At 57.8% G+C, this 57,261-nt stretch carries 55 protein-coding genes and 1 pseudogene (2 of these 56 running past the window's edge); 16 read left to right on the plus strand and 40 right to left on the minus strand.

Annotated elements, in window-relative coordinates:
• Positions 1-167, plus strand: partial view of a sterol desaturase family protein gene (locus tag GVM20_RS00240; RefSeq protein WP_166545302.1) — the 3' portion only. 652 nt of this gene lie to the left of the window's left edge; 167 of the gene's 819 nt are visible here — the last part of the coding sequence; the start codon falls outside the window, past its left edge; the stop codon is at positions 165-167.
• 185 nt (positions 168-352) lie between these two features.
• On the opposite strand, the gene GVM20_RS00245 is transcribed toward GVM20_RS00240, so the two are convergent.
• Positions 353-1,114 (minus strand): DUF3626 domain-containing protein, encoded by a 762-nt coding sequence (locus tag GVM20_RS00245; RefSeq protein WP_199799376.1) that lies wholly within the window; start codon positions 1,112-1,114, stop codon positions 353-355.
• 373 nt (positions 1,115-1,487) lie between these two features.
• On the opposite strand from GVM20_RS00245, the gene GVM20_RS00250 reads away from it, so the two are divergent.
• Positions 1,488-1,883, plus strand: a complete 396-nt coding sequence (locus GVM20_RS00250) for a hypothetical protein (protein WP_166545304.1) — start codon at positions 1,488-1,490, stop codon at positions 1,881-1,883.
• Positions 1,884-1,946: 63 nt separating this feature from the next.
• Here the strand turns inward: GVM20_RS00250 and GVM20_RS00255 are convergent, their stop codons facing one another.
• Together GVM20_RS00255 and GVM20_RS00260 are read right to left on the minus strand one after the other, a co-directional pair.
• Positions 1,947-2,726, minus strand: coding sequence for an SDR family oxidoreductase (locus tag GVM20_RS00255; protein ID WP_166545305.1), 780 nt, complete (start codon positions 2,724-2,726; stop codon positions 1,947-1,949).
• Positions 2,723-3,052 (minus strand): nuclear transport factor 2 family protein, encoded by a 330-nt coding sequence (locus GVM20_RS00260; RefSeq protein WP_166545306.1) that lies wholly within the window; start codon positions 3,050-3,052, stop codon positions 2,723-2,725. Before GVM20_RS00260 ends, GVM20_RS00255 begins: the two co-directional genes overlap by 4 nt.
• Positions 3,053-3,156: 104 nt before the next feature.
• Between GVM20_RS00260 and GVM20_RS00265 the strand changes: the two genes are divergently transcribed.
• On the plus strand, positions 3,157-4,062 hold the full coding sequence (locus GVM20_RS00265) for a LysR family transcriptional regulator (protein ID WP_166545307.1): 906 nt from the start codon (positions 3,157-3,159) through the stop codon (positions 4,060-4,062).
• A 53-nt stretch (positions 4,063-4,115) separates the two neighbouring features.
• Here the strand turns inward: GVM20_RS00265 and GVM20_RS00270 are convergent, their stop codons facing one another.
• Together GVM20_RS00270 and GVM20_RS00275 are read right to left on the minus strand one after the other, a co-directional pair.
• Positions 4,116-4,547, minus strand: a complete 432-nt coding sequence (locus GVM20_RS00270) for an organic hydroperoxide resistance protein (protein ID WP_166545308.1) — start codon at positions 4,545-4,547, stop codon at positions 4,116-4,118.
• A 35-nt stretch (positions 4,548-4,582) separates the two neighbouring features.
• Complete coding sequence (locus GVM20_RS00275) at positions 4,583-5,599, minus strand: alpha/beta hydrolase (protein ID WP_166545309.1); 1,017 nt, start codon at positions 5,597-5,599, stop codon at positions 4,583-4,585.
• A gap of 111 nt (positions 5,600-5,710) precedes the next feature.
• Here GVM20_RS00275 and GVM20_RS00280 point away from each other — a divergent pair, with 111 nt between their 5' ends.
• Positions 5,711-6,175, plus strand: coding sequence for a MarR family winged helix-turn-helix transcriptional regulator (locus tag GVM20_RS00280; RefSeq protein WP_166545310.1), 465 nt, complete (start codon positions 5,711-5,713; stop codon positions 6,173-6,175).
• A 254-nt stretch (positions 6,176-6,429) separates the two neighbouring features.
• Here GVM20_RS00280 and GVM20_RS00285 read toward each other — a convergent pair whose 3' ends face one another.
• Positions 6,430-7,092, minus strand: a complete 663-nt coding sequence (locus GVM20_RS00285) for an alpha/beta hydrolase (RefSeq protein WP_199799377.1) — start codon at positions 7,090-7,092, stop codon at positions 6,430-6,432.
• 164 nt (positions 7,093-7,256) lie between these two features.
• On the opposite strand from GVM20_RS00285, the gene GVM20_RS00290 reads away from it, so the two are divergent.
• The 4 genes from GVM20_RS00290 (at position 7,257) to GVM20_RS00305 (ending at position 10,958) form a co-directional block, all read left to right on the plus strand.
• Entirely contained in the window at positions 7,257-8,936 is a 1,680-nt protein-coding gene (locus GVM20_RS00290) for an NAD(P)/FAD-dependent oxidoreductase (protein WP_166545311.1), read from the plus strand.
• A gap of 101 nt (positions 8,937-9,037) precedes the next feature.
• Positions 9,038-9,346 carry a metalloregulator ArsR/SmtB family transcription factor gene (locus GVM20_RS00295; protein ID WP_353653079.1) on the plus strand — a complete coding sequence of 103 codons (309 nt, stop codon included), beginning with the start codon at positions 9,038-9,040 and terminating at the stop codon, positions 9,344-9,346.
• Complete coding sequence (locus GVM20_RS00300; RefSeq protein ID WP_166545312.1) at positions 9,343-9,999, plus strand: SdpI family protein; 657 nt, start codon at positions 9,343-9,345, stop codon at positions 9,997-9,999. The genes GVM20_RS00295 and GVM20_RS00300 overlap by 4 nt, the downstream gene beginning before the upstream one ends.
• Positions 9,996-10,958 carry an alpha/beta hydrolase gene (locus tag GVM20_RS00305; protein WP_166545313.1) on the plus strand — a complete coding sequence of 321 codons (963 nt, stop codon included), beginning with the start codon at positions 9,996-9,998 and terminating at the stop codon, positions 10,956-10,958. The genes GVM20_RS00300 and GVM20_RS00305 overlap by 4 nt, the downstream gene beginning before the upstream one ends.
• 195 nt (positions 10,959-11,153) lie before the next feature.
• Here the strand turns inward: GVM20_RS00305 and GVM20_RS00310 are convergent, their stop codons facing one another.
• Both GVM20_RS00310 and GVM20_RS00315 read right to left on the minus strand, forming a co-directional pair.
• On the minus strand, positions 11,154-11,372 hold the full coding sequence (locus tag GVM20_RS00310; protein ID WP_166545314.1) for a helix-turn-helix domain-containing protein: 219 nt from the start codon (positions 11,370-11,372) through the stop codon (positions 11,154-11,156).
• Positions 11,373-11,375: 3 nt separating this feature from the next.
• Positions 11,376-11,912, minus strand: coding sequence for a DUF2975 domain-containing protein (locus tag GVM20_RS00315; RefSeq protein ID WP_166545315.1), 537 nt, complete (start codon positions 11,910-11,912; stop codon positions 11,376-11,378).
• 80 nt (positions 11,913-11,992) lie between these two features.
• Between GVM20_RS00315 and GVM20_RS00320 the strand changes: the two genes are divergently transcribed.
• Positions 11,993-13,303, plus strand: a complete 1,311-nt coding sequence (locus tag GVM20_RS00320; protein WP_166545316.1) for a hypothetical protein — start codon at positions 11,993-11,995, stop codon at positions 13,301-13,303.
• A 137-nt stretch (positions 13,304-13,440) separates the two neighbouring features.
• Positions 13,441-16,290 carry a M16 family metallopeptidase gene (locus GVM20_RS00325; RefSeq protein ID WP_166545317.1) on the plus strand — a complete coding sequence of 950 codons (2,850 nt, stop codon included), beginning with the start codon at positions 13,441-13,443 and terminating at the stop codon, positions 16,288-16,290.
• A gap of 208 nt (positions 16,291-16,498) precedes the next feature.
• Here the strand turns inward: GVM20_RS00325 and GVM20_RS00330 are convergent, their stop codons facing one another.
• On the minus strand, positions 16,499-17,014 hold the full coding sequence (locus tag GVM20_RS00330) for a MarR family winged helix-turn-helix transcriptional regulator (protein WP_166545318.1): 516 nt from the start codon (positions 17,012-17,014) through the stop codon (positions 16,499-16,501).
• 100 nt (positions 17,015-17,114) lie between these two features.
• Between GVM20_RS00330 and GVM20_RS00335 the strand changes: the two genes are divergently transcribed.
• The 3 genes from GVM20_RS00335 (at position 17,115) to GVM20_RS00345 (ending at position 18,740) form a co-directional block, all read left to right on the plus strand.
• On the plus strand, positions 17,115-17,513 hold the full coding sequence (locus GVM20_RS00335) for a nuclear transport factor 2 family protein (RefSeq protein WP_166545319.1): 399 nt from the start codon (positions 17,115-17,117) through the stop codon (positions 17,511-17,513).
• A 21-nt stretch (positions 17,514-17,534) separates the two neighbouring features.
• Entirely contained in the window at positions 17,535-18,098 is a 564-nt protein-coding gene (locus tag GVM20_RS00340) for a GNAT family N-acetyltransferase (protein WP_166545320.1), read from the plus strand.
• Positions 18,099-18,284: 186 nt separating this feature from the next.
• Positions 18,285-18,740 carry a hypothetical protein gene (locus tag GVM20_RS00345; RefSeq protein WP_166545321.1) on the plus strand — a complete coding sequence of 152 codons (456 nt, stop codon included), beginning with the start codon at positions 18,285-18,287 and terminating at the stop codon, positions 18,738-18,740.
• A gap of 123 nt (positions 18,741-18,863) precedes the next feature.
• Here GVM20_RS00345 and GVM20_RS00350 read toward each other — a convergent pair whose 3' ends face one another.
• On the minus strand, positions 18,864-20,159 hold the full coding sequence (locus GVM20_RS00350; RefSeq protein ID WP_166545322.1) for a hypothetical protein: 1,296 nt from the start codon (positions 20,157-20,159) through the stop codon (positions 18,864-18,866).
• 804 nt (positions 20,160-20,963) lie between these two features.
• Between GVM20_RS00350 and GVM20_RS00355 the strand changes: the two genes are divergently transcribed.
• Both GVM20_RS00355 and GVM20_RS00360 read left to right on the plus strand, forming a co-directional pair.
• Complete coding sequence (locus tag GVM20_RS00355) at positions 20,964-21,875, plus strand: tyrosine-type recombinase/integrase (RefSeq protein ID WP_166545323.1); 912 nt, start codon at positions 20,964-20,966, stop codon at positions 21,873-21,875.
• A 184-nt stretch (positions 21,876-22,059) separates the two neighbouring features.
• Positions 22,060-23,598 carry an ADP-ribosylglycohydrolase family protein gene (locus tag GVM20_RS00360; RefSeq protein WP_234031771.1) on the plus strand — a complete coding sequence of 513 codons (1,539 nt, stop codon included), beginning with the start codon at positions 22,060-22,062 and terminating at the stop codon, positions 23,596-23,598.
• A 66-nt stretch (positions 23,599-23,664) separates the two neighbouring features.
• On the opposite strand, the gene rfbB is transcribed toward GVM20_RS00360, so the two are convergent.
• The 29 genes and pseudogenes from rfbB to GVM20_RS00505 all read right to left on the minus strand — a co-directional run bounded on the left by rfbB (position 23,665) and on the right by GVM20_RS00505 (position 54,008).
• The gene (rfbB, locus tag GVM20_RS00365) at positions 23,665-24,723 is read right to left on the minus strand and encodes a dTDP-glucose 4,6-dehydratase (RefSeq protein WP_166545324.1); all 1,059 of its coding nucleotides are present in this window, start codon (positions 24,721-24,723) and stop codon (positions 23,665-23,667) included.
• Position 24,724: 1 nt separating this feature from the next.
• A pseudogene (locus GVM20_RS00370) lies at positions 24,725-24,892 on the minus strand (sugar phosphate nucleotidyltransferase); the annotation flags it as partial.
• A gap of 74 nt (positions 24,893-24,966) precedes the next feature.
• Positions 24,967-26,277: a UDP-glucose dehydrogenase family protein gene (locus GVM20_RS00375; RefSeq protein ID WP_166545325.1), complete on the minus strand. Its 1,311-nt coding sequence runs from the start codon at positions 26,275-26,277 to the stop codon at positions 24,967-24,969.
• A 26-nt stretch (positions 26,278-26,303) separates the two neighbouring features.
• Positions 26,304-27,296 carry a UDP-glucuronic acid decarboxylase family protein gene (locus GVM20_RS00380; RefSeq protein ID WP_166545326.1) on the minus strand — a complete coding sequence of 331 codons (993 nt, stop codon included), beginning with the start codon at positions 27,294-27,296 and terminating at the stop codon, positions 26,304-26,306.
• Between the two features lie 54 nt (positions 27,297-27,350).
• Positions 27,351-28,199 (minus strand): glycosyltransferase family 2 protein, encoded by an 849-nt coding sequence (locus GVM20_RS00385; RefSeq protein ID WP_234031772.1) that lies wholly within the window; start codon positions 28,197-28,199, stop codon positions 27,351-27,353.
• A complete protein-coding gene (locus tag GVM20_RS00390; RefSeq protein ID WP_166545328.1) occupies positions 28,199-28,756 on the minus strand; it encodes an LbetaH domain-containing protein in 558 nt (185 codons plus the stop codon). The genes GVM20_RS00385 and GVM20_RS00390 overlap by 1 nt, the downstream gene beginning before the upstream one ends.
• 18 nt (positions 28,757-28,774) lie before the next feature.
• On the minus strand, positions 28,775-29,890 hold the full coding sequence (locus GVM20_RS00395; protein ID WP_166545329.1) for a glycosyltransferase: 1,116 nt from the start codon (positions 29,888-29,890) through the stop codon (positions 28,775-28,777).
• A gap of 30 nt (positions 29,891-29,920) precedes the next feature.
• Complete coding sequence (locus tag GVM20_RS00400; RefSeq protein WP_166545330.1) at positions 29,921-31,408, minus strand: hypothetical protein; 1,488 nt, start codon at positions 31,406-31,408, stop codon at positions 29,921-29,923.
• A 157-nt stretch (positions 31,409-31,565) separates the two neighbouring features.
• Positions 31,566-32,711 carry a glycosyltransferase family 4 protein gene (locus GVM20_RS00405; protein WP_353653083.1) on the minus strand — a complete coding sequence of 382 codons (1,146 nt, stop codon included), beginning with the start codon at positions 32,709-32,711 and terminating at the stop codon, positions 31,566-31,568.
• Between the two features lie 14 nt (positions 32,712-32,725).
• A complete protein-coding gene (locus GVM20_RS00410) occupies positions 32,726-33,994 on the minus strand; it encodes a glycosyltransferase (protein ID WP_166545332.1) in 1,269 nt (422 codons plus the stop codon).
• Positions 33,995-33,996: 2 nt separating this feature from the next.
• Positions 33,997-34,908, minus strand: a complete 912-nt coding sequence (locus tag GVM20_RS00415) for an aldo/keto reductase (RefSeq protein WP_166545333.1) — start codon at positions 34,906-34,908, stop codon at positions 33,997-33,999.
• Positions 34,905-36,464, minus strand: a complete 1,560-nt coding sequence (locus tag GVM20_RS00420) for a GMC oxidoreductase (protein ID WP_166545334.1) — start codon at positions 36,462-36,464, stop codon at positions 34,905-34,907. Before GVM20_RS00420 ends, GVM20_RS00415 begins: the two co-directional genes overlap by 4 nt.
• A 389-nt stretch (positions 36,465-36,853) precedes the next feature.
• A complete protein-coding gene (locus GVM20_RS00425) occupies positions 36,854-37,600 on the minus strand; it encodes an FkbM family methyltransferase (protein WP_286165982.1) in 747 nt (248 codons plus the stop codon).
• Positions 37,597-38,757, minus strand: coding sequence for a glycosyltransferase (locus tag GVM20_RS00430; protein WP_166545336.1), 1,161 nt, complete (start codon positions 38,755-38,757; stop codon positions 37,597-37,599). Before GVM20_RS00430 ends, GVM20_RS00425 begins: the two co-directional genes overlap by 4 nt.
• An 89-nt stretch (positions 38,758-38,846) precedes the next feature.
• On the minus strand, positions 38,847-39,077 hold the full coding sequence (locus GVM20_RS00435) for a hypothetical protein (protein ID WP_166545337.1): 231 nt from the start codon (positions 39,075-39,077) through the stop codon (positions 38,847-38,849).
• 31 nt (positions 39,078-39,108) lie between these two features.
• Complete coding sequence (locus GVM20_RS00440; RefSeq protein ID WP_166545338.1) at positions 39,109-40,239, minus strand: acyltransferase family protein; 1,131 nt, start codon at positions 40,237-40,239, stop codon at positions 39,109-39,111.
• Between the two features lie 2 nt (positions 40,240-40,241).
• Positions 40,242-41,342 carry a glycosyltransferase family 4 protein gene (locus GVM20_RS00445; RefSeq protein WP_199799378.1) on the minus strand — a complete coding sequence of 367 codons (1,101 nt, stop codon included), beginning with the start codon at positions 41,340-41,342 and terminating at the stop codon, positions 40,242-40,244.
• Positions 41,275-42,270 carry a glycosyltransferase family 2 protein gene (locus tag GVM20_RS00450; RefSeq protein ID WP_166545339.1) on the minus strand — a complete coding sequence of 332 codons (996 nt, stop codon included), beginning with the start codon at positions 42,268-42,270 and terminating at the stop codon, positions 41,275-41,277. The genes GVM20_RS00445 and GVM20_RS00450 overlap by 68 nt, the downstream gene beginning before the upstream one ends.
• Complete coding sequence (locus tag GVM20_RS00455; RefSeq protein ID WP_166545340.1) at positions 42,267-43,190, minus strand: glycosyl transferase; 924 nt, start codon at positions 43,188-43,190, stop codon at positions 42,267-42,269. The genes GVM20_RS00450 and GVM20_RS00455 overlap by 4 nt, the downstream gene beginning before the upstream one ends.
• Positions 43,191-43,243: 53 nt before the next feature.
• Positions 43,244-44,197, minus strand: coding sequence for a glycosyltransferase (locus tag GVM20_RS00460; protein WP_166545341.1), 954 nt, complete (start codon positions 44,195-44,197; stop codon positions 43,244-43,246).
• Between the two features lie 4 nt (positions 44,198-44,201).
• Positions 44,202-45,470: a glycosyltransferase family 4 protein gene (locus GVM20_RS00465; RefSeq protein ID WP_166545342.1), complete on the minus strand. Its 1,269-nt coding sequence runs from the start codon at positions 45,468-45,470 to the stop codon at positions 44,202-44,204.
• Positions 45,467-46,123: a class I SAM-dependent methyltransferase gene (locus GVM20_RS00470; protein ID WP_166545343.1), complete on the minus strand. Its 657-nt coding sequence runs from the start codon at positions 46,121-46,123 to the stop codon at positions 45,467-45,469. Before GVM20_RS00470 ends, GVM20_RS00465 begins: the two co-directional genes overlap by 4 nt.
• Positions 46,120-47,352, minus strand: coding sequence for an ABC transporter ATP-binding protein (locus tag GVM20_RS00475; RefSeq protein ID WP_199799379.1), 1,233 nt, complete (start codon positions 47,350-47,352; stop codon positions 46,120-46,122). Before GVM20_RS00475 ends, GVM20_RS00470 begins: the two co-directional genes overlap by 4 nt.
• Before the next feature lie 14 nt (positions 47,353-47,366).
• On the minus strand, positions 47,367-48,209 hold the full coding sequence (locus GVM20_RS00480; RefSeq protein WP_199799380.1) for an ABC transporter permease: 843 nt from the start codon (positions 48,207-48,209) through the stop codon (positions 47,367-47,369).
• 36 nt (positions 48,210-48,245) lie between these two features.
• Positions 48,246-49,349: a glycosyltransferase family 4 protein gene (locus GVM20_RS00485; protein ID WP_234031773.1), complete on the minus strand. Its 1,104-nt coding sequence runs from the start codon at positions 49,347-49,349 to the stop codon at positions 48,246-48,248.
• A 56-nt stretch (positions 49,350-49,405) separates the two neighbouring features.
• Positions 49,406-49,870 carry a class II glutamine amidotransferase domain-containing protein gene (locus GVM20_RS00490; protein WP_199799381.1) on the minus strand — a complete coding sequence of 155 codons (465 nt, stop codon included), beginning with the start codon at positions 49,868-49,870 and terminating at the stop codon, positions 49,406-49,408.
• Positions 49,871-49,965: 95 nt separating this feature from the next.
• Positions 49,966-51,093 (minus strand): non-hydrolyzing UDP-N-acetylglucosamine 2-epimerase, encoded by a 1,128-nt coding sequence (gene wecB / locus GVM20_RS00495; protein ID WP_166545346.1) that lies wholly within the window; start codon positions 51,091-51,093, stop codon positions 49,966-49,968.
• A gap of 340 nt (positions 51,094-51,433) precedes the next feature.
• Entirely contained in the window at positions 51,434-53,347 is a 1,914-nt protein-coding gene (asnB, locus tag GVM20_RS00500) for an asparagine synthase (glutamine-hydrolyzing) (protein ID WP_199799382.1), read from the minus strand.
• Between the two features lie 283 nt (positions 53,348-53,630).
• On the minus strand, positions 53,631-54,008 hold the full coding sequence (locus tag GVM20_RS00505) for a MarR family EPS-associated transcriptional regulator (RefSeq protein WP_166545347.1): 378 nt from the start codon (positions 54,006-54,008) through the stop codon (positions 53,631-53,633).
• A gap of 801 nt (positions 54,009-54,809) precedes the next feature.
• Between GVM20_RS00505 and GVM20_RS00510 the strand changes: the two genes are divergently transcribed.
• Entirely contained in the window at positions 54,810-56,483 is a 1,674-nt protein-coding gene (locus GVM20_RS00510; protein WP_166545348.1) for an ABC transporter ATP-binding protein, read from the plus strand.
• A 48-nt stretch (positions 56,484-56,531) separates the two neighbouring features.
• Here the strand turns inward: GVM20_RS00510 and GVM20_RS00515 are convergent, their stop codons facing one another.
• Positions 56,532-57,261, minus strand: the 3' portion of a protein-coding gene (locus GVM20_RS00515; protein WP_166545349.1) for a nucleotidyltransferase domain-containing protein. 461 nt of this gene lie beyond the right edge of the window; only the last 730 of its 1,191 coding nucleotides appear in the window; its start codon lies off the right edge, out of view — the gene reads right to left on this strand; it ends in the stop codon at positions 56,532-56,534.

Consider the following 57,261-nt stretch of genomic DNA (forward strand, 5'->3'; position numbering starts at 1 on the left):
ATGACCTGCACCATAATGGCGGCTTCAACACCAATTACGGCCTCTATTTCACTTGGTGGGACAAGTGGATGGGCACCGAACACGCGAAATACCACGAGAAATTTCTCGAGGTGACGGGGCGCACGCAGCAAAGTGAAGCGCAGGCCGTCGGCAAAGTGACAGCCTGACCGCGCCGATCCTTACGCAACTGGGTGATGGACGCAGGTTGGTGGAACAACCGCTGAGGGGTCGCTTGTTGAACGGCAGGAAATCGCCGCGGTTGCGAAAAATCTGCCATTCAGGTTTCGACCCCGTTGCCGCCATTTCAGACATTCAAATCGATTGACTGGTTGCGGGCAGAGCAGCGGGGCATTCAATGGTCCCGGCCAAAGCGGGCAATGCAATGCCACACCCATTTGGCGGTCTGATAATCCAGAGGATTGTCACGCGCCTTGCCAAGGTCCGCTGGCGTACTGATGTTGAGTTCCGAAATAGCGTCGATCGCGGACTTGGGCCGGAATCCATCGTGAGCAAACAACCGATCAAGCTGTAACCTGAAACCGTCATGCCATTCGACATCACAGGTTAGCCGCATTGCCCACTCCTCGATTGCGGTGTTGCGATAGCTCAGATCAAGCACCAGCGCTTCGACATCCTCTTTGATGCTCAGCGGTCCGTGCACGTGGGCTTCGATGTAATTGTCGAGGACAGGATCGAGCTCGAGAGCGTTTTCTTCGGCAAGATCACTCAGCGCGAAACGATCCACCACTCCAAATGTCTCTGGGATCAAATGGCTGTCAGGATAGCAGAATGTCGTGCGCGCCAGGACGTGCGGGCGCAATCGCAAGTGGCAAGACCCAAATCGTGGCGACCCTCCGATCACGTCGTGCCGAAAGTTGAGAGCCCCGTATTTAGGGCGCAACGCAGGATCGGCCTCATCATAAGCGCCGCCAAAGATATCGCTTTCCCACGCCCAACGGTCCCCGCCAAGGTTTGCCGTAAGGCCGCCGTTGCTGGTCGCAGTTTCAAATTGCGATCTGTAAAAGCCATCGTGGACAATGCGTTGAATGGTGAGTTCGTCTTGGACCCATGTGTCTGGATGGAAGTTCAAGGTCACTGGCAGGACATCGGACATGGGCGGGCCAGATGCACGAGAGCGGACATGCTCGATAGCTAGCTCAACAGGCGACGACATGAAGCCTGATTAATCCAATTCGTCGTGCCTGTTAATCGCCGAGCTCATCAAAAGCGGCCATTCAGGAATCAACCCAACTCTGGTCATGTGCGGGGCTGATCCGCGGTCCCGATAACTGCCAGCCAGATTCAACGTGCTCCCCGCCGAAAGCAGTCCTTCTGCAATCGACCCCATTCTTGCCGGTCGGCACCCTCGACTTGTCGGGAAAGTTGGATAGACCAGCGCGATGCCGGGCGCGCGATCGACGATATCCAAATGCTTCTTCACTGCGTGGGTGTTGGGTTGGGCGACAGCAGTCTATTTGCCTAGCCTCGTGATCGCCCTGCTGTCACTTTCGCCCCTCGCATCCAGCGGAAACCTGCTTCTGGATACCTTTGAGGTCGCGGACGAAGTGTCGCCGGCAGCGAAGCTGACTTATGGGTTCATCTTCGCTGCCTTCGTATTGTCGGCACGCGCTGGCGGCGCGGGACGTGGGCTGTTGGTCAATGTTCTCATCGGCATGACCAGTATTGCCTTGGTTGTGGCGTTGCTCCCTGAATACTGGTCGCGCGGTTTTGGTGTCGGCCTAAACGGAATGAGGTTCGACCCGCTCCCGACTGCGATCTGTCTATTCGGCGGTGTCGCCAGTGGTATCATTTTTTCGCTGACCGAGGCACGATGCCAGACAGGCAGTCAGGAACGTGCATCGCATCAGTCACGCGGTGGTTAATTGCCCTTCGGCTTCCGACCCGCAAGCGATTGTAGTGATCGTATCGTGCACTCGGAAATCAAATCAGGCCGTCGGTACCGTACCGCCGTCAATCACATATTCTGTGCCGGTAATTGTCCCGGCCCGTTCAGAGGCAAGGAAGGCGATCAGGCTGGCGATCTCGTCAGGTCTTGAGGGGCGGCCGATCGGCACACCGCCAAGCGACTGCATGATCATCTGCCTGCCCTGCTCCACACTGACGCCATGTTCCGCAGCGAGCCGGCGCGCCAGATCGATCGACGATTCGGTTTCGATCCATCCGGGCGAGACCCGCACCACGCGGACGCCTTGGGCCGCGACTTCCTTTGACAGGCTCTTGCTGTAGGTCGACAGCGCCGCCTTGGCTGCGGCGTAGGCGGTGGTCGCCGCGGGTAGCGGCAATTCGCGCTGGATCGAGGTGACGTGGATCACCACGCCCGATCCGCGCGCCGCCATACTGGGCACCAGTGCCCGGTCGAGCCGGACAGCGGGCATCAGGTTGAGATCAAGCTCGCTGCGCCACTGCGCCTCGTCCAGCGCTTGATAGCCGCCCGCCGGGGCCGACGAGCCACCCAACATATGAACGATGATATCGACCCCGCCGAGCCGCTTCTCGACCGCTTCCGCGACCACTGCGCAGCCTTCCGGCGTGGTCAAATCGGCAGCAACGAACTGCGCTGCGGGCATCGACTCAGGCTTGCTGCGCGCCGTGGTCAGCACGCGAGCGCCAAGTTCTTCGAGCAGCGCTATCGTGGCTGCACCGGCTCCACGGGTACCCGAGGTTACGAGGGCGCGTTTTCCCTCCAGGGTGATGAAGGGGATCATGGTACGATTTCCAGCGCCGCGATCCCGTCGCTCTCAAGCGCGAAGATGTAACGCAGGTCCACCGGGCTGCCGGGGAAGTTGCCGTTCAGCCGACTGGTGACAATGGTCCGCCCGTCGTGCTGGGCCAGCGCGAACGGTTCGACTGTGTAAGTGTATTGGGTCGACGCATTTGCCAGCCACTGCCGGATCGCCTCATGTCCGACATAGGTGTTGCCTTCGTCGATCACCGTTGCATCGGGGGTGAAGCAGGCGGCGAGCGATGCAGCATCGCTGTGCTTGTCAGCCGCGAAATAGCGGGCGATCGGATCGGGAAGGGTGAGGCTCATGTTCAGTCTCCGGTGGAGTTGGTGTGTGAGACACCCGGATAGACCTTTGACGCTGTCCGCATAAGCAGGATAAAAGAGGATATGATATTGCGGAATTAGGGACAATGCGGAGCTACAGTCTTGCCGATTTCGATGCCGTTCTTGCGATCGGGCGCAAAGGATCGTTCCGCGCAGCGGCGCTCGATCTCGGCGTGTCGACCACGGCACTCAGCAACACCATCGCCCGGCTTGAGAGCCAGCTTGGCGTCCGCCTGTTCAACCGCACCACTCGCAGTGTTGCGCTGACCGAGGCGGGGCGCCGGTTCATAGCGCAGCTATCACCCGCGCTGGGGGACATTCATCAGGCGCTCGACGCGGTCCGCGCGCAGCAGGATACGCCAGCTGGCACGCTGCGGATCAACACTTTCGCCACGGCGGGACGCGAGATTCTCGCGCCGCTTGTGCTCGAATGTCTGCGGCGTTTCCCGCAGGTCCGGATCGACCTCGTGACCGAGGGGAATCTCGTCGACATCGTGGCGGACGGGTTCGATTTCGGCATCCGCAGCCGTAATCTCGTTCCCAGCGATATGATTGCCATCCCGCTCGGCCCGGTGCGGCAGCATGTTGTGGTTGCTACGCCTGCCTATCTGGCGGGGCGCGAGTTGCCGCGTGTGCCTGCCGACCTGCTCGGTCTCACCTGCATTCGAACGCGGCTGCCCAACGGCGCACTCCTTCGCTGGCAATTCGAAGCCGAAGGGCAACCGTTGCAAGTGGATGTCGATGGCCCACTCACGCTCGACGAAGCGAGCCTCGCAAGGATCGCGGTGCTCGCCTCGATCGGGATCGGTCACTTCATGGAGTCCGATGTGCGCGAGGATATCGCTGCGGGTAAGCTGGTGCGGCTGCTGGAAGACTGGACCCCGCCGCTTTCGCCGCTGTGCCTCTATTATCCCAGCCGCCGTAATCCGCCCGCGGCTTTCAGGGTTTTCGTCGATCTTGCGCGCGAACTGGCGCGGGGGGGATCGGTATAAAGGGCGATGGCCCGATCAGCGTCGCGACTGACCGGGCCCTGATTTGCGGAGCATTATGCCTCCGTCGTCACCGCGAGGCGGACCTCGATGTTACCGCGCACCGCATGGGAATAGGGACAGACGGTATCGGCCTCGGCGACCAGTGCTTCGGCGTCCGCAGCGTCCAGCCCCGGCAGCGCAATGTCGAGCGTGACCGCCAGACCAAAGCCCTTATCCTGGCGTGGCCCGATGCCGACTGTAGCGCTGACACTGGCATCGGCAGGAACCTTGGCGTGCTTGCCCTGCGAGCCGACGAACTTCATCGCGCTGAGGAAGCAGGCGGCGTATCCAGCTGCAAACAGCTGTTCGGGATTGTTGCCTTGGCCATTGCCGCCCATTTCCTTTGGCGTGACCAATGCCACTTCGAAAGTGCCGTCATCGGTGCGGGCCCGGCCGTCGCGGCCGCCGGTGGCCGTGGCGCGGGTGGTGTAGAGGATCTTGGTCATATCGATGGTCCTTCCTTGATGAGAGGTCTGGCGTATCAGTTGCCGAAGGCAGCACGAAGACGGGCCGCACCTTGGGCGATGGCCGCGCGGGCCGGTTCACTCGCCGCCAGCGGGTTGAGCATCACGAAGTCATGGATCGTGCCGTTGAAGCGAGTGGTGGCAACCGGCACTCCGGCTTCGATCAGGCGGCGGCCGTAGGCTTCGCCCTCGTCGCGCAGCAGGTCGTTTTCCGCGACGATGATCGTCGCTGCGGGCAGGCCCGCAAGCTGCTGCTTCGAAGCGCGCAGCGGGAAGGCAAGCACGTCCTTGCGACTTTCGTCCGGGAAGTTCGCTTCGAGAAAGTAGTCCATCGCCTTGCGAGTCAGGAACGGTCCCTCACCGAATGCGCGATATGAGGCATTGTCCGAAACGTCGTCAGTCACCGGGTAGAACAACAGCTGGTGGCTGATCTTGGGGCCGACGCGGTCCTTGGCCATCATCGTGACGGCGATCGCCATGTTCCCGCCCGCGCTGTCACCCGCCACCGCGAGCCGAGTTCCGTCGATGCCGAGCGCTGCGCCGTTCGCCGCGACATACTCGAGCGCGGCATAGGCCTGCTCGTTATTGACCGGGTAGCGGACTTCAGGGGCGTTGTCGTATTCGACAAAGACCACCGCCGCACGGGCCTGTACCGCCAACTCGCGGATCAGGTGGTCATGGGTGTTGCGGTCGCCCATCACCCAGCCGCCACCATGATAGTAGAGCACCGCGGGAAGATCACCCTCAGCACCGGCGGGCCGAACGATGCGGATGCGCACCGCACCGGTCGGGCCGATGTTCCAGACAAGGTCCTGCGTGGTTGTCGGGGCAGAGGCCTCAACCTTGTCGGCTTGCACTCCTGCCAGCACGGCGCGGGCATCCTCATAGGCGAGTTCATAGATTGGCTTGCCGGCGGCGGCTGCTTCAGCAAAGCCCGCGGCGGCTGGTTCCAACGTTTGGGCATGAGCGGCGACAGGCGAGAGGGCCAGCAAAGCGCTGGAGGTGAGGGCGGTAAGCAGGATTGACTTGGTCATGGTTTGGCTCCTTTAAGATCGTTCACGCTTAGATCGTGTACGATTTAAATACGCTGCTCAGAAGCAGAGTCAACCCTTGCGATTAAATCGTGTGCGATTTATATAGAGGTCATGACCGAAACCGCTCCCAATGCCTCCGGAGGCAATCCGCTCGACCAGTTCCTGTGCTTTTCCGTCTACGCGGCGGGCCTGGCGTTCAACCGTGTCTACAAGCCACTGCTCGATCCGTATGGCATCACTTATCCCCAATACCTCGCATTGGTGGCGCTGAGCAGTAAGGAGGGGCAGACGGTCAGCGAGCTTGGCGAGAAGCTGCATCTGGAATCCAACACCCTGACACCGCTGGTCAAGCGGCTGGAAGCGGCCGGGCTGGTAACTCGTACACGTGACACGCAGGACGAACGGGTGGTGCGGTTGGGTCTGACAGTGGCCGGCAGCAACCTTGCGAAGACTGCTCTGGGCTGTGTCCCGGCCGAAGTTCTCGCGGCGACTGGGATGGACCAAGCTGCGCTGGAAGAGCTGAACGGCAATCTTGCTACGCTGGGTGCCACGCTCCGCGATTTTGCGGGACGATAGGGGCGACCAGGCGTCCGCCCGCCCTGACGCATCGCAAAGGCAGTGCTTAAGCTCCCAACATTGAGGTGATCGCATCTGCCAATGCGGAAGGCAGCAAAGGTCTCAACATCCGCTTTTAAGCGCTCGTCTGAGATGCTTGAACGTCCAAAGCATGAGACTTCCTTGGCCTATGGCTCACTTCTGGGCGCCGCATTGCAGCACCAACCGGGCGGGTCGCAGCCGGCAGTTTGGACAAGCTTCCTATTGAAAAACGGTCAAGACGAGCGATCAAAAGCATCGACCACAAAATCCCTTCCAAGGCGCAAGCCAACGGGATCAACGGTGTGAGGTATTCCATAGGAAACGTGCGTCGTGACCTCGACACCCAGCCGCTTTAGCTCGCTTTCCGCCATATGCAGCGCCGCGATCGGTACGACCGGGTCAGCCGTTCCGTGGACCAGCAACACCGGCGGCTTCGAGAATTCAGAGTGCGCAAGTCCTGTTGTTCCGGTGAGCATCCCTGAATAGCCCACCACGGCGGCGATAGTTCGTGGTCGGCGCAGCCCGATATGGAGCGCCATCATCGTGCCTTGGCTAAAGCCAACCAGCGCCAGGTCCGCCTCAGTCAGTTCATATTCTGCCAGCTTGCGGTCGATAAAGGCGTCGATGGCCGGAGCCGCCGATGCTGCACCTGCCGCCAGAGCTGATGGCGCAAATCCGGACAGCCCCCACCACTGATAGCCCGCCCCCATCATTCCGCACCGCTGAGGCGCATGGGGTGCGAGGAACAGTGTATCAGGAAGCGCGTCCTGCCACTGAGGTGCGAGCGCAATCATGTCGGTTCCGCTCGACCCGAAGCCGTGAAGCAGCAGAACGATCTTCTTGGGCCGCGCTCCGGATCGTGGCTTGAGGCTGGCGCCATTGACAATTTTCGACAATGATATGGTCTCTCTTGGTGACGACGGCTGGTTGTCTATGGCCAAAGCGCTTGGTTGAATACCTGTGTATCAGGCGCACTCGATAGATGGAGATGCCAGCCTGATTTAACGACCCTGCGCATCAGCGATTGGCATTCCGCGCTATCCCTCTCTAATGCTGCGCCATGCTGCGCATCACCGAATTGACCCTGCCGCTCCATCATCCGGACGAGGCCTTGCCTGCCGCCATCTGCAAGCGGCTCAGGATTACCCCGCGCGATCTGGTCCGCTTTGTCGTCGCGCGCCGCGGCCACGATGCGCGCGACAAGAACAACATCCAGCTGGTTTATTCGGTCGACGTGAATGTGAAGAACGAGGCAGCGGTGCTTCAGCGCTTTCGCAAGGATCGTAAGGTCCTGCCCACCCCCGACCCGCGCTACCATCTGGTGGCCAGAGCACCCGAAGGAGGTACGTCCAAGCGGCCTCTCGTGATCGGCGCCGGGCCATGCGGGCTGTTTGCTGGTCTTATCTTGGCCCAGATGGGGTTTCGCCCGATCATCCTCGACCGGGGCAAGGTGGTTCGCGAGCGGACTAAGGACACGTGGGGACTGTGGCGGCAGGGGGTGCTCAATCCGGAATCAAACGCCCAGTTCGGTGAGGGCGGAGCGGGCACCTTTTCCGATGGGAAGCTCTACAGCCGGATCAAGGATCCGAATAATCGCGACCGCAAGGTTCTGACCGAATTCGTGAAAGCCGGAGCACCTTCCGAGATCCTGACCGAGGCGCACCCCCATATCGGCACCTTCCGGCTGGTGACGATGGTCGAGAGCATGCGCAAAAGCATCGAGGCGCTCGGCGGTGAATATCGCTTTTCGAACCGGGTCGATGGCATCGACATCACGACCGATGCCCAAGGCGATCGCCGCGTTCGCGGCGTTTATCTGAGCACGGGTGAGTATCTGGAAGCGGACCATGTCGTGCTCGCTATTGGCCATAGTGCGCGCGACACGTTTGCGATGCTTCATGCGGCCGGGGTCTATGTCGAAGCCAAGCCGTTTTCGATCGGGGTCAGGATCGAACACCCGCAATCGTGGATCGACAAGTCGCGGTTCGGCATCGACGCTGGCAACAAGATCCTCGGCGCCGCCGAGTATCACATCTCGCACCACTGCAAGAATGATCGGACGGTCTACAGTTTCTGCATGTGTCCCGGCGGCACCGTTGTGGCTGCGACATCCGAGGAAGGCCGTGTCGCCACCAACGGCATGAGCCAGTATTCTCGCAACGAGCGTAATGCGAACTCTGGCCTGGTCGTCGCGATTGATCCGGAGCGCGACTTTCCCGGCGATCCCTTGGCAGGGATCGCGCTGCAACGTCATTGGGAGTCGTTGGCCTATGTTGCCGGCGGGTCGAGCTACAAAGCCCCGGCCCAGAGGCTGGGCGATTTTCTTGTAGGGCGCCCCTCCGAAGCGCTCGGCTCGGTAACGCCGTCCTACAAGCCCGGCGTTCATTTGACGGACTTGGCGCAATGCCTGCCGGACTTCGCGGTAACTGCGATGCGTGAGGCGCTGCCCGTTTTTGGTCGACAGATCCCCGGTTACGATCACCCCGACGTGCTGATGACCGGCGTCGAAACGCGCACGTCTTCACCAATCCGCTTCACCCGCGGTAAGGATTTTCAGAGCTTGAACACAGCGGGGCTTTTTCCTGCAGGTGAGGGAGCAGGCTATGCCGGGGGAATTCTGTCAGCAGCGGTGGATGGAATCAAGGTTGCCGAAGCAGTGGCGTTGAGCCTCGGCGGCGATGGCGAGACGGCAGAAAACCACCCATTAGCGGTCATCCGCGGACATCACGCGCGCCCCTGACACCAGCCGGGCAGCTAACTCCTTGCTTAAGCCGAAAGCCGATATTCTGCAATCGATCCCGGAAACGGCCATTGACTGAATCTATTTCGCTATTTAGCTAAATGACGATGAGTGACATATTTGACGCTCTTGCCCATCCGATCCGCCGTGAAGTACTTGAGATGCTCAAGCTCGGGGGCATGACTGCCGGCGAGATTGCTGACCAATTTCCGGTATCAAAGCCCACAATGTCCGGGCACTTTGCCAAGCTGAAGGCAGCCGGTCTGATCCGGGGTGAAAACCGAAGCGGTTCAATCACGTACACGCTCAACCTCTCCACGCTCGAAGAGGCGCTGCTGGGGTTCATGGGGCGCGTCGGGATCGGCAGCGGCGAGGCTGACCATCAGGGCAAAGCCGGGGACACGGCATGAAAGTGCGGGGTCTGTTCTTCGCCAATCTGGGGATCGCAGCGACGATGGCCGGGTTTGGGTTGTGGGTGGCCGCAGGCCTCGATCAGGGGGCCGAGCTCCCGATCCACTGGAATTTGGCGGGTGAAGCGGATGGCTATGCGCCGGCAGCCACGGCCCTGTTGTGGCCAGCAGGCGTGTCCGTCCTGATAGGCGCACTGTTTGCAGCGATCCCTCGACTGGAGCCTTTGCAGGAGCGGCTCGAAGCTTCGGCGCCGCTGCTGCGATCGGTGTGGATCGGGACCATGCTGCTGATGGTCTATCTTCAGGTCATAATCGCCGCGCCAGCTTTGCGCTGGGCGCTTGGCCCTGACCTGCTTCAGGTCGGACTGGGCGCGCTGCTGGTGATGATCGGCAACAGCTTGCCCAAATCGCGACCGAGCTTCTTCGTCGGTATCCGGACACCCTGGACCCTTGCCGACACCGACAACTGGATCGCCACCCACCGTCTTGGGGGCAAGTTGATGATGGGTGCTGGATGCCTGATCGTCGCGGCAGGCCTGTCGCCGTTGCCGACCATCTGGCGCGCCGCCGCCATGATGGCGCTGCTCGGCGGCGCGGTAGTGGTCCCCGTTTTCTACAGTTGGTGGCTGTGGCACAATAGGAGCAAGGCATGATCAAACGCGTTATGACACTGGCTGGTGCTGCAGCGCTGGTTGTTCCCCTCAAAGCAGAGGCGGGCCCGGTAGAGATGCCTATCGAGGCAGCAGGACCGCAAGGCCCGCTGGCGGGCACAATGCTGCGCGGTTCGAGCGCGCAAGGACCGGTCGCTTTGATTATTCCCGGATCTGGACCGACTGACAGGGATGGCAACAATCCGCTGGGCATCCGCGCGGCTAGCTATCGCCTGCTTGCTCAAGGGTTGGCTGCAGAGGGCATCACCACCGTGCGCATCGACAAGCGCGGCATTTTCGGCAGTGCCGGCGCTGTCCCCGATGCCAACGCCGTAACGATGGCGGACTACGTGGCTGACACCGCCGCTTGGGTGAAATCCGTCCGGGTAAAGACGGGAGCGCCCTGTGTCTGGTTGATTGGCCACAGCGAGGGAGGGCTTGTGGCGCTTGCCGCTGCACAGGAGGTTGAGAACCTGTGCGGGCTGGTGCTGGTTGCAGCAGCGGGAAGGCCGCTGGGTGACGTGATCAAGTCACAGCTTCGCGCCAATCCCGCCAATGCGCCGTTTCTTGAGGCAGCCGATGCCGCAATCGACGAGCTTGCGGCTGGCCGACGCGTAGACGCGTCCGCCCTGCCGCAGCCGCTCGCGCCGCTGTTCAATCCCGCAGTGCAGGGTTTCCTCATCAGCACATTCTCGCTCGATCCGGCAGATCTGGCTAGGAAAGCGCAGTTGCCGATTCTGATCGTGCAAGGTGGCAAGGACATTCAGGTTTCGGTTGCAGATGCGGAGCGTTTGAAGGCGGCCAATCCAGCGGCGACGCTGATCATCCTGCCTAATTCCAATCACGTGTTGAAGGACGTCGCGGGGAACAGTCCTGCTGATAACTTGGCGGCCTATCAAGCCCCTGACTTACCGCTATCTGTGGGGCTGGTTTCGGGGATCGCAGCCTTCGTCCCAGACTAGAAGCCGCCATTCGCTTTTCCACCCACGTTCGAACGGAACGGCAACCGCGGGTCGCACCTGATACCGGACGGGCAGCTTGGATGAGATTTTCGCCGATAGCAGACCTTCTGCAAACGACCCCATAGTGGACATTCTTCGGCGCAAACAAAATTCTCGAAACCAGACATAGCGATTCAGAGCAACATTTCGGATTTTTCAGACGTCGTCCGCTTCGCGTTCGAACTCAAGCAAGTCGCCTGGTTGACAATCGAGCACGTCGCAAATCTTGGCCAAGGTTTCGAACCTCACGCCACGAACCTTGCCCGTCCGGATAAGCGAAAGGTTCTGTTCCGACAGCCCGATCCGCTGGGCGAGCTCTTTCGAGCGCATTTTGCGCCGTGCGAGCATGACGTCGAGAGTTAGGACGATCTTCATCGCCTAGAGAATGTGAGCCTGTTCGTCAGCCAGAGAATGGCCGTGTTGAAAGACGAGCGCCAACACCGTCAGCAGGAAGGCGAAAAGAATGTCGCGCAGTTCCTCGGCACGAAATGTCAGTGCAAAGATGCGCTCGCCGCGACCTTCATTCCAACTGAGAATGACGCCTTCGACCGCGTGAATGAACGGTGCCGCAAGTGCGAGCGCGAAAATGAAAAGTGCGAATGTCCGGAAGCTGCGGACCGCGCGCTCGGAAAAAGCTCTGTCCTCGGCAAACTCGCGAAAAATGGCCGCGAGGTGAAGCAGCGCAAAGCTCGTCACCCCTGCAGATGCCAGACCAAGAGCAATACCAGCTGCGCGCTGCCCGGTTGAAAGGCCGGATGAGGGATAGGGCAGCCCATCAAAAACGCCCCACAAAGTGCGGAACCAGTCAGGCCAAATCCAAATTGAGGCCGTGACCAAGGGCGCCATCATCGCGAGAAAAAAGCAGAGCAAGATCATGATCTTGCACCATTTCCGCAATCTTTCGTTGACTTTCATGGGTCCCTCTGGATTCATGTTTTACATGAATTTATAAAATTATCGCTTGATCGTATCAATTCCCGATGAGGAAAGCGACGATGAAATTGATCTCCATGCCGGGACGATTGCTTCTCCCCACATCGATAATCGCGACAGCTGCCTGCACGCCTGGGCCGATGCCATTGGCGAACTTGGCACCTGTTCCCCATGCTTATGTAATCGAGATTGACGCTAGTCGCTCCACGGAGGCTAAGGTCACATTAGCCTTCGCGACTGCTCCATCGTCGATTTATCCAGCGCGAGACGGGGACGGTGGGGGTGTCGTGGACGTGCGTTGCGAAGACGGGCGAGAGGCTTTGCAGAAGGACGGTCGCTGGCGTGTGCCGACGGGTTGCAGACGTCTCGAGTGGACAATAGCAGTTGATGATCTGGACGCGACGGGCATCGATGCCGACTTGCCTTCTGCAGCTTACAGCAGGCGGCACGGATTTCTGGTGCTGCCCGAGCGCGACGGCCTTTTGCGAGCCGGTAACGATGGCGGAAGCGCGACCGTGCGGCTCATAAACATGGACGGAAGCATTGTTGCGCGGGAATACGCTTTCCCCTCGATCAATCAGCCCCCGTTCTATGCGGTAGTCGGCACACAACCTTCGCAGAACTATGAGAGCAATGGATTTGCATTGCGAATTTTCGGCAATGCTCTCCCGTACATGTGGATGGACGAGATTCACCAACACGTGCTTTCCACGTGGTCCAGATGGAGCCGCGATCTGGTCTCCGGTCCGGCACCATCGAAGATTGACTGGGCGTGGGTCAGGCCGGTGGAAGATGCAGAACCCGGCTACAGTGCAAGCGCTGGTGCCGAGGCGATCATATCGCAGATCGTGTTACGCGACGGCGACCCCGATGCAGAAGCAAAAGCGCGCGTGGTGATCGCCACAAGCGCGGCTCATGAGGGTTTTCATTTAATCACCGGTGCCGCAGGCCAGGCTTGGCCGGCTTGGGTCAACGAAAGTCTTGCAAACCACTTCGCCATAACCGCCGCCCGTGAATTTCTCGCGTCTGAAGATCATCGATGGTTGAATGCCTATTATGTCGATCCGGAGGTGCGCGCGCCGCTGCTTGAATCGCAGGCGCTTTATAGCGCGGGAGATGGTGGGCAGGCTCAAGTATTCTATACTTGGGGTGCGCGGTTCTGGCGCGAGATCGAGAAGGTGCTGACGAACCAACCCAATGGGTCGGGCAGATTGGCGGCTCTGATCCGTGAGACCAACAACTTTGCGGATATCGATCTGAATGATGCCGATGCACTGGCAGATCTGCTCGACCAACACAGCGACGATCGAGCCTCGCCAATTGTGCAGTGTTTCCTGCGTGGTCTGTCTTGCCCCACAGTGATCGCGGAATGAGGTCAAGGGCCGAACGACAAGCAGTGACGCGACCGTGTGCGCAAGGTCTGCGTTTTGGCTTCCGAAACCGGCATATATCTGATTTCAAAACTGAGTCCCGCGATCCAACGCGGCGCTCTTGGACAAGGAGCGAACGAATGGGGCTCAAGAGAATACTTCTGCTCGCCTGCCTCGGTCTGGGAATATGCGTCTCAATGCAGGTACGTGCGCAGAGCGATTTCGATCCGCTACACTTCTCTGCTGAAAGCCAATCGACCGGGCAGGCTATTCAGTCCGGTCGCCTCGCGAACGGGCTACGCTACATCATCATCTCTCGCCGCAGCGAAGCGTTTCAAGACACGTCCAAGGTGGCGATCAGGATGCGTGTCGATGGCGGATGGCGGGCAGAAGGGCCGGGCGAAAATGGGCTAGTTCACCTGATTGAACATCTTCCGCTTGAAGGCAACTCGAGGATGTCGGCGGAAGAGGTAAGAACCTTTCGCGATCAGCACACCGACGTACGTGAATGGGGCGCCTTCACATCCCCCTATGCCAGCGAGTACTTTCTGACCACGCAGACCAACGATCAGTCGGTCATCAGAGATGCGCTGAGATATCTTGGCGGGATCGCCATCGGCTTGCCGGTTTCCGCTGAGGGCGTCGAACGGCAGCGCCCGATTGTCATCAATGAGATGGCGGGTAGGCTGGCTGAAGCCATGAGGCTACATCAGCGCGCCCGGGTTCTCGCGCCAACGTCTGAATGGGACATTTCGTGGGGCTACGATTCTTCGGACGTCGCGACGGCTGATCTTGGGACTATCCAAGCTCTCTACAACCGGGTCTATCGACCTGAGAACGTGACCGTCGTCATCATCGGGGATGTCAATCCCTCGACCGTCACTGGGCTTCTGACCAACGAGTTCGGCGCATGGTCGCCCGCCGCTTTAGATCATGCGCCCCGTCGTGCCGTGAGTACTGCACCAAGCCGCACGACGCCAAACAGCGCAGAGGATCGGCCGACTGGAGCCGCTCCGCGCCACACAGTCTCTCTCGACATGGCTGCACAGCGAACTGTTCTGGTCAGTCTTCGCGCTACGGCCCCCTATCTGATGGATCCGGGTTCGCCCACACCGCACCGCGATGCAGCGACGATGGACAGGGTCTTTGCTCTGATCCTTTCGCACAGACTGGAATTGCAGGCGCTCGAGGCGGGGCTTGGCACTGCCGATTTCACGATTGCGCCTACCGCTGCCGACGGCCGCGTCCTCATCTGGCAGCTTACCCCTCTTTCCTCCGAATGGCGTCCCGCCCTTGCCATCCTTCTGGATCAGGTGGCTGCGGCACAGAAAGGCGGCTTTACCGAAAAAGAGCTGGCTACGGCCAAGCGGATCATGCTGCGAGACATCAACGACCGCAATGAGCAAGCCAGATACTACAACAATGGCAGCGTGTCCGCGGGCATGAGCGACAGCCTCAACCGCGGGTTCGAACTTCAGTCCGATGCAGAGGCGTTGGAACAAGAGCGGCGTCTCCTCATGAATCTGACGCTGGCTGATTTCAACGAGGTTTGGCGACAAGCCGCGGCATTCGCGCCCATACAGACACGGATCGAAGGATTTACGGACGAAGGGAGCGCTGGCCAGTCGAGGGATTTGGCAGCCTTTGTGGAAACCCACACGCCCAGATCGGTCGAAGCACCGGGAGACGGCGCCGCAGGACCTGAGCAGCAGGTTCTCAGCCAAAAGCCGGGAAGGATCGTGTCCGATAAGCGCACTGATGACGGCATTCGCACGCTGGTGTTCGCGAATGGCTCGACGCTGCGTCTCGTCAAGCGCGAGCATCAGGGGAAATACCTTGAAATCGAGGTTCGCGCGAGCGCACCAGAGGCACGCAGAAAACTGACGCTTTGCGATGTTCTGGTTCTTCCTCATTTCGTGAATGCTGGCGGCACCACAATGCGGTCAGAGCGGGATCGCCGCGACGCGCTTTGGGGGAAGGATATTCGTTCATCACCGTTCGAGATGACGTCCGACGGTATCAGGACCGGGGTTTCGGCAAGGATTGAGGATGCTGCCGTTGCCCTGCTGTATCTGTTCTCGATCATGTCTAGCCCGGGCTTCAGGGACAGCGGCGAGAAAGTCGCAGCAGGTCGGGCTCGGGATGCGTTGAGCGCGTCAAGCCAAGATCCTTTGGTTGCGTTGACCCGCGAGATCGAGGGGCGCGCAGCTTCTGGCAAAGAAATCCGCTCTGCCGCTAACGAGGAGCCCTGTGCGTCCCCTGCAAGCATGGCTCGTGCTTCGGCCTATCTTCGTCCCGTGCTCACACAAGGCAGGATAGATGCCGCTGTTGCGGGCAACATGAACGCGGCTGATGTGATTGCACTATTTGCCTCGACCTTCGGCCAAGACCAACGCCGAAAAGCAAAGCGAGCTGCTGCAGGTCCGGCCAATCACGATAAACTTGCCACCCTGAACCTCGACATGATCCCGGCAACCGGAGGTCAGACCCATGTCGGGGCGGCCTGGACGATAAAGGAGCCCGCCAACGGTCGCGAACGGGCGGCGCAGGAAATGCTCACAGCTCTGTTTGCGCGAATGCTTTACGCTGAGCTCGCGCAGAACGGCACGGTTTATGCTCCGAACGTTGCACGCATAGAACTCATTGAACATAAAGGCCAACCGATCATCGCGGCGGCGGCAACCGTCCCTGCCGCGCAAGCCGAAAGCGTGCTCGCCGCGATAAGCAAGGTCGCCGAGGGCTTGGCGGCGTCTGGCCCTGATCCTCAGCTTCTGGAGACCATACGGGGCTTGATGGTGGACGGGGTGGCAGAGAGCTATAATCAGGATCGCATGTGGGCTTTTCAGGCTGCCCAGCTGTCATCGCGCTCAGGGGCCATTGAGATTTGGCGAAGCGCGGCGGCAGAACTGCAAACCGTCAGTTCTGGTGACATCCAAGCTCTGGCCCGCGAGATCTTCGCAGTGCGCTTGGCGCAAACCCGGCTTCCATGAACAACTCAATACTAGTTTCGTCGCGACTAGAGGCTTCCAAAAAGCTGACAGGCGCAAAACCACCCATCTCCCGTCATAAGCAGCGTACATGCGCGACGCGACAACCTGCCGATCAGCTTCCTCGGATTTCTCACCGAAAACGGAAATTCTCGAACCGACCCCGTTTCTGACGGTAAAGACGGCTTCGACTTTCATCGGAAGCTGCCAATCAAGCGGCCGGCAGTAAATTCTTGAAGTCAGCCGGGATCGGGCAATCGAAGCAAACACGGTCGTCGCATAAACGGCATGTCGTGCATCGATCAATGTCGGTGGCTGCCAGCGCAGGAAGGATTTTCTCCAAAAGGCCACCTAGGACAGCTTGCTCTTGCTCGGACAAAGGAAGCAACATGGGTCTGAGTGCATCCAGCCTCAGCGACAACAGGTCCTCTCGCAACGCCGCCCCGCATTCAGTGAGATGGAGAGCGATTGCACGCTTGTCGCGCCCTTGGCGACGCTCGACCAAGCCGTCGAAGACAAGCCGATCAATAAGCCGCACTGTGCCCGAGTGGGAAAGCTGAAGTATGCGTCGCAATTCATCGTTGGATGGACCAAGCCCATAGCCAATAACGACCAAGGCGGCAGGCGTTTCTCCCGAATGGTTCAGAACCGCCCGCGCGATTGCCTCGATGCGATCCGCGACAGCAAGCCCGACAGCCCCTAGGAGATTTGCGGTTCTGTCAATCATGACGCAGCTATATGTGCGTCGCGCACGATTTTCAACTTGACGTTATGTGTGGTGCGCACATAATCTCTTCTCGTCTTTCGATCGATAATTGGAGCGCATAATGTCAGACAGGTCTCTTACCCCGGAACACTCCCAGTTCTATGAACGCTTCAAATCGTTCTGGGCGGCGCCATCGGGCCAACGGGTTGCGGAAATCATTTCCTCCGATGCCAAAATCCATTTCACCGGTAGCCCAACAATCTCCGGGGCCGAGTATATCGACTACATGGACGGAATGCTTGCAGCGTTTCCCGGCATGATAGTAACGCCGCTCGACTGCGCGGGGCACGGAGATATGCTCTATATCGCATGGGAAACATCGAGCGTCATTCACGGCAAGCCCCGCACATTCCTCGGCGTTGATCGCTTTCGGATCAAGGATGGCATGGCTGTTGAAGAACACATCGTTTTCGACTCAGCGGTGCTTTCCTCGGAAGGCCGTCCGGGCATCGATAACTGACGAGGTTCCTAGCCGGGTTGCATGATCAAGTATGAAACAAAACCGCTCGACGCATCGACCTGGCCGGACTTCACCCGGTTGGTTGAGGCCAACAACGGAGTTTGGGGCGGATGCTGGTGCATGTGGTATCACGGCGCAGACCGAGCAGCGTCACCAGATGAGAAGCGTAAGGCGAAAGAACAGCTTGTCAAAGACGGGCGGGCGCGAGCATCGCTGGTGTTCGATGGTGAATCCTGCGTCGGCTGGTGCCAGTTTGGTTCACCCGTTGAACTTCCGTGCATCCACAACGAACGGGCATATCTCGCCACCAAACCAGCGCCGCCAGACTGGCGCATCACATGCTTCTTTTCAGGCAAGGGCTATCGCGGCAAGGGCGTCGCCTTCGCGGCGCTCAAAGGCGCGATCGAACAGATCGAGATTTTGGGTGGAGGTCGCATCGAAGGTTACCCTGAGGATACAGAAGGTCGGAAAGCGACCCCCGCATTCCTGTTCAACGGTGCGCTATCGACATTCGAGCGCCTAGGATTTGAGCGGACCCGCCTCATCGGAAAGCATAAATGGGTAGTCACCCGGATTATCGCCTGACGAAGCGCAACATCATTAAGATGCGCGCAAAACCGGACATGCAGGTATCCACCCATCAGCAGTCATGAGCTGGGCAGACGCGGAACGCTGATACCTGCCGGGCAGCTTCTACGGTTTTTCGCCAGATGCCGACATTGTGCAAACGCCTCCGTTGCGGACCATTTGCGCATCGCTATGGTTCGTCGGATGAAGGACGAAATCCTGAGGCGCGTCAGTCTTATTGTTGCTGCGGTTGGTGCGGTCCTGGCGTTGGCAGGTTTTCTTTCGTTAGCCGTTCGGCCGCTTGTTGAGCCGTCTGCTTACTTGGTTGCCGGGGTGGCAGCCGTTCTATTTGTTCGCATGCTTTGCAGCCGTGATTACAGGCGCGGCATCGATGCGGCTAACCTCGCGATGCAAGGGGCTGAAGCATGGCATGGGCAATGGAAGTTCTTCGATCCTGATTGGGGACTTTTGGGAAAGCGAGTAGGGACGCCGGCGCTCATTTGGGTAAGGGCAGCTTTGTATTTGGGGGTCCTGCCCATCTTCCTATTACAGCATTGGACAGGTGTGAAAGCCGGCTGGCTGTGGTTCGCCTGTACCTTTGTCGCGATACAGCTCAGCATTATGCACGCAGCCATCACAGCTCAAACCCCGGAAAGCTGAATCGCAACTTCCCACCCATTCTCGGCCACGAGCGGGGAAGTGTCGCGATTCCGATAACTGCCAGGCAGCTTCAACGGGCTCCCTGGTGAAAGCCGAAATTCTGGAACCGACCCTGTTCCTGCCTCACTCAGGTTCCAGAGAACGCTCAGCCAACTTTCCGGCCACGTCAAGAGCGTCAATCGCATCGCGCGAGTTGCCGCCGGCAAGCGTCTTGACCGCGGTCATCAATGATGAGGAGACACCCAATTCGCCGGCAAGCTGGAAGAATTGCGACTCACTCCACGGCTTTCCGGAACGCACCTCAGCAAAGAGCGCGCGGTTCAAATCAGCCAGACCATCCTTACCCGCTGTTCGCAAATCCTGATCGAGCGCAAGCCACATGATCAGCCCGCATTGGTAGTGCAGATCGAACTTGGCCTCTGCCGAAGCCCTGCTCAGTGGCGTCGTGGCGAGACCGGCGGCGCAAGCTGCTTCGGCCTCTCGCTTGCGGTTGAGTGCATAGTCCCGCTCCGCCGCACCGCGTCGAACCATCGTGAGTGCCGCCATGGCATCAGCGCCCCCTTCATGCATCCACGCAACACGATCTTCGCCGACCAGCTTGCCGGACTTGTCCTGCTGGAAAAGATGCGCCGCTTCATGGGCGAAGAACCAATCCAGCCAAAACGGCTTGTCGGCGCCGACCCTTTCCTTGGCGTTCTCTCCGTCGAAGTGCATGAAAATCTGCCGTGGTAGAGTGCCGCCTTGCGTTGAAATCCGCCCGCCTTCCTCCGGCTCTTCGTCGATCGATACATATAGTTCCGGTTTGAAGGAGAGTGGGCCGTAGATAGCCGCAAGATCCTGAATAGCCCGAGGGAGCGAGAGGTCGAGACGCTGTCGCGCAGCCACCGGCAGACCAGGATCTATGATCGCTACGAACCCATCGGCGTTCACCGGCTCAAGAGTGCCGATAAAGATGTTGGTACCATCATCGGTACTGACGAAGCGGTCGCGGTCCTGAGTGCGGCGCCCCTCAACCCCGACGATTTCGCCCGGCGCATCTATGCTGATGGGAAGAGGGCCTGGCTTCGCGCAAGGCGCGGCTGTGCATGCTTGGAACTGCCCTGAATGGACGAGGGCGCCCCCTTGGCTAAAGGGCGAGAAAGGCGCGTAGCTCTTGGGCAAAGCGCGGTAATCGATGAAGATGGTGAACGTGACGTTTTGGAAGGGGCGCCCGTCGGTGCGCTCAACCCGCTCACCATCGCCCTCCTTCACCCAGCGGAAGGCACTGTCGATGGGCTTCCATACCTCGGCGCGATAGCCACCGAGATGCTGAAGGAAGTGGAGCGCTGTGACCGCTTCGCGGAGGCGGTACTCTGCGGTGAGCTCCCGGTCCGCGGAGTGGGACAAGGCCAGCGTCAGTGGCTGTGGAGCATCGGACATGCCCGAACCGGTAACGCAGCCCGCTAAAGCCATCGGTACGGACAGTAGAACCGATAGCTTCCGAAAGGACAAGCACATATCGATCCTCTAAAGCGCGCGGGTGAGGGTGAGAATTACGGCGTTGGATCAGCTTTGCAAAGCGGCCATTCCCCTGTCCACCTAGCTAAGGCCATAAGCCGGGCCAAAACGGGACCCAGATACCTGCCGTGCAACTATGGCCCGCCGGGTTGCCACGACCCGACCTTGGACATAGCTCGAACGACCACAAGCGCCGCAAATGCAGATGAGAGCGGCTTGCCCTAAATTTGAAAGATGCCGGCTAAGTCGCTCCGCAATTTCCGCTCCTATGCCGCCATGGAGGCGCTCAGCATTGTGTTGGTGCTAGGTGCTTTCCTGTTGTTGGCGCCACCGGGGAACTGGGCAGAGATACTTGCGACGGGGTTCACCATGGCTGCCTGCGCAGAATTCCTACTTGTCGGCGCCGCTTATTGGTCCGGTTTGGATCAGCGGCTCACCACCTCAAACCGGTCGGCGCAAACGCACGCCGGGTGAGGCGATGGGGTCGCCGATGAATTCGATACCTGCCGCTTCAAGCGCCGACTTAACGCGCTCGAGTGTTCCGGCTCGTGATTGAGGGATGCCAGCACATAACTCAAAGCGCTTGATTGTCGCCCAGCTGACACCAGCGGTTGCGGCGAATTCGCGCGAGGTGACCGCCAATAGGCCACGCGCTGCCTTTATTTGAGCTCCAGAGATCACTTGCGCTATTCCTTAAAGAGCTTCAACGCTCATAACCGGAGGTTGATGAGCGATATGGACATAGATCGAATTCTTGAGCGTTGCCAAGGCGCATACGCTGAAATGACCTTGAGCGGCTACCGCAACGACCTCCAGCTTTTCCAGGCTTGGTGCGAAGAGCGCAGCGTCGCTTGTCTTCCCGCCCTGCCTTCTACGGTCGCCGCCTTCATTGACAAGGAGACGCAGGGTAAGGCCCTCGCGACCGTCAAGCGGCGGGTCGAGGCGGTGAAATTTGCGCATCGCATGGCCGACCTGCCTTCGCCAGCCGGGCACAGCGAGGTCAGGCTCGCTCTGCGCCGCGCCATGCGCGCAAGCCGGTCACGTCCAAAACAGGCAATGGGTCTGACCCGCGAGTGGCTCGAGCGGATCATTGCCGCGTGCCCTGACGATCTTGCGGGCAAGCGCAACGCGGCGATTATCTGCGTGGGCTACGACAGCCTGGCGCGCAGCTACGAATTATCCCTGTTGGAAGTCGAGCATGTGTCGAGCGATTGCGCGACGATCCTGATCCCGCGCTCGAAGACGGACCAGTCAGGCGAAGGGCGCGTGGCCTACCTCGCTCCGCGGACGCGGACTGTACTGAGGGAATGGCTGGACACCGCTGGCATTACCAGCGGCCCGCTGTTCCAGGGGCTGCATACGCGCAAATTAGCGGGAAAGCCGCTCTCGACCTCTGCCATACGCCGATTGGTCAAGCGCGCAGCACTGTGCGCCGACCAAGAGCAAAGCGAAGCGAAGAGCATGTCCGGTCACTCGATGAGGGTGGGCGCCGCCCAGGACATGATGATCGCCGGGCTTGACCACATCGCGATCATGCAGGCGGGAGGATGGAAGACCGTCGACGTGGTCGCGCGCTATGTTGAGAACGCCGCTGCCCACAATCTGCACCAGCGGCGCTGGGCGACCCTCTTGGGTTAATGCCCTGGATGCTGCGGGCGGTAAGGCTCTGCTTAAACGGAAGATTTATGGACCCAAATGGGGCGTCAATTGACGCCTAGTTGACGGTAGTTGACGCCGTCAAGCAGGCGTCAACCAACCGTCAAGTGGTTCAAGCTTGAAGGACAATTCGCAAGCGAAGTTGGAGAATAAGACTACGTCTGTCTTGGCACTCTATGCCACGGTGATGCCTCGCCGTTCTCCCCCCATAAGCAGGAGCAATTGCATGCGCACCAGCATCACTCACCCACTCCAGATTGCCGAGGTCTCGGCAGGCGATGGGCTGGGCAAGGTTGGGCTGACCTTTTGCCCGGGCAAGAAGCAGCCATCGGCACTGACCGGTGCGTGGGATCGCGATCTGCTCATCGACGTTGCCGCGATTGCCAGCTGGAACGCCGCGGCGGTGGTCACGCTGGTCGAGGATCACGAGCTTGTAAGCCTTGGCGTGGCGGAGCTGGGCGGGGCCGTGCGCGATGCGCATATGGCCTGGCATCATCTGCCAATCGCGGATGTCAGTACACCGGGCTCCGCGTTTGAGGATGCCTGGAACGGTGCTGGAGGTCAGCTGCGTGATGTCCTGCGCTCAGGCGCCAACGTGCTGGTCCACTGCAAGGGTGGGCTGGGCCGGGCCGGGACCATCGCCAGTCGCCTGCTGATTGAGCTTGGGATGGATCCAGAGACGGCAGCCGCGTCGGTGCGGCAAGCGCGGCCGGGGGCCATCGAGACTTCATCCCAGCTTGCCTACGTGCATGCGCTATCTGAGGTGTCAGAAGAGCAACCCGATACCAGTCGCGAAGCGCAGCGCAATCGGGCGCTCGGAGTTATGCTTGGCCTTGCTGCTGGGGATGCGCTGGGGACCACGCTCGAGTTTGCGGCGCGTGACAGCAAGCCCCGGGTCACCGACATCGTCGGTGGCGGACCGTTCGGCCTCAAGCCCGGACAATGGACCGACGACACCTCAATGGCTCTGGCGCTCGCAGACAGCCTCATTACCTGCGGCAGCCTCGACGAAAGCGATCTCATGCAGCGGTTTGTGCGCTGGCGTGAGCATGGTGATTACTCTGCGACAGGCCGCTGCTTTGATATTGGCATTACCGTGAGCGGTGCCCTGCGGCGGTTCAAAGCAAGTGGTGACCCGGTAGCAGGCTCCAATGATCCGATGAGTGCGGGCAATGGCAGCTTGATGCGGCTTGCGCCTGTCGCCTTGCGCCATTGGCATGAGCCCCAAACACTCCGCGATGTAGCCGCGCGGCAGAGCCGCACGACCCATGCCGCACCCGAGGCGGTTGATGCTTGCGTTGCCTATGCCGATCTCATTGCCGAGGCCATTGCAGGACAACCTCGCTCGCACATTTTGCGTCCGCGGCATGACGACTATGCTGGCAAGATCGCCGACATCATGGCCGGCTCGTGGCGCGGCAAGCATCGCAGCCAAATTCGCGGATCGGGTTACGTCGCGCACTCGCTTGAGGCATCGCTGTGGTGTGTCGCGCGGACCAGCAGCTTTGCCGAGGCTGTCATCCTCGCGGCAAACCTGGGCGAGGATGCCGATACCACTGCGGCTATCACAGGGCAGCTGGCCGGGGCCCTTTATGGGGCAAGCGGGATACCCGGGGAATGGCTGGCTAAGCTTGCTTGGCGCGAGCGTATCGAGACCATGGCCAGCACGTTGTTTGCGACCGGTGCGGGTTCCACGTTTGGATAATGGCGCTGGCCCGTGTGAGACCTCAGTTGAGCGAACCTAAATCGAGGGAGCTAACGCAGGGGCAGGTCATTTCCTGGGCCTGAAATGCCCTCTCCACCAGTCCTCGTGATCCAGGTACCAGCGTAGTGTCCGGCGCAAGCCGTCATCGAAGGTTTGTCGCGGTTCATAGCCGAGTTCTGCAAAAGCCTTGGCCCCATCAATCGCATAGCGGCGGTCGTGGCCTGGGCGGTCGGCTACTAAGGCCTTCAGGCTTTCGGTTTTTTGCCCTTTTGCCGCGGCGGCAGCAGGAAACCGATCGGCGAGGCCATCGATTTCCTCGAATGCTCGATCCACCTCGCGGCAGATTGCATCGATCACGGTCATGTTGGGCAGCTCCGCTCTTCCCCCGAGGTTATAGGTCTCGCCTGGTTGGCCCTTGGCAAGGCAAGCCTCAATGCCCCGGCAGTGGTCCTCGACATGCAGCCAGTCGCGCACGTTCATCCCATCGCCGTAGATTGGCAGAGTGCAGCCATGAAGCGCATTCAGCAAAAACAGTGGGATCAGCTTCTCAGGGTGCTGGTAGGGCCCATAATTGTTCGAGCAATTGCTGGTGGTTACCTGCAGTCTGTAAGTGTGATGATAAGCGCGCACCAGGTGATCTGAGGCCGCCTTAGATGCAGAGTAAGGCGAGTTGGGCGCGTATGGTGTGGCCTCGTTGAAGGCCGGGTCTTCCGGCCCCAGCGAGCCGAACACCTCGTCGGTTGAGATATGGTGGAAGCGGTGTTCCTTACCGTCGCCCGCCAGCCAAACCGCATTCGCGGCCTTCAAGAGGCTGTGAGTGCCGAGGATATTGGTGTCGATAAACGCGTCCGGCCCGCTGATAGAACGGTCGACATGGCTCTCGGCGGCGAAGTGAACAATGGTCGCGATGCCGCGCTCGCGAAGCAGCCGTTCGACCAAATTTGTATCACGAATGTCGCCGACAATGAGCTCGGCATTGCTCGCGCCGCTTAGGGTCTTACGGTTCCCGGCGTAGGTAAGCGCGTCCAGCACGATCACGCTATCCTTAGGGTGATGCGCATTCCAATAATGGACGAAGTTGCCGCCGATAAAGCCGGCGCCGCCAGTGACAAGCAAACTAGCCAAGCACCTTCTCTTCGATCCCCGCCTCGCGCGCTTCGTCCACCGCATACTGGATCAGCGGACGATCAACGACGGGGAGCAGTTCCTTGGGCACCACCTTGGTCGCGGGCAGGAAGCGGGTGCCAAGACCGGCAACGGGGAAAACGGCTTTCCGGATCGGCTTGGGAGACATGCGTCAACCTCGATGGCTAATGTGAAAAATCTGACGAGCCGCGCACCTGCGACTTGCGCCATGATCCAAGGTCGTCAGACCCGCCCGACGCTCACATAGGTGAACCCGGCGGCGGCCATATCATCGGGGTTGTAGATGTTGCGCAAGTCGACCAGCACGGGCGCGTTCGCCAACTCCTTTACCCGCTTGAAATCGAGCGCGCGGAACGCGTCCCATTCCGTCACGATCACCACCACATCCGCGCCTTCAATCGCAGCATAGGGATTGGCGCACATGGTCACGCCGGGCAGCAGCGGGCGGGCCTGCTCCATGCCTTCAGGATCGTAGGCAGCGACCTCGACGCCCGCATCCATCAGCGTCTGGGCGACCGCAATCGCCGGGCTGTCGCGCATGTCGTCGGTGTTGGGCTTGAACGTCAGTCCGAGCAGCGCCGCCTTCTTGCCGCGCGCTTCGTCCAGCCCGCCGAGCGCGTCGACGACCTTGCGGCCCATTGCCCGCTTGCGGCTATCATTGACCTTGACCACGGCCTCGACGATCCGCACCGGGCTGTCGTAATCCTCGGCGGTCTTGAGCAGGGCGAGGGTATCCTTGGGGAAGCACGAGCCGCCATAGCCTGGCCCGGCATGGAGGAACTTGGAACCGATGCGCTTGTCCATCCCGATCCCGCGGGAGACGTCCTGCACATTGGCGCCGACCTTCTCGCACAGGTCCGCCATCTCGTTGATGAAGGTGATCTTGGTCGCGAGGAAGGCGTTGGCGGCATACTTGATCAGCTCGCTGGTGCGGCGGCTGGTGAACAGGATCGGGCTCTCGTTGAGGAACAGCGGGCGGTAGACCTCACGCATAACCTCACGGCCGACGTCATCCTCGGCCCCGATCACGATCCGGTCAGGCCGCTTGAAATCGCCGATCGCCGCGCCTTCGCGCAAAAACTCGGGGTTGGAGACGACCGAGACCTTGTGAGCGGTGCCGGTCTCGTGGATGATCCGCTCGACCTCGTCCCCGGTGCCGACTGGCACGGTCGACTTGGTGACGACCACGGCGTCGTTCGCCAGCTTCTCGCCCACCTCGCGGGCGACCTCGTAAACGAAGGTCAGATCGGCATGGCCATCGCCCCGGCGGCTGGGCGTGCCGACCGCGATGAAGATCGCCGCCGCTCCTGCAATCCCCTCACCCAGATCGGTGGTGAAGCTCAGGCGTCCGGCCTTCACATTGCTATCGACCAGCGCATCGAGGCCCGGTTCGTAGATCGGCATGATCCCGGCGTGCAGCCGGTCGATCTTGCTCTGATCCTTGTCGATGCAGACCACCTCGTGCCCGAAATCGGCAAAGCACGCCCCTGATACGAGCCCGACATAGCCTGACCCTACCATCGCAATTTTCATTTTGGAAAACCCTTCGTGGTCAGCGCTTACTGGGCGACCTGGAACGCTGGCACGTCAGCATCATTCTTGCGGATTAGCTCTTCGAAATACTCGATGGTCTTGATCAGGCCTGCGCGCAGCTGCGTCTTGGGCTCCCAATCGAGTTTCTCACGGGCCAGCGAGATATTTGGCTGACGCTGGCGTGGGTCGTCTTGGGGAAGTGGCTTATTGACCAGCTTCGACTTCGAGCCAGTCAAGTCGAGCACCTCCTCGGCGAGCTCTTTGATGGTAAACTCGTTGGGATTGCCGAGATTGACCGGACCGGGGAATTCGCTTCCCGTATCCATCATGCGTAGGAAGCCTTCGACGAGGTCGTCGACGTAGCAGAAAGAGCGGCTCTGTTGGCCGTCGCCATAAATGGTGATGGGCTGCCCCTGCAGTGCCTGGATGATGAAGTTTGACACGACGCGCCCGTCATTGGGATGCATGCGCGGACCATAGGTGTTGAAGATCCGAACGACCTTGATGTCGAGATTATGCTGGCGGTGGTAGTCGAAGAACAGGGTCTCGGCGCAGCGCTTGCCTTCATCGTAACACGCGCGCGGGCCGATCGTATTGACATTGCCCCAGTAGCTCTCAGGCTGCGGGTGGACCGAGGGATCGCCATAGACCTCAGAGGTTGATGCCTGCATGATCCGGGCCTTCACGCGCTTGGCGAGGCCGAGCATATTGATCGCCCCGATGACACTGACCTTCGTCGTCTGGACAGGATCGAACTGATAGTGGATCGGGCTCGCCGGGCAGGCGAGATTGTAGATCTGGTCCACCTCGACATAGAGCGGGAAGCAGATGTCCTGGCGCATAAACTCAAAGCGAGGATGTCCCGCGAGATGGTCGAGATTGCTCTTGTCGCCAGTAAACAGGTTGTCGACGCACAGCACTTCGTCACCGCGGTCAAGCAGGCGGTCGATCAGGTGTGAGCCGAGAAAGCCGGCCCCGCCCGTAACAAGGATACGCTGCCTGCGGAAGCTGCTGTTCATGTTGAGATGTCTTTCGGTCAATTGTGTTGATTTTGATCGTGGAGAGGAAGCCGTCTATGCGGAAGACGGCTGTCGATCTAGGCCTTCACTTTCCTTCAGCAAAAGCCTTATAGTCCAGAAATACCATAGCTTATAGAATGCGTACGAAAAGCCCGCCAACCCATCGAGGAAGCCCCGTTTCGCGATGTAGGTCCATGAAAAATAGGCCCCTGCGAACCACCACTTGTCGATGTTGCGATACTTCTTCCTCTGGCGCGCGGTAAGCTGTTCCCAGACTTCCGGCCCAGAACTTCTGAGCTGTCGCGCGCGGCGCGTCTCCCAAAGGGCGTACTCCTTGTGACGCTCGATAAACTTCGCGACACCTCGATCATCGCGGTGATCGATGGAGGCTGCAATTTCCCCCACCGGGCCCGCAATGACAGGATGCTCATGCACCTCCATGTCAAGAGCAGACCACGCGTCTTCTTCAATCCGCTCATAGAGGCCACTCCCCACCCTGAAGAGCGCGAGCTTGCGCTGGGGATCACCATGCCTGAGGGGATGGCCAAGGAAGTAATTTGTGTACCTAAGCCAGAAACCATCGAACCGATCTTGCGCGATGGCTGCTCTCACTTCGGTGCAAAATTCCTCCGTGACAAGCTCGTCAGCGTCCAGAAAAAGCACCCAGTCGTTTCGCAGGCTATGGTTGATCAAAACCCAGTTCCGCTTCTTAGGGTACCGCCCATCCCAAACGAATTGGATAACCGAGGCCCCGAGTTCGACGGCAATCTGGCAGGTGACGTCGGTGCTGCCGGAATCGACAACGATCACTTCATCAAAAACTGCAAGCTGTTGCAGACACTCGGTGAGGTTCACCGCCTCGTTGCGGACCGGGACCACGACAGAAATGGGGATCCTTGGCATCACGCGAGCGGCGGCCGCTGCTTGATGAGGTGGGCCGGATTGCCGCCGACTATTGTCCCTTCCAGAACATCTTTGACCACTACACCCCGCGCGGCGACGATCGCACGCTTACCGACCACTATGCCCGGTCCCACAAAGGCATCGGCACAAATCCAGGCATCATCCCCGATACATATGGGCAGTTTGGTTAGGCGCATTGCCGCGTCAGTGTAATCGTGACTTCCTGCACAGAGATGGGCGTGCTGCGATATCGTCACCCTCTCACCCACCCTAATCGGACCAAGCGCATACAGGATCGCGCCGTCACCGACAGCCGTTTGATCCCCGAGCGACAGGTTCCAGGGAATTGTGATCTTCGCGCTGGGATACACTTGAACCTCGTGGCCAATCTGGGCTCCAAAGATCCTGAGGATGAAGCGGCGCCAACCCCAAAATTGCCGTGGTGTCCAAGCAAAAAGTGGGCGGGAGAGGAAATCCCATAACGCCCGGTAAGCCAATTCACGACTCGACCATTTGCGCGCCCGGCGATTAGCTTCAATGTCGAGTTGGATAGTCATAGCTTGTACGACGCACGATTACTGGTAAATGCAGGGAGGGCGATCACCTGTACCTTTTACCCAAAGGTACGCATCCTTCATTTCCTGGCCAATTGGGTCCCATCCGAAATCCCTCCGCATCCATTCCCGCCCCCTCAGGCCCATCGCGTTGCGCTCCGAGACAGGGAGAGCGGTTGCCTCGCTCAAAGCGGCAAGGAGAGGCTCGTTGCCGTGATCAATCCACCAACCGCACTTGTGGGTCACAAGTCCTTGCCATGGCGCCCCTTTAGTAACGATGGCGGGCACGCCCGCACCAAGCGCTTCGGCGACAGCGACCCCGAAATTTTCCGAGATAGTTGGAAGCACAAAAAGATCAGCATCGGCAAGCAGAGCCTCCTTTTCAAGCCCATAAACCGGCTCAAGAAACGTGATCCGGGGGACCTGCAGTTGCCGTACAATTGCCTCTAATTCTGCTCGATGCCCGCCCTCGTCGGGCCCAGCAATGACAATCTGCCAATCGGGTCGATCTTTGGCAAGCTGCGCCCACGCTTGAACAAGAGCAGCGAGACCCTTTTTCGGATGGATGCGGGAGAGAAAGAGGATTGTTCGTTGAGACTTACTAGGATCGTGGCGCGCGATCCGTTCTGTCAAATCCACGCCATTGGGAATGACCACAATTGGCGCCTTGATCCCGAATGCGCGGATTTCGTTCGCCTCCTGACGGCTCGTGGCGTGCCAGAGTGCGGCATTACGATAGGCTGGTCCTTGCCAAAGCGTCCAAATTAGACGCTTTTTCAGCCGCGAGAATTGTAGTGCTCCGGGCGCAAGCATGCCTCTAGGTGATACGACCAACGGCTTTTCGGAATTAGCAGCAACCTGGCCCGCATATATATTTGGGGCTATCCATAAGCCGTGTGAATGAATGACATCGGCCCATAAGGCTGTCTTGCGCATCCCCCGATGCATTGCCGGAGATAGCTTCAACTGACCCAGTACCGGAATGTTTGCCGCGCCTGGCGCAAAGAGGGTCGCGCCCTCACGCTTTGCTGAACCTTTCTCCGACAATGTAAAGATCAGGGGCTCGATTTTTGCTGCTTCCAACGCGCGGCACAATCGGGGAACCGTATACGCTGGCCCGCCATTGGCTGGGTCCAAGCCGCCCACAATATGGAGTGCTCTCAACGCTTAGCTCGCTCTTTGACCAAGATGTGGTTCCAGAGGTTTACGCCTTATCATGCCTACCCAGCGCAACAGCATTGGGCCCAAGAAAACGAGTATAATCCAGCCCGCGAGCACTGATAAGGCTAGCGCGGGCAAGAGTTTAACCGCTGAAATCTCAAGCAGGTGAGCGGGCATGAGCGCCACTGGTACGAAGCTCGCGCCAATAATTAAACGCCAACCCTTCTGCCACAACAACCAGCGGTAGATTAGGCCAATCATCAGACCTAGAGCAGCGATTGCGGCAAACATCCCATATGGTCCGAAGTCGATGAAGGCCTCCGTCATATAGCCCAGGCTAATCGAAGTTCCGGTGCGCCAAGCAGCAGGATTAAGACCAGTGTATTTAATCGTCAGAGCAGTGTCATTAACAATAGGCTTGCCAGGAAATAGAACGCGTGGCGTTAACGGAGACAGGGCTGCCGAACCCCAGATTTCGCCCCCAGAATGGGGCTGCCCTCGAGCATTTTGCTGCAGCACTACACCGAAAAACTCAAAGTATGAAAGACGTCTAGCTAACTTATCTGCCCCATCAGCCATTCCTGCCCCATCGAGCCCAGCAATACGATCGAACAGGTCGGTCATTCGTTGTTGGTAGCCCACCAAGACAACCTGCTCGCTGCTCCCCTGGTTGATAAAGTCACGATAGTCACGTTTCACTGCAGTCCAAGCGATGGCAAATGCCAGCATCGTGACGACGAGGACACTAATGACGGTCTTGTTCCGCCTCAAGAGATCGCTTGCGGCAAAAGCAATGCCAATTAGGGAGTAATAAAAGGCACTCGAAAATTCGGCAAAGAAGCCGCCTACAGCCAATCCGAACTCAACAACCAAGGCAACAGCCCACGGAAATTTCGACCTCCGGGGGAGCCCGAAAGTGGAGGCAGTAAGTAGCAAGAAGGCAGCCCATTTTACCTCGGCGAAGATGAGAAAAACCTGCTGCAGCCCGCCGGAGAACGGAGCGGCCGCTGCAAATGCAGATGAAAACACCCACGTCACCACATATATGGTGACGAATGTGCGATGGGAATAAGACCTTACCATTTCCCGAAATTGACTGGCAAGATCTAGGCGTGCTCGTCCAGCGGCCACCCACATAGCAACGGCGAGAACGATCAGCCCTGTAATCAAAAGGCGAATGGCTACTCCATGCTGACCTGAATGTTCGGCCAGTCCTGCGACCGGCAAGCCAAGGAGGTTAGAGTAGAATGTTCCAATGGTCGCCTGAACCCATTGATAAAGAAAAACGAAGAGGAGGATTGGTGGCTCCTGTGGACGCCAAAGCAGGATCACACCAATCACCAATCCAGCACAAGCGTAAAGCGCCAGCAACGTGTTCGGCCCCATGAGGGCGACCGGAACGAGAACAGCAAGCGGCAGTGAGGCGAGGGGGAGGCCGCCCAAGTCCGTGGATCGTCTCGCGCGCGCCTTTGTGTTGCCCGATATGGTGGCCATGGGATGTTCAATCTGCCTCTTGTCGGTGCAACTCAGAAAATAAACAACTAACTCTCAAACCCTGAGGTCAGCTTTCGGTATGTGACCTGCTAGGCACTGCAGCGGAAATCCTTTCCGCAGAGCGAATAGCATGTCAGTCAAAAATTCTGCGCCTAACTCACCTCTGGCTGACGACTGCCTGAAGAGCCCTTATGATCCCATCAGTGGCTGCGTCCAGAGAATGCTTATGGCTGGTCTTCGCAATTGTCTCTAGAGACGGAGGATTGGCAAGCGTCTCGCTTAGCACCTCGGCACACCCAACTGTATCACCTAGGAAAAATGTCCGACCAGCTCTCCCATCACCTGCAAGATCGGGAGCACAGCCCACTGCATTGGACAGGATCACCGGTTTACCACAGGCAATCGCTTCATTCGCCACAAGGCCCCAGGTCTCACGCCCATTCGAGGGCAGGACGAGCACATCGGCCGCCGCATAGGCCGCTGGCATTTGCGACTGATTGCAAAAACCAAGCATATGGAGGGGTACACTGTGGTATGCTGCGAGGGCTTTCAACTCAGCTTCCAACGGTCCCGAGCCAGCAACTAGGACCTCGACAGGCATTCCATTTTCTCTCGCCCATGCAGCAGCGACTATAAGATCTCCTGGCCGCTTGAAGGCGATGAGCTTACCCGCGAACAGCGCCACTGGTGTCGTGGAGGCGATTCCCATTCGCTGCCTCAGGACACGCCCGGCTTTTTGTGTTGCGCGCTTTTCAAACCAGTCTGTGTCGACACAATGCGGGGAGGCAAACATGCGCGCCTCGGGATAGCCATAATGGCGCCAATAGGCCTTGTTTCGTGCGCCCACGATGAGCGCCGCATCGAACTGGCGAAGGAACAAGGGATAGAGAGCATTCTTGCCGACACGCTTGAGAAAAGAGCGCGGTGTGTCGAGATGGCTGTCTCCCCGGACCATAGTGGGAATGCCCATTCGCTTGGCTGCCCACAGTGCCTGCAGAAAGCTCTTGAGGTACCAGCCAAGCAATAGAACAGCATCGAAGCGGCCTACCCTCAACTTCTCAGCGATGGCTGGAGTATCGACTCCGCCGAACCGGCTCAGGCCGGGTTGGCGGGCGACATTTTCGAGAAAATGTGCTTCGTAGCCCGAAAAGAGATCAACATCCCACTCGAACCCGACGCCAAATCCCGCACGAGCCTGATCGGTCTGATCCGCCTGATGACAATAAAAAACGGTCAGGTCTAGTTGACCGGCCAGGTTGCGGAAAAGCGGTGCATAATACTGCACCGGATGGGAGGCGACCACGGCCAATCGCATCGTCAGTTGCAAGCCATCTCAAAAACATCTGCAAACTGCTTGGCAACTGCGGCCGCCGTAAAGTCGCAATAGGAATCGGGGTCTATTGGTCCAAGTGAGTTCGGAGCGCTCACAATTAGCTCGATAGCGTCCGCGATGGCGTTCTCCAACTCAGCGCTCGCCTTATCGCTATCAAATGCTAGCGCCAGCCCCCCGCCGGCATCAGTCAATATCTGGTGTGCGCTACTTTCACGATGAAAGATGGAGAGGAATGGGCGGTTGGCCATGAGACAAGGATAGATCTTCGAGGCTGTGTAATGCGGTTCATCTGAGCCGACCATCAACGTTGCATCCGCAGTCGCGAGCAAGCGCAGCGCATCAAGATAGGGCACCCTAGCTGGCTTCTCTACCACGAGGTCAGAAACTCCGGCTTCCGCGGCGAGTTGAGTAACCTGGTAAGCCACCTCACCGCTCGCTTGGTTGCTGGTACCTACCAGCTCCAGACGCACTCTGTCTCGGATGCCTGGATTGCGAGCCCCGCAGAGAGCCAAGGCCCGGAAAAGCGACCTAAACAAACTCGTCGCCCGCGGCAGGGCCGTTCCGACATAGCGGAAGATGAAACGGTTGGACTGTCGCTCTTGCGGCCGTTCGTCGCGAAGCACAGAGAAGTCTTCTGGATCTCCACCGATCGGAATTGCCGTCATCCTGTTGCGATCGATAAACGGATAACGGTCTGCCATCTCGTTGTTCTGACGCTCTGAAACCGAAGTAATCCATCCAGCATGCTGGACCGCCATCGGCTCAAGGGCAACTGCCAAGCGATGGGCCAAGCCACCTTTCGACCAAGGTTTGCGAAGAGCACCCTCGTTAGAAACCCAAGGGTCCTGAAAATCGAGAACTACCGGAATGTTCCAATGTGCCTTAATCATGTGGCTTAGAAGCATCTGGTAGAATGGCCAGCCGGTCATGAAGATGACTTGAGGCGTAAACTGATGGATTGACCTACGCAGGGCTCCCGGCAGAAACGGCATCGCCCTAAGCGAAAGGTCGCCGACTCCCAGTAGCCGCGTCAGTCCATAGGGAAGTGCACTGATGCGCTCAACTGCAATATGGGGTGGCAGAAGTGAGGCTAAGGCTGGATCAGGTGGCTCTTTGTGGAAGTTTTCATCGACTGTGAGCACCCGCGTGTCCCAACCAAAATTTGGCAAGTATTTCGCCATGTGGCGCGCACGATGGACGCTAGCTATTGAGCTAGGCGGGAAGTTCAACGACACGATCAGAGCGCGTTTCACGTTTACAATCCGCCTTTCGCCAAGGCGCGGAGCGTGGTCATATTTTCATCAGTCCACTCAGACAATCTACGGTCGGATAAGGTGGATAGCACTTCGGCCAAGCGCTTGTCTGAAGATGCATTAACTAAAACAACTGCATCATCCCAATTCTGACGCGAAAAACTCAATGACGCCGCCAGCGCCGCCGCGAAGCTAGATAATTCAAGGCATTCAAATAGCGAGTCACGCAGAGCGGCAGTGCCGAAAATTCGTGACGCCATGACGGACATGTTGAAGATCCGCAACTTCTGTTGGGTCCCAATCTCAGAGACATCGTCAATCGAAACTTGGACGACCGGCTCCCCAATCGCAATTGTATCGACCGAAAGGAGTTCCTGGACCGCCTGCCTCGCGCCCGAATAGCCAAATTTGCCGATAACACCTTCGCGACAAAGTCGCCCTAGAGTTTCAACGGTATCGGTTAGGTAATCCGGGTGAATTGCTTCATGGGTCAACAGGCAGCCAAGACGATCGACACCCAAGGCTCTAAGGCTGCGCTCAAGTGATTGCAGAGGGTCCACCCGGCTGCCTGCTGAGGTTGATGGATTGGTTACCACGACACCCCGCCCAATCGAAGCTCGTACTGGAACGAAATGCCGAATAAATCGCACTGGCTCCCTCATGAGGGCCTTAAACGCGCCTAGTGGCGCAGGCTCCAAGCCGAACTTTGTCGTGATTTCGATGGACGGATCCGACCGCATCTTGCCGAGCGCTTTACCTAGAACCTTCTCGGCTGTTCCCAAACCGTAACAGGGAGCAACATCGAAGCGCCTTATGCCGAAGTCGAGGGCGCAATGGACAAGGCGTTCGGATCGCCAGCTAGAGCTTCCGCCGGTCAGGTTGTGGCAGCCAAGAGAAAGATAAGGAAAAGTCATGTTTGCTTGTTCGCCAGATGCTCCGCAAGGCGATCAGCCAAAGCTACCGCAGAAAATGTCGGATTAGCGAACCCAAGACGTGGGAAAGTCGCACTGCCGCAACAATAGAGGCCGCGCGTACCGAAAACTGCAAGATCGGTATCGACCACACCATCGGCAGGTCCAATCGCCATCCGTGCTCCACCGCAATGGTGGAGCCCCTCGTCGGCCTGCATGGCAAACCCGGTCGGATCTTCGATCAGCATTGGGTCTATCGCCACTTCTGCCGCACCGCTGGTATGAGCCCAATTGCGGATGCGGATGGCTTTAGCGCGAAAAGCGATGCCTTCTGCCTCACCGCGGATCCAGTTCAATCTGATCTGAGGCACGCCAGCGCTGTCACAAGTCTCGGCAAGCTGGATACGGCTCTTGAATCGCACCGGCTGCTCAAGCGAAACGCGCAGCGATGCAGCTCCACGGAGCATGGTGGCGATCCGCTTGTGCCGCAGATACCTCCAAGCGAGCGGCAAGGCTTGAGCACTCGCAGCACGGCCGGCGCGCATCAGTCCCAGAAATTCTCGAGAGCCAGCGCGCGGTGACAACGCGTTGGCCAACATTCGCACCTCGGCGAGCGCATTCCTTGTGTTGCCAGGAAGTGTTAGCATACCTGCGGCCGACAGACGGTAGTTTCGATCTTGCTCCCGAATTATCTCCTGCGAAAAAGTCTTACAGCTGTACCTTGTTTTGCCAATGATCACCGGATCGAAGATATCGAGCAGTGCCTTTTCATTACGCGGTGCAAAGGTCCCGACCGCAGCATCAAGATGTTCGCAGAAGCCCCTCCCAAGCCAGTTCAAGTTGCCCCATGGTGCGCGATGCTCGCCAACGGGCAGCATCAGCAAGCGAGAAGTTTCTAGGGCTCCGCATGTCAGGACAATGGTCCCGGTCGCTATCTGGCGAACGACCCCATCGTCTCCGTGAAATACGAGACCTATCGTTGTACCATTGGTGTCGGTACGCAGGCCGGTCACCAACGCGCCCTGCACAAGGTTGATCAGCTCAGAATTCTCAATCGCCTTCCAGATGCGGCGAGGCAGCTTTGGCTCCTTCAACCAGGCCGTGGTTACTAGTTCCATGCCATATGCAGAGAGGCTTTCGCGCGCAGGCAGCAACGAGGTTTCCTGCGAAAGGTCCATAGTGATGGACTGCCCCAGCAATTCGGCGGCGGCCGGCGCGCGTCTCCAGATTTCTGAAAGGTCGATCGGCCAGCCAGCAGGCGCATCACCAGTCGCGGCGCTCTCATCGTGACGCGGGAGAGCAAGTTGGCCTCCCCAAAGGTTCAGGCCTCCACCGATCTGCCTTGTTCGTGCCAATGTCGCGCCGGTTAACCGGTGTCCCTCGTTTACAATTTCGAGATCGCGCTCGACAGCAGCAAGAGGAACATCCTGTCCAGCTTCCAGCACCCAGCACGGCAACCGTCTCGCTTCCAGCGCACGAGCAACAGCAATCCCAGCCGGCCCCGAGCCAACCACCACAATCGGCGCCCTTAGAGGCATCGACGAAGGCTTGAGGATCATGTCGACGCTTGCTGCGCTATGCTAGGCTTGAATCGAGCGATGGCGCGATAAAGCATCACGCTGCTCAACGCTTCTCTTGCATTGGCTGGTTGGATAGGGCCAGAATCATGTAAGAAATCTCATTAGGAAGCGCGAGCCTGGAGAATGGCGCGAGACAAGCGGGCAAATCCCATCTTGCCAATCAGCGACGGCCGCCATGGACATCGCACTCGCTACAAATCGAATAGTCGTAAGTCGGTTTGAGGTGCAACGACGCTTCAAAGGCTCGTCTGCAATTTGACCATGAACCAAGCAACTATGGAATTTTTTGAGGCATATAGGGCTGAAGGGCTAGTTTCGGCATCATGTCAGAGCTGCAATACTGAGCACAAGCATTTTTGACCTATGCCTCAACTCCACGCCTTATCAGATGCCAAGCTACTGCCTGTACGAACGAATATGAAGTCCCCCTGACGAGGGCGATCATCTCGTGGGCGAGCATAAAGGGTGGCTATGTCATAGAGTTCAAAGCCTTTGGCTGCTAGCAACGCCACGATGTCCGAGATCGAAGGTTCATAAGCTTGTGCATAAAATGACACCTCTGTCAAAATAACTTCAAAACTTTCCAACAATGCTGATGCGCCTCGGAGAGCGTGAAGTTCGAAACCCTGAAGGTCTAACTTCAGAAGTGATCTATCTCCTTGGGAGCAAACATCGGCGAACAAGCGATCCAGTGTTACGCAGGGCACCTCAATTGTGGGCGTGGATGGTTCTCCATCCAACACAACGTGCGCACCGGTCGAGGTCAACGCCGCATCGGAGGCGATAGCAAGTGTTGATCCATCCTGTTCCGGGCCGCAAAGGGCCACGGGGTGGACAGTCAGGCGTCCCCCTGCCTCCATACGTAGAGTGTCAAGCGCAGCATAGCATCCGGGCTGGGGTTCGATTGCATGAACGACAGCTTCCGGAAAAAGCTTCATCGCAAACCGGGAAAAATCCCCAATGTTCGCGCCCCCATCAATAACCCGGAGGGGGACGAAACCTCGCCTTCTGAGGCTCGCGAGAGCATCCTCATTGGATGAAAAGCGATTACCATGTCTATGCCGAAGGAGCTTGTAGGGTGTTATGGCAAGAGCGGCCTTCAAAAACGACCTCATGAAAGTCGCACCTGTTGCGCAAGAACCTGATCCAAATCAACAGACAGGGCTGTTCGCACGGCATCAGCCACTCGGTCGACTTCGGCCTCCATATTACCTTTGCTCACGGCAAACTTGCGGGCATTCTGCTGTAATGTTGATAGCAGCTCGGGATCCGTCCGCAGTGTTTCCACAGCAACACACAGGGCTTGTATGTTTCCCGCCTCGTAGAGAAGCCCGCCTTCTGATGTCCGGATCACGGTAGCCAAGCCCGGCAGGTCCGACGCGATTACGGCTAGTCCCGCCATATGGTAATCGAACATCTTATTTGAAACAGTAAGCTCATGGTTCCGCGGCCCTTTGCGCTCCAGGCAAAGCCCAATATCGAAGCGCGCCGCACTTAATACAGCAGCTCCAAGTGCGTGAGGGGGCAATATCGAAACCTTGGCGGTGATCCCGAGTTCTGCGATGCGCTGCCGAAGGCCGGCGCCGCCGTCTTGCCCTAAATGGCCCTGCAGATGGAGGTGCACGTCAGAGGGAAGCCTAGCCATCGCAGCAAGTACGTCCTCAAGCCCGCGCTGACCAAAACCGAGCACACTATTTCGCCAATATAGATTTAGCCCCCCTCCCTTGCGCTGAGGCAACTCAAGACAGGTGGGGGATGCGTTGTAGGCGGCAAGTGGCAGACGAATTGGATACGCATCCGTATAAGACGATGCGAGTTCTTGGCTCGCCGCGATCACCAGCTGACATCGCGGTAGGTATCTCTCCTCTATTTCGACAATCGCGCGCGAAACATCAGCGCGCTGACCATCGCCCATATCACTATAAAACTCCATACAATCGAATATCAGAGCAGCCCCATTATTTTCGGCTGCGATGGCAGCAGGCAGAAGAGTTTCAAAATTATGAGCAAAAAAAACATCAGCTTCTATGTTCTTTAATGTTTTAGTAAGACCTATAGTTTTTTCTGAAAATACCGGTTGGAAAATAATTTTCGAAACAATAAAAACTTTTCTACTTACCATTGTAATAATTTTATAAATCAGCCATTTAACTGGAGATCTTTTTGACGTTGGAAATAATAAAGCTCGACAATTTATTCCCTGATTTTCGAGCTTTGCGATGGCTTCTTCTGAAGCAATCGAGCCATCTGGTTTGTAATACAAAAATATCACTTCAGCGTGGGGAAAGGCGGTCTTAGCGGCAACTGCATGACGAGGCCCCCTCGGCTCGCTAATCCCGTGAGACGTTACGACGCAGATCCTCATAAAACCTTCGCCTCTTTCTGATAGCGAAATACAAAAAATGCAAATTTTATTCTAGTGTATGAGCTTTGGTTGAAACTATGAAGCCAATCGGCACTTTCTAACTTTTGGATCTGTGCTGCTCGAAGGCAAAAGTCTTCAAAACGTTTCAAGTCTGCCACGCTCTTCAAATGCCAACGCAGCTTGTTGCCCAAAAATTGCGGCTCAAGGGAATGCGACGAACGTTTCATGTCATTTCCATGGACGCTATGCGCACCAGATTTAAGCCGATGGATGCGCTGCGGTACTACGCCTTCTGCGGAAGATGACCAGCGACACACCTTCAATCCACGGGCAGAAGAACACGATAAAGCAAGCAAAAAAACCTCCGGCAGTAATCCAACCCAAGGCAGAGAGATTGCCAATCTCAACAAGGGCAATGAAGGCGAGCAGGATGGGATAGTGGAGCAAGTATAGAGCGTAGCTACCACGGCCGATGCGTTCAAACATCGTGTTCAGGCCCCGTCTCAGCGGAAGAACAAGGGGGATGTTTAGCCAGCCCCTCCAAATCGCGGCCACTCCGAAAAGCCAACCGATCAACGAACCGTCGCGCACACTTGAAAGTGTGTCAGACGACAAGCCTCTTGCCGCAAACGCGGCTTCGGTAGCAATCGTCACGGCCGCAGGAAAGGAAACGAGGAAAAATGCCTTCACTCCCGGCCTCAATCCAAAAGCCACATAGCCAAGCAGCCAAATGATCCAAAGCGTGGTAAATGCACCGAACGGCGATGGCACAAGCAAATTAGCGGCGAGACCGCAAAACATGGCCACGATGCCAAATGACACGAGCATTGTGGGGCAGCGCTCTCCTCCGAACCTGATGCGACTAAGCAGCCACAGTACGACTGGCAAAACAAGATAATAGAAGATCTCGTAAGACAGCGACCAGTAAGGGCCATTCATGCCATAGGGAGCGAACCAGTTTCCCTTGCCAGATACGGAGGTCTGCAAAAATAGCACATTGCCCAACAGCGTGCGCACAGAAAAATCTGGGTGGCCTGCCCCATAAGCTAAACCGAACGCGGCGGTCCAAGCCAACGAGAAGTAATAGAGCGGTACGATGCGCGTAACTCGGCGATACAAGTAGTCGCGCAGCATCATGCTGTTGATCGGAGGGCGCGTCTTAGTCGCCAGAGCAATAGTGAAGCCCGAAAGCACGAAGAAGGCCATAACCGCGCGATGGTTCTGCGCTTGAACGAAATCGGCCATCGAGAAGATCCAAGCCGGCAGTGAGGCTTCGAACTCGTTCCTGAAAAGTTTAAAAACATGATGAAACACAACAATAAGAGCCACGATCGCGCGAAGAGAGTCGAGTTCTACGATGCGCATGCCGCGTACTGGGGTCGTAGACATGCTTACCGCCCCAGCACGGCAATCGCCTGCCGATAGATGTCTAAATAGCGGTCGACAACTACCGCATCGCTGTACCGGAGCTCCACTGCAGCCCTGCACGCCCTTCGATCGATGGAGGCGATCTTGGCAGCAGCCGCGACCAAATCTTGGAGATTGTCACGGACAAACCCGGTTTTGCCGTCAACGACTACCTCGGGTACTGCTCCGCGACGCAAGCCTAGCACTGGTGTGCCGCAGGCCAGTGCTTCGGCCATAACAATGCCAAAGGGTTCATCCCAGAGGATCGGCATAAGAAATGCCGCCGCCTGACCTAGCAACGAGTTCTTCTGTGTATCGTCGACAGGTCCGACATACTGGATGTGATCTCCATCGACATGCGATAGTATATTTTGCTCCGCCCAAGCCCGCTTTTCCGGCGGAATATTACCAGCCAGAATAAGGCGCCGCCCAGCACGGTTGGCAATTTCGATCGCCAGATGAGGCCCCTTGATTTCCTCAATGCGCCCTAGGAAAACAAAAGGAGCATCTGTCGCTACCGAAGGCTGAAATTTGTACCGGTCCAAGGGGACACCATTTGGCACCAGGGACCATCGCCCGATGTCCTGGACTGGTCGCATCATCCAATCGCTTATTGCGGTGAACGACAACGTTCCACGAGACAATGTGTGACCCCAGCGTACCGTTTGAGGACTGATCTCTCTCTGATAACTCATGATCTTAGGAATATCTAATGGCAAGACCGGCGTCAGATAGGCAATACGCGAGAAGGAGTGAACAACGTCAAAGCGATCCCGTGCCACCGCTTCCGCAAGCGCAACGGCATTGCGGACAGTGTCCAATCGTGACCGGCTAGATCGGCCTGGCCAGGCAATAAGCTTACCAAGACTGGTACTGTCGGGGTGAGCAAATAGCGTCACGTCGTGGCCGCGACGGACAAGACCGTTTGCAAGCATATCCACGATCCGCTCGATGCCACCGTAGTACAAAGGCGGAACAGGGATTTCGGGGTCTGCCGTCAATGCTATTCGCACGGGATCAGTGACCTCTGCCAAAAGAAAAGCACCTTCTCGCAGCCCCATTGATCCCCAGATACTCTGCGACATGCTGGGCATGCCTTGCCATCTGCCATCCGACTAAGCGCCTTAATTTGTGAAAGCCTGGTGGCCCCGAAGGCTTAAGATCGCTGCCGCCCAGTTCGGCAACGCGGGACAATATCTCGGAACGCAAATCATAAAAGTGAGGATAGAAATTGTAATGGAATGCCTGAAGAATGTTAGCACAAGCGCGGCGTGCTTTGAGACTGTTCTCGATGGCTAAGAGGTACGATGTGCCAAGTAACAGTGAACGGCAAGCAGACTCCATAGCTGGCCGGGATTTGCGACCGGAGAGACTACCGCTAAGACCCGAGCGATAGAACAGGCGGGCATCTTTCGCGAAGCGCACTCCATCACTACGAGCAATGATCCGGGCAAAAAACTCAAAATCGTCGAATAAGGAGAGGCTCTCATTCCAGCCTCCTACCTCCTTTATAAGGCTCCGAGGAATTAGAAACATACCAGATTGGGTCATCGGCTCACCGCTAATCCAGTCGAGCGCTAACCAATCAGGGCCTGGTAAGTTCATGTATGTCTGGCGTGGTGGAAACACCGCCTTTGTCGGTTCATCGCGGAAGCGATCCCATTGTGACATAGCTATGTAGTTCGAAGACCTCGGTAATACCGCATGCAATGCTTCAATGTGAAAAGAATTTATAACATCGTCAGCGTCAAAATACAGTATGTACTGACCACGTGAATGTTTAAAAGCAAGGTTTCGTGCGGTCGCGGCGCCAGCGTTGATGTGGTCAATCGCCACCACCCCCCTCGATCGGTAGCGTTCGAGAATGGCACCGGTACCGTCGGTCGATCCGTCGTTCACTACAATGATTTCGATCGGATGATAGGTTTGGGCGAGAACGCTGTCGAGTGCAGCTGCGACGAAACGCTCGGCGTTGAAACAGGGTATCAGTACTGAAACCAGAGGTCTTGTCATGTGCCACAACTCTTCTGAGCTAGGTCCAGAATTTGGCGCCATCCATAGCGAAAGTAGTACTGCTTAGAGACGTCGACGTAGTGGTGCAGCACGGCCCGCGGGCGCTCCCCCTCTAACGCGTCGGGCATGACGACATAGTCAACGCGAGAGAGTACTTTGGCCGGCTCACTGGCAAATAGCATGGCTGTCAACGCCTGTTCCTGAAGGTAACTTGGGCCATAGTCATCGAGCTGGCGACGGCACCAATACTCAACTCTTCCCCAATCTATGTTCGCGCCGGTTAATCCGTAGAGCCCCACATTAACTGGTTCCGGGACGTTGGCACCCGCCAGTTCGTTCAAGTATCCGATTGGATATCCGTATGCCGTTTCAACATCCTGCATGTAGAGGAGCTGCGGATCTGTAAACCAGTCGATTACGTCGTCCGGCGGTCGAAAAAACAACATGTCGGAATCGGCGACTAATCTGCATTTGTTCGAACCGATGTGAATATCTGTCAGCTTGCGTAAGTGAGGGTAAGTGCGCCTGCGCGCCCGCAACGTCGGGTAGTGACTTGCTGGCAGCAATTCATCGAGTCTAGCCTCGGTATCGGGCGCATCTTCGAACTGCATCCATGGTACCACTTGTAGTAACCGCGATTTCGTCACTACATCCATTCCGCCGTCATCGTAAACAATCGGGGTGATTTTAAAGGGGGTCTGAAGTTGGAGCGAATAGAAGCAAAATAGTGTCTGATACCAGAATCTTGGACCACTGAGGAAGGAGATCTCTGCCGGTGGTCCTTCAGGTGGCAGCGACAAGGTCGGAAGCCGCATTGCTGCGTTGCGCATGGCAATTTGGCCTGCCCGTGTACGGCGTTGCTCTACAGGCCCGCCTTCGCGGATGGACTGCTTGATTGCGCCGACTGGTTTGAACAGCATGCGGTACGCCAGTCGACCTAGGCCCAAGCGCGATGATAATGACCGAGGGCCGCTCAAGATCGGTCCAGACCTATTAGGCTGGCCCGACCCTCGAAGAGGCCACAGGCAGAACGCCAAGCGATCCGCTCCACTGGTCCGCGCCAGGCCCGTTGGAGAAACCATGACCGCGCCTTGCGAATGGGCAATGTCCAACGTGTTAGGGGACGCCAAGGGCACAGGCCGTGAACGGCGAGTACCTGCACCCAAGTGCGATTAGAGCTAAACGCGTAGTTTTCGAGGTATTCCTGAGTGAGGCGCTGGGCAGGTATGAGGTGGTCGAGCACGAGCTGCGGCAGATAGGCAACCCGCCATCCATTGTCGAGCAGGGTCAGGATCATGTCATTATCTTCGCCCGAGGCCAGGTCCGCTCCTCGACGCCCAAGGGCCAGCCGCGCAGGATTATCGTGGGCACCTTCGACGTAGGCCTCGTAGGCTTTGCGCCTGATTGCCATTCCAGCCCCGATTGGAGCGCAAACCGGATAACTGCGTACCGTGTCCTGCGCGCGCCATTCAGCGTATAAAGGGACATCGCCTAAATTCCGGCAGGCAAGCGAAATTCCGGTTTGCGCAAACCAATCTGGTGGGGGCACCTCGTAGCGGGGGAGGACCTTCCCGCCTATTGCCCCTAAGCGGGGATCGCTTTCAAAAGCCATTAAAACACTTTTCAAGTAGTTGGGGCGGAGTGCGTTATCATCATCGATAAATAGGATGATTCTGCCTTTTGCCTCCTGAAAGCTGCGCAGCCTAGCGTGGGTCAAGCCTAGTTGAGGCTCGCAAACGATGCGCGAATTATTGATCCCTGATGGCAATATGCTTTGATCAAGCGGTTCGCGACTCGAATTGTCGACAAGAATAAATTCGAGGTCAATCCCCTCGGCAATGTCTGCCTGCTGGGCGAGAGATGCAAGGGTGCTCGCAAGGTAATCCGCACGGGGATTGTGAGTACAAAGTACGACCGAAATATCCATGCTGTCAGTCTGCTCTGTAACGCCGAGTTGGTGGACGCTTTCGTGCGTTGGCTATCGCACGTTCGTAGGCAGCCAGTTGCATGGGCAAAATCGCTTCGGGTGCAAAACGGTCGACGACACTGGCACGTGCGGCGGCCCCTAACTGCAAACACTTCTCAGGGCAGCCAAGCAGTTCGATCAGCGCTGCCGCAATTGCTTGTGGAGCTCGATGCTCAACGAGCAGACCCGTTCGCCCATGATCAATGATTTCAGCCATTCCACCGGATGCAGATCCAACCACTGCGCGCGCAGCAGCCATTCCTTCCATGCAAGCGAAGCCTGATGCTTCCCAGTCACTGGGAAAAACGCAAATAGAAGACCGAGCCAACTCAGCCGGAATGCTCTCGTACGGCACACTTCCCACAATCTCGATGTTTGCTGCATCCGATTTTGCCAGCTCAATAACATGATGAGACAGTAGCCGGCCATCCCCGGGATGCGGAAGGATACGACCAACCAACCGGAATGTGACATCAGGATGCTGGCGCAACACGATGGGCATAGCCTTGGCGAGTTCAAGAACGCCTTTTCGAACCTCAAGCCTGCCAACAAACAGAACTATTCGCGAGCGCGGGGCCGGATCCAGTGTTAGAATTTCCGTCGTTGGCAAAAACGGCAAAGGAACAACAGAAAGCCGGTCGCCAGAGAGACCCCAGATTCTGCTGCAGTAAGTGGCCGTTGCGTTAGAATTGGCCACTATCTCGTCCGCTTGAAGAGCATGGATCCTTTCCGGATCGCTCGAAGAATCATATCGCCAAGGATCGGTAGGCAATTGCAGCCGCCTGATCGCTCCTAGCGCGAAGCGAATGCGCGGCTTCCAGCCAACATAATAGCAATTACTCTTCCCAATAGAAAAGGACGGCCCATGCAGTCGCAAAACAAAGGGGATGTCAGGAAAAGTATCGACGACAGCCCTTGCATCGCATCCATACTCCGGACCCTCAACTACATCAAATGGGTTAAGCTCGTGGGCAGCACGAAAAAATGGCAGAATCGCCTCGGGGAAATGCTCGCGAGCCCCAGGAACCTCCACAATGACGATGTTGGCATCCCGCTGATATGTCATCGCGGACGGACCAGAGCTAAAAATATGAATGCGATGACCAGCATCACTTAACATCTTTGCTACATTTATAATGTAAGTGGCAATGCCTCCGCCGGAATGCCTAAATCCTTCAAAAGATAAAATTGCAACATTTAAATTTTTTTTTGACGAAATTGGTGCAGCATTCATCTGCCACCCCTCACCAATTGGATATGCTTTGCGCCTGGCCAGACTTTCTTTCCAAAGATTTTCGCAAGCCACAAAGGAAGCTTTGGATCGTACGCCCATTCGCTACCATATTCGACTCGTTCGATTACATTCAGCCCAAACGGCCACAAAGACACATCAACTGGCCTAAATTCGCCGATACCAATGTCCATATTATAATCAGTCGCTCCTTTACTTATATTATTTACAAATATTATAAACTTAGAAATTTCTATGGATCGGTTGATAATTTTCTTTGAGGTCGCATTATCCAAATGGATGAGAACATCCTTTATAACAACGAGATCTGTTTCTGGTATATCGGCGAGGTCGGAAGGCATTATACAAAATTTCATGAAATTACTTGAAAAAGTCTTGTTATTTTTCTCAATTAAATCACTGACTACATCGTATCCGATGTACGAAAAATTTTGATTGAACTCAAATTTTCTGAAAAGCTGGAAATCTCCGCATCCTAAATCCACCATTGACTTTAAGTCTTCGGTTTTTCGAAGATTCTCGATAAAATCAAAAAGTTCTAAATTTAATTGCGATATAGAGCCGGGGCCCGACCCATTTGTCCAAGAATTTTTTTCATAAATATTTTGAAATATTGAAGCAATATTTTCGCTCATAGTAATCCCGCCTCTGGCCACAGCGATCCATATCCCCAAGCTTGCCGCAAGACTTCTGTGCAACCCAGATCAGCCGATGGAGAAATTGGGATCACAATTGCAGACTCGAACCAAGCCATCCTATTCTTGGCTTCGTTAGAAAACTCGAAATCCAACACATAGGAACCCTCCGCAAGTCGCGGCAGTTCAATCTTAATTGAGAATGAATTCGAACCTGGATCCAATGATAGCTTTCTATCACTCCCCATTCCACCAATAGAAAACGCCCCAACGGGCAAGAAATTCGAATCTTTTAAGTACACATTCAGGGATCCTGAAAATCGTTGAGGTGAGTAAACACTGCAATTTATGCGCAAATTTGTGTTAGTTTTACATATATCGTCTACGATTTTCAGTACTAATATCCAGTCGCCGTCGGAAGTCGAATTTTCACTTGAATTTTCTATCGATCTTGAAATTTTCTGATAATTATCTATCACATCGTTTACTGGGCCAGATGAATTTATTATTCCATTATTGAGTAGAATCCCATGGGTGCACAGCGCCGCGATTGCGGAGGTATTATGGCTCACAAACAACACTGTTCGTCCTACGCCAGCGACGTCCTGCATCTTTCCCAGACACTTCTTCTGAAACTCAGCATCCCCTACCGCGAGAACTTCATCGACAATCAGGATTTCTGGTTCGAGATGTGCTGCAACGGCAAAAGCGAGCCTGACATACATTCCGCTCGAATAGCGTTTGACCGGCGTATCGAGAAACTTCTCGATTTCGGCAAATGCGACTATCTCGTCGAACTTCCGACGGATATCGGCACGGCTCATGCCTAGGATTGCTCCGTTCAGGAAGATGTTCTCGCGCCCTGTGAGTTCCGGATGAAAACCGGTGCCCACTTCGAGCAGACTGGCGACCCGCCCCCTGATTTCAACCCGGCCTTCGCTAGGCTCCGTGATGCGGGAAAGGATCTTGAGCAGCGTAGACTTGCCAGCGCCGTTGCGGCCGATGATACCCACAACATCCCCGCGTCGGATCTCGAAGTCCACATTCTTGAGGGCCCAGAACTCCTCGACTTCATCACCGGAAATCAGCGGCTTGCCGCGTAAAAGATCCCGGCTCGTGCGGACCAGATTGTGCGCGCTGCGCGAAATCGCATCGCGCAAAGTTGGGACCCGTTCAGCCGCTTGGTGGCCGATAACATACTTCTTACCAAGGCCTTCGGCCCGGATCACGACATCGTCAGTTATCATACCAGGTCCGCAAAGGTCTTTTCCGTGGCGCGGAACGTCTTGATACCGACCCACAGAAGCAGGGTGGCCACCCCAAGGCTCAAGATGAAGCCCGGAACATAAAACGGCGTAGCACCCCCTAGCAGGCACCAGCGGAAGCCATCGATTACGCCAACAACGGGGTTCATTGAGTAGAGCAAGCGCCACTCCTCTGGAATGATACTGGAAGAAAAACCGACCGGCGAAACGTAGAGGCCAAACTGCACAACAAAAGGCACGATGAAGCGAAAATCCCGGTAGCGCACATTCAACGAGGCCATGATCAGTGCCGGCCCCAATGCGGTCATTATTGCAAGCAGGATGAAGGCCGGTAGCAGAAGTATCCGCCAGTCCGGCAGGGCGCCGAAAACAACCATCATGCCAATCAGCAGGACGAAGGTGATAGCGAAATCCACGAGCGCGACAAAGGAACTCGCTACCGGCACGATTAAGCGCGGAAAATAGACCTTGCTGATTAAGTTACTATTCTGGACGAGGCTACCAGAACCGTTGCCGAGCATGGTCGAGAATAGAAACCACGGCAGCATTCCCGCCATCACCAAAACCGGGTAGGGCGCGCCCCCTTCGCTGGGCAATTTCGCGAGATTACCGAAGATGCCTGTAAACACGAGCATAGTCAGCAAGGGACGGATGACGGCCCATGCCGCGCCGATCACGGTCTGCTTGTATTGGACCGAAACGTCTCGCCACGCCAGAATAGCGAAGAGCTCACGATAGGCCCAAAGATCGCGCCAGTAGTGCCGCTCGGCATGGCCCGCTTCGAGCACTAAGAGCGGCTCGCGCCTGCGCGTATCTGCCACTTGTCGCGGTGACTGGATCAAGCTCTTCATCACCATTCAGATAGCTGTATTTGAAGCGGCACGTTGGCCGGCATCAAGGACCAGCGCAATTTGCGCGGCAATTGCGTTCACAAAGCTTTTCCTACCAAAGCGACGATCAATCTCTTGCGCCAAACGTTTTGGCCGCTGTCCACAAGTGCGTATGGCGTCCTCCAGGGCCTCAGGGAACTGGTGCTCTGAGACACATGCCCCAAGGTCCCCATCGGCCAGCGCATCGGGAGCGCCGCCAACAGCGAGCCCAATGGCCGGCGTACCGCAAGCCATGGCCTCTAGGAAGGCGATGCCAAAGCCCTCCCCAGTCGAAGGTAGGGCAAACAAGTCAGACGCTCGGTACAGATCGGGGAGATCCGCATCGTCGACTTTACCTAAGAAGCGCACGTGCGAGGAAACGCCGAGACCATCGGCAAGATCTGCCAGCCGCTCATGATCGGGCCCAATGCCAGCAATAAGGTAGATTGCCCGATATCCTTTCGCCAGAAGCCGGGGCAATTGCTGAATAACCCTATCGTGCCCCTTATATCCATGCCGGGCATCCAGACGCGACACCGTCAAAAGGGCAATCTCCCCCCCAAGGCCAAAGCGACGGCGCGCAGCCTCACGGTCGCCGGGGCAAAAGGCAGCTCTGACCGTATTGTTCACGACGACGACCTTTTCAGGGGCAATCTTGAGCTGCGCAAGCGCCTGCGCGCGCGTATGCCGGCTGACGGTCAAAACAAGGTCCGACTTCTCGAGGGCCGCGCGTAGCTTGGATGGCACCGGTTGCCATATCTCTGTGCCGTGCAATTGGCTAATAAGTTTCGCGCCAACTATGCGCGCAAGCAGGGCCGAAAGAGGAGTGTGGTATATATGGCCGTTAAAGATAATGGTGGGCTTGGTGCGCAAAGCCGCTACTAACGCGCGCAGGGCATAAGCCAAGCGTGCCTTGATTGCGTTCATCTGCACTAGACCGTTGGGGACCGAATTGACAGCTCCCGGGGCGATCCTAGGCAGCACAATCGCAGAATGCACGAGGCCCGACTGCGCCACTGCCGACAGGAAATCCCTGTTGTATTGGGCGATGCCACCGTGGCCACCAAAGGCGTCAGTCACCAAGGCAAGCATGGTCGCGTTTGCACCCGACTGGTAGACTGTGTGCCCCACTTGGTGTCGCGATGTGCTCACCGGCCGTTGGCCGTGTAGAGGGGCCTGATACTGTTGTGATCTCGGGCAAGAAACAGGCCACGGGCCCGATTATCCCAGATCGCGAATTCCAACATGTCACGAAGTCTTTGGACCATTTCGGCGCTCTTGAGGGCGTATAGGTGTAAAAGTACTTCGGTATCCGATGTCGTTTGGAACTTTCGACCCTGCGCTTCGAGCGGCCCTCGTAATTCCGGGTATTTGTAGATCTCCCCGTTGAACACTACACCATAGCGGCCACAGGCACTGGTCATCGGCTGCCCGACGCGGCCCAACAGGTTGAAAATGGCCAGATGACGATGGCCAAGACCCAGCCGCCTGCCTTCGCTCCACCATTCACCAAGGCCATCCGGCCCACGGGCGGCCATATGATCTCGCGTGGCAAGCAACTCCGCCCGGTTCGGCGAGTCAGCCGATCGATTGTACGCGAACATCCCGTTCACGCCGCACATAAAGAAAAAAACGCTAAGATGCAATCGAGAGTGCCCTTACCAAAGCAGAGCAAGTCAGAATTTTTAATGGTGGTGGGATGGTTGAACTAGACATGCTGCTGTATACTCTCGGCCAACAGTATCTCGGCGATCTTCTGGCTGGCCGTACCATCGCCAAACGGGTTCTTGGCCTCAATCATCAAGCGATATATTTCACGATTATTGGCAATCCGATTGAAGGTATCGACAATCTTTAAACTATTGGTTCCAACCATCACATTGCACCCCGCTTTGATCGCTTCGGGCCGCTCGGTCGTATCACGCAGAACTAGTACGGGACAGGAAAAGCTTGGCGCCTCTTCCTGAATTCCGCCCGAATCGCTCAACGCGATGAACGAGCGCTGCATCACGTACAGCAGGTCGTGATAGCTCAGCGGCTCGAGCAACCGGATGTTCGGGATCTCGGCCAAGCTCTCCATCACAATATCGCGTACGTTTGGATTGGGGTGCACTGGCCAGACGACCAGCAGATCAGGCCGCTCGGTTGCGATCTGCCGTACCGCCGCGATGATCGACCTGATCCCTTCGCCGAAGTTCTCGCGCCGGTGGGCGGTGACCAAAATAATCTTACCGTGCGCATACTCCAATTCCGGCACGGCAGCACTCAACATCTCGGACGGTGGTTGGTTTTGGGCCGCGATTGTCAGCGCCGCGTCAATCGAGGTGTTGCCGACGACGTGAACGCCGTCGTGGATGCCCTCGGCGGCTAAGTTCTCTGCTGCTGCATCGGTCGGAGCGAAATGCCATCGAGAAGTTATCGAAACAGCCCTTCGGTTGAATTCTTCAGGGAACGGCGCCAAAAGATCGCCCGAGCGCAGGCCGGCCTCTACATGCGCACTGGAAATCCCACGATAAAACGCCAGAAGCGAGCCAACGAAAGCACTCGCAGTATCGCCTTGCACGATTACAAGATCGGTATCTTCTGGAAGCACTCCGTCCAAGCCAGTCATGACCCGCGCGGTTAAGCCAGCCAACGTTTGGTTCGGCTGCATAACGTTTAGCGAAATGTCAGGACTGCAGCCAAAGGTCCGGAACACGTCATCGACTAGTTCACGATGCTGGCCAGTCAGGATTAGTGTCGCCTTCACGCAATCGCGTTTGCGAAGTTCCAGATAGAGAGGGAGTAGCTTGATTGCTTCAGGTCTTGTTCCCAAAATGATGACAAAGTGCTTCATTCTCAATCCTTGGAGCGGCCTCGCCGCGATGCGGATCTACTAGCTGGTGTTGATCTAGCGCCTAGGTAGGTTCTGCAAGTGAGGGATATAGACACCAAGGCTTGATGGAGACGAGGCAAAATAGAGTGCGTATCATGAGCGCGAATGTCCTTCGGCGCTTTCAACTAAGGACAGTTCATATGGCTACAAGCATGGAATGAAGTCGTACTGCCAAGATTCGCGACGCGATGACCGAGAGCACTGCATCCAATCCCGCTCACGCCCGATAACCCCGAAAATTGGCCTGAAGCATTTGCACCCGCCTGTCGGCCCCGTTGGGGAACGCTCTGAAAAGGTGCACTCATACTGGAACTGATTCAAGATCACCCATTCCGGCAACTGCGACATATGGTTGCGTAACAGCGGTAACGATCTTCCGCTGATCCCGAAAGCTGTCCAATACCCCGCGTGCCCATCGCCGTGATGTGAGGCCGCGGTTCACGCTTGCCTGTTCACCTTCTTCAGAGAGCCATGTTGCCAAAGGCGTGGTGAACCCGGTCTTTGGCGCGTTGACAAGGCTGGAGGGCAAGGGGGGGTTTGGGGCATTGGACAAAAAGCGCTTGCCGTCACCGGGCTTCAGGCTGGGCAGAAGCGGACTGACTTCACGAAGTAAATCGATATCAACGAGAGGCGTTCTAATCTCAACGCCGTGGGCCATCCCGGCCCAGTCTGCATCGCGCAGCAACTGGTTGCGCAGGTATTGTGAACTTTCGAGAGCCGCCACCCGCGAAACCCGAGACTTGGGAGCCGGGCTCATCGAGGATTGCAGCGCGCCAAGAATATCCAATCGCCGCAGGCCTTCGCTTACGAGTGCAGGCTCGAGCATGTCGCTTAGCTCAAACGGCAAGAAAATCGCACGCCGCAGCAGATAGGCTCCCGGATAAGTTCCACCATACTCGCCCAAGCCTGCAACCTTGGGACGGGATTTGGCCAGTTGCAGCAATTGCGCGGCACCTCGCCAGGCGAGGCCGATGCCGGGTATCGCTGCGGGCAGAGCAAAGAGCTGCACGGCGCGGGGAACATCAGTGAAACTCGGATAGCCGGCCAGTAATTCGTCGCCGCCAACCCCCGAGATGGCTACTTTGAGGCCCTGCTCGGAGGCAGCCTTGGCGACGAACCAGGTGTTGACGCCGTCGATGCTGGGCTGATCCATCGCCTCCAAAATCGCTGGCAAGTCGGCGCAAAACTCTTGCCGACGCACAATCCTAGTCGCGTGCTCAGCCCCGTAGAGGTCTGCAACTTGACGAGCGCCGCTTGTCTCATCGTCAGCCGTGCCCTGGTATTCATCATAGCCCAGGGTCAGCGCGCGCATCTTATCGTGACCCGCCTCGCGGCTGAGGCCAAGCAGGGCGCCGCTGTCGACGCCCTTGGACAGGAATATGCCAACCTCGACGTCTGCCAACAGGTGTGCGCGAACACTGTCCTTTACCGCCGCTCGGACGCACTCTTGGGCTGCGGAGGCAGGCGCAGGTGCGTCGGCGCCCGCGGAAAGAATGGCGCTGATTGAGCAGTAGCATTGCGGCTCTCGCGGCCCCGCCGCGTCGACATATTGCGTGTGTCCGGCGGGAAGCTGGCGGATCTCGCGATAGAGCGTGAAGGGCTCCGGCACGCTGCCCCAGATGTGGAAGCCAACAACACCGGCAGGCTCCGGATCGCGCGAGACCTTGCCGCCAGCCAACAGCGCCTTCACTTGGCTGGCGAAGCGGAACGTCCAGCCGTCATTGGCGGTGTAGAGGGGCTTGATGCCGTAGGCGTCACGAGCGAGAAACAGCCCCCGCGCCTCGTTATCCCAAATCGCGAAGGCGAACATGCCCCGAAGATCATGGACCATGTCTGCGCCCTTAAGGGCGTACAGGTGCAAGAGGACCTCGGTATCCGACGTGGTCTGGAAAGACCGCCCTTGCGCTTCAAGTTGCTCGCGCAAGATGGGATAGTTGTAGATTTCGCCGTTGAAGACCACAACAAAACGGCCACACTCACTTACCATTGGCTGGCTGGCACGGTCCGACAAATCAAGGATCGATAGGCGGCGATGGCCCAGCCCCAATCGGCGATCGCCATTCCACCATTCACCAAAGCCATCTGGGCCACGGGCGCGCATATGATCACGCGTTGTGAGCAGTTCGGATCGATCGGGCAGATTGGCTGAATGATTATAGGCGAATATGCCGTTCATACCACACATGCAGGAAGCCTTGCTGATGGGCGACACCATGCGTGCCCCCTCACCTTGTTAGCTTACCAGACTAACTGGCTCCAAGACAAAAATCATTCCACATGCTAAAACCAATTCAGTCCACTTTCTTTGGATTGTGCTGGCGAGCACAGTATAACTTGAGCGCAATGTCAAAAACGTCTTCCCGCTGTCGTAATTATCAATGCGGCCGGCCAAAGTGACTTACTGGACTCCAGCAATTCCCCCCCACGCCCGATAAGCCCGAGTGAGGACCTTATGCGCAAGCAGCGCGAAGGCAGGCGCAGCGTCGATTCTCCACGCCTCATTCTGCGCGCTGCTCTGTGGCTGGCTCGCGAGGATCCGAGGCGGGCAGTTCCGCGCCCAGCTCCTCGATCTCGCGGCGCAGCGCCTCGTATTCGGCGCGCCGACGCGCCAGGAAACTCCGAGTGATCGCGCCCTTGGCGGCCAGTCCGCCGGGCGTTAGCACATAGGCATAGCGGCGCTTGTCAGCCGCCTCGCGAAACCGGCCGAGCTTGATGAAGCCCTTGTCGATCAAACCGCGAAGCACGTAATGCGTGGCGCCCAAGCTGAGCCCCAACTCGTCGGCCAGCTGGCGCTGCGAGAGGGTCGGATCGCGCTCAAGCAGGCGCATCACCTTGAATTGTGCATCCTCTTGGAGATGCTCGCGGCGGGCGCTCACATCCGGTCCATTGCGATAAGGCTACCGCACGGTGTCAGCCTGCAGGCCCACCGGATATAGATTGCGAAAACTTGTGAGGCTGGCAGAGACAGCATTGCGTTCAATTTTGAACAATACGGCTTGCAAGCCGCATTGCAACAGCCTTGTGTGTGATATGAGCCGTGCCGGGTAAAAGTTCCACTATGGCGTTGCCTTGGCTGCGCGCGGTCGGCACCAATTTGGCATCCCTGTGACGCAGGACCCGCCCGCAGCGTTAGGCTGAACAGCGACGCGCGTGCGCCGAGCTGCTTGCATTCGGGCGGGAAACCCAGGGTCATCAGGTCCGGCAGCGTCACCCAGCTCCCGATTGGTGGGGCTTTTTTTGCCTCGCACCGCGAGGCCCGCCTCCCAAGGACGGGCGCCGCTGTCCCGCGCCGCGTTGCACGCGATTGATCGGCGCCGCGCGCGATCCAGCACGCGATTGCTCAGCGGCGCGCTTCGCAGTAGCAAGGTCCAGGTGACCCAAAAAGCAAGTGCCATTGAGCAGCTGTACGCGGCAGCCCTGTGCAGCCAACCTCGTCGGCGGCGCAGGAAGTTGTGCTCGCCTCGGATCAAGGCACGCCGCACCCTATCAGTAACGCGATCACGCACCGCTATGGTCTGTGACGGGAGCGCAGTAACTGACGGCCGCGCAGCGCCCCCGGAACCAGTCACGTTTTCACCGTCCAGACCGCAGTACCACCTATGCTGGCCTCAAAGGAAGGCTCATGGCGGACGCAAGGGCATGAGGCCCGAGAGCTCTCATGGCTGGAGTGCCGCCTGATGGATCTCGCCGCACTCTTAGTTTATGCGCGCCCCTACCGCAGCCGACTGGCTCTCGTCGTGGTGATCTCTTTGCTGGGATCGCTCGCCGGGCTGGCGATCCCGTGGCTAGCAGGACAGCTGCTTGGCGGCATCATTGAAAGCGGCTCCATCGCTGTCGTCACCATCACCCTACTGCTGGTCGCGGCGCTGCTCGTGCTGACCTCCCTCACTTTCGCCAGCGCCCTGGTATCGGCTGTTGTCGCAAACCGCATCCAGGCCGATTTCCGGCGTGACATCTACGCCCATATGCAGCGCCTGCCGCTCACCTTCTTCGACCAAAGCCGGCAGGGTGACCTGCTTGCTCTGATGACATGGGAAGTGTCGCGCCTCAGCGCCTTCATATCGGGGACACTGACCGCCGTCCCGGCCGCCCTGCTGACCGGCGTCGGCGCGTTGGCGGTCCTGTTTGCAATCGACCCGCTGCTCGCCGCCTTGATCCCACTGCTGGTGCCTGCCTACTATCTGACGCTCAAGCTCATCGGCCGGCGGCTAAGATCGCTCGCCCAGAGGGTGCAGGAGGCCGAGGCGGGCATTTTTGCAACCGCCGAAGAAGACCTCGAAATGCTGCCCGCGATCAAGTCTTTCGCCCGGGAAGACATGCGCCTCGCGGCCTACACGCAGCGCCTCGAAGAGGCGCGTGATCTCAGTGTCCGCGAGGCGGGCATCTACGCATTGCTGGCCCCAGCGATGAGCCTGGTGACCGCACTGGCCGCCATCGCCCTCATCCTGCTCGCCGGGCAGAGCGTGGCGGATGGCGGCATGACGCCGACCGACCTGTTCAGCTTTATGCTCTACGCGGCGCTGCTGACGCGTCCCGTGGGGGCACTCGCCAATCTCTACGGTCAGCTGCAGACGGCAAAGGGGACCCTCGCACGACTGCAGCGTGTCCTCGCCGAGGGCGAGGAGCCTGGCTATGCCGCGCAAGGCCGCCTAGAGAGGTGCCGCGGCGAGATCGCCTTTCGCGACGTGTGGTTTTCCTACCCGGGTCGGCATGGGACACTGCAGGGTGTAACTGTCGAGATTGCCCAAGGCGAAGTGATCGCGCTGACCGGCGAGAACGGCTCTGGGAAGTCGACCCTCGTCAACCTCCTCCTCGGCTTCTACCAGCCCGAACGCGGCGAGATTGCCCTCGACGGCGTGGACATCGCGAAGCTCGATGTCCGGAACCTTCGCGATGCGATTGGCTATGTCCCGCAACGCCCACTGCTGTTCAACGGCAGTGTGCGGGAGAATATTGCGTTCAGCCTCGAGGGCGTGACGCAGGCAAATATCGAAAAGGCAGCCTGCTTAGCGCAGGCGCTGCCGTTCATCAAAGGCCTCCCGTCAGGTTTCGAGACCCAGATCGGGGATCACGGCGTCCGCCTGTCGGGAGGCCAACGCCAACGGATTGCCCTGGCGCGCGCCCTCCTCAAGGATCCCCCCATCCTGATCCTCGACGAGGCAACCTCAATGTACGACCTCGAAGGCGAGGCGGCCTTTGTCGAGGCCTGCAAGACGGCCCTGTTCGGACGGACGGTCATTATCATCACCCATCGCCCCGCCAGCCTTGCCCTGGCAGACCGGACCATTCACCTTGCCAACGGTAGCATTGCCGAAGTCAATGGAGAGCCGGCACGCAAAGATGGCCTTTAGAAAGCGGCAGCCCCTGATGCAGATTTCCTGGGCAGTGTGCCCCCGCAGTCAAGATTTCTTGTGCCCCTCGAACAAGGCGGATGGAGTAGGCGGCCGTCCGCGAAGCGTCTGCCAGGCAAGCCGGAACGGTCGCGTCAGGCGGTAGACCCACCACCATCTTGGCGGCAGTGGCAGAGCCTCATAGTCGCTTATGGTGCGGGTGGTGAGCAGTCCCCACCAGACCCTCGCCCGCTGAAGGGCGGTCTCGCAGAGGCGAAACGAGCCCATGAGATCATCGGCGAGGCGGCGCTCTGCCAAGGCATGATAACCGATGATGATACGCTCCACATCGTCGACAATCCGCCGACTCTGGCGTGCCTTCGCCACCAGATCCTGATCCAGCACGCGGCCAAACAGACGTTCGACCATTAGGAGGGCTGTCAAAAGGGCGCCCAAGCCTCCCTTGTCTTGCGCCCGGCGCGCGGCCTTGTCCCAGTCAAAATCGGGAAAACTGGCGGAGAACTTTGCAAAGTCGAGAGCCCAGCCGAACGAGGCCCACCCCTCTTTCTGCCCATGTCCGGCAAGGATCAGGGCCAGGTCTTCGATGCTCGGTGCTGGCACACGCACTCCGCCAAGGGCAAGCATGGTGCGGTTGCGCATGACCTCGGCGGCGTCGACCGGGAAATCCAGATTGCCGACAAAGTTCCAGTGCAGGTCGACGACCGACCCACTGTCACGGTGGCGGAACATGTGCTGGCCCGCATAGTCGAAAAACGCCCGCCGGAAGAGCCGGTCGGCG

This window comes from Porphyrobacter sp. SLTP (assembly GCF_009905735.1).
Classification (GTDB): domain Bacteria; phylum Pseudomonadota; class Alphaproteobacteria; order Sphingomonadales; family Sphingomonadaceae; genus Erythrobacter.

Excerpts from the sequence above, each read along its gene's own strand:
- GVM20_RS00305 (WP_166545313.1), top strand. The coding sequence starts at position 9,996 with ATGATCAAACGCGTTATGACACTGGCTGGTGCTGCAGCGCTGGTTGTT.
- asnB (WP_199799382.1), bottom strand. The coding sequence starts at position 53,347 with ATGGTGTCGCCCATCAGCAAGGCTTCCTGCATGTGTGGTATGAACGGC.
- GVM20_RS00265 (WP_166545307.1), top strand. The coding sequence starts at position 3,157 with ATGCGGAGCTACAGTCTTGCCGATTTCGATGCCGTTCTTGCGATCGGG.
- GVM20_RS00440 (WP_166545338.1), bottom strand. The coding sequence starts at position 40,239 with ATGTCTACGACCCCAGTACGCGGCATGCGCATCGTAGAACTCGACTCT.
- GVM20_RS00275 (WP_166545309.1), bottom strand. The coding sequence starts at position 5,599 with ATGACCAAGTCAATCCTGCTTACCGCCCTCACCTCCAGCGCTTTGCTG.
- GVM20_RS00420 (WP_166545334.1), bottom strand. The coding sequence starts at position 36,464 with ATGATCCTCAAGCCTTCGTCGATGCCTCTAAGGGCGCCGATTGTGGTG.
- GVM20_RS00325 (WP_166545317.1), top strand. The coding sequence starts at position 13,441 with ATGGGGCTCAAGAGAATACTTCTGCTCGCCTGCCTCGGTCTGGGAATA.
- GVM20_RS00340 (WP_166545320.1), top strand. The coding sequence starts at position 17,535 with ATGATCAAGTATGAAACAAAACCGCTCGACGCATCGACCTGGCCGGAC.
- GVM20_RS00245 (WP_199799376.1), bottom strand. The coding sequence starts at position 1,114 with ATGTCCGATGTCCTGCCAGTGACCTTGAACTTCCATCCAGACACATGG.
- GVM20_RS00335 (WP_166545319.1), top strand. The coding sequence starts at position 17,115 with ATGTCAGACAGGTCTCTTACCCCGGAACACTCCCAGTTCTATGAACGC.
- GVM20_RS00485 (WP_234031773.1), bottom strand. The coding sequence starts at position 49,349 with ATGCTTGCCTTGGTGACTGACGCCTTTGGTGGCCACGGTGGCATCGCC.
- GVM20_RS00375 (WP_166545325.1), bottom strand. The coding sequence starts at position 26,277 with ATGAAAATTGCGATGGTAGGGTCAGGCTATGTCGGGCTCGTATCAGGG.
- GVM20_RS00345 (WP_166545321.1), top strand. The coding sequence starts at position 18,285 with ATGAAGGACGAAATCCTGAGGCGCGTCAGTCTTATTGTTGCTGCGGTT.
- GVM20_RS00315 (WP_166545315.1), bottom strand. The coding sequence starts at position 11,912 with ATGAAAGTCAACGAAAGATTGCGGAAATGGTGCAAGATCATGATCTTG.
- GVM20_RS00280 (WP_166545310.1), top strand. The coding sequence starts at position 5,711 with ATGACCGAAACCGCTCCCAATGCCTCCGGAGGCAATCCGCTCGACCAG.
- GVM20_RS00510 (WP_166545348.1), top strand. The coding sequence starts at position 54,810 with ATGGATCTCGCCGCACTCTTAGTTTATGCGCGCCCCTACCGCAGCCGA.
- GVM20_RS00290 (WP_166545311.1), top strand. The coding sequence starts at position 7,257 with ATGCTGCGCATCACCGAATTGACCCTGCCGCTCCATCATCCGGACGAG.
- GVM20_RS00390 (WP_166545328.1), bottom strand. The coding sequence starts at position 28,756 with ATGACTATCCAACTCGACATTGAAGCTAATCGCCGGGCGCGCAAATGG.
- GVM20_RS00295 (WP_353653079.1), top strand. The coding sequence starts at position 9,038 with ATGACGATGAGTGACATATTTGACGCTCTTGCCCATCCGATCCGCCGT.
- GVM20_RS00455 (WP_166545340.1), bottom strand. The coding sequence starts at position 43,190 with ATGCTGTTCAAACCAGTCGGCGCAATCAAGCAGTCCATCCGCGAAGGC.
- GVM20_RS00310 (WP_166545314.1), bottom strand. The coding sequence starts at position 11,372 with ATGAAGATCGTCCTAACTCTCGACGTCATGCTCGCACGGCGCAAAATG.
- GVM20_RS00460 (WP_166545341.1), bottom strand. The coding sequence starts at position 44,197 with ATGGATATTTCGGTCGTACTTTGTACTCACAATCCCCGTGCGGATTAC.
- GVM20_RS00385 (WP_234031772.1), bottom strand. The coding sequence starts at position 28,199 with ATGCCAAGGATCCCCATTTCTGTCGTGGTCCCGGTCCGCAACGAGGCG.
- GVM20_RS00470 (WP_166545343.1), bottom strand. The coding sequence starts at position 46,123 with ATGAGCGAAAATATTGCTTCAATATTTCAAAATATTTATGAAAAAAAT.
- GVM20_RS00260 (WP_166545306.1), bottom strand. The coding sequence starts at position 3,052 with ATGAGCCTCACCCTTCCCGATCCGATCGCCCGCTATTTCGCGGCTGAC.
- GVM20_RS00330 (WP_166545318.1), bottom strand. The coding sequence starts at position 17,014 with ATGATTGACAGAACCGCAAATCTCCTAGGGGCTGTCGGGCTTGCTGTC.
- GVM20_RS00300 (WP_166545312.1), top strand. The coding sequence starts at position 9,343 with ATGAAAGTGCGGGGTCTGTTCTTCGCCAATCTGGGGATCGCAGCGACG.
- GVM20_RS00320 (WP_166545316.1), top strand. The coding sequence starts at position 11,993 with ATGAAATTGATCTCCATGCCGGGACGATTGCTTCTCCCCACATCGATA.
- GVM20_RS00450 (WP_166545339.1), bottom strand. The coding sequence starts at position 42,270 with ATGACAAGACCTCTGGTTTCAGTACTGATACCCTGTTTCAACGCCGAG.
- wecB (WP_166545346.1), bottom strand. The coding sequence starts at position 51,093 with ATGAAGCACTTTGTCATCATTTTGGGAACAAGACCTGAAGCAATCAAG.
- GVM20_RS00355 (WP_166545323.1), top strand. The coding sequence starts at position 20,964 with ATGAGCGATATGGACATAGATCGAATTCTTGAGCGTTGCCAAGGCGCA.
- GVM20_RS00425 (WP_286165982.1), bottom strand. The coding sequence starts at position 37,600 with ATGAGGTCGTTTTTGAAGGCCGCTCTTGCCATAACACCCTACAAGCTC.
- GVM20_RS00445 (WP_199799378.1), bottom strand. The coding sequence starts at position 41,342 with ATGTCGCAGAGTATCTGGGGATCAATGGGGCTGCGAGAAGGTGCTTTT.
- GVM20_RS00400 (WP_166545330.1), bottom strand. The coding sequence starts at position 31,408 with ATGGCCACCATATCGGGCAACACAAAGGCGCGCGCGAGACGATCCACG.
- GVM20_RS00435 (WP_166545337.1), bottom strand. The coding sequence starts at position 39,077 with ATGAAACGTTCGTCGCATTCCCTTGAGCCGCAATTTTTGGGCAACAAG.
- GVM20_RS00270 (WP_166545308.1), bottom strand. The coding sequence starts at position 4,547 with ATGACCAAGATCCTCTACACCACCCGCGCCACGGCCACCGGCGGCCGC.
- GVM20_RS00350 (WP_166545322.1), bottom strand. The coding sequence starts at position 20,159 with ATGTCCGATGCTCCACAGCCACTGACGCTGGCCTTGTCCCACTCCGCG.
- GVM20_RS00465 (WP_166545342.1), bottom strand. The coding sequence starts at position 45,470 with ATGAATGCTGCACCAATTTCGTCAAAAAAAAATTTAAATGTTGCAATT.
- GVM20_RS00255 (WP_166545305.1), bottom strand. The coding sequence starts at position 2,726 with ATGATCCCCTTCATCACCCTGGAGGGAAAACGCGCCCTCGTAACCTCG.
- GVM20_RS00380 (WP_166545326.1), bottom strand. The coding sequence starts at position 27,296 with ATGAACAGCAGCTTCCGCAGGCAGCGTATCCTTGTTACGGGCGGGGCC.
- GVM20_RS00415 (WP_166545333.1), bottom strand. The coding sequence starts at position 34,908 with ATGACTTTTCCTTATCTTTCTCTTGGCTGCCACAACCTGACCGGCGGA.